This is a genomic window from Bradyrhizobium sp. (assembly GCF_047605465.1).
Lineage (GTDB): Bacteria > Pseudomonadota > Alphaproteobacteria > Rhizobiales > Xanthobacteraceae > Bradyrhizobium.
Map to the genome: position 1 here is coordinate 56,058 of NZ_JASGFS010000003.1, position 54,368 is coordinate 110,425.

A 54,368-nucleotide genomic window follows, 5' to 3' on the forward strand; every position below is an offset into this window, starting at 1 on the left:
TGGATCGCCGAGATGAAGATCATCGCGGTCTTCTGGAAGCGTGGATGTTCGCGTATCATCGCCGCGAGTTCGAAGCCGTCCAACTCGGGCATGCAGACGTCGACCAGGATCACCGCGATCTCGGTCTTCAGCAGGACTTCCAATGCTTCCCGGCCCGACGAGGCGATGACGAGATTCTCGCCGAGATCCTTCAAGATCACCTCATAGGCGAGCAGCTTGGCCGGCTGATCGTCGACGAGGAGGATGTTGATCTTTTCGTGGTCCATTCGCGGATCCAGCTCAGCGGTGCAGCCACATGCGGATCGCAAGCAGCAATTGGTCGGTGTTGACGGGTTTGGCGAGATAGTCGGACGCACCCGCCTCCAGGCATTTTTCGCGGTCGCCCTTCATCGCCTTGGCGGTCAGCGCGATGATGGGCAGGCGCGCGAACGCCGGATTCTCGCGGATGACGCCGATGGTCTGATAGCCATCCATCTGCGGCATCATGATGTCCATCAGCACGATGGCGATTTCCGGGTTGGATTCGACCAATGTCACGGCCTCGCTGCCGGTCGTGGCCGTCAGAACCTTCATCCCGCGCCGTTCCAGGACGCTCGAGAGCGCGAAAATGTTGCGGGCGTCGTCATCGACAAGCAGCGCTGTCTTGCCGATCAGGTCCTCGTCGGAACTGTTCAGCTTCTCCAGCATCCGCTGCTTCTCGACCGGAAGTTCCGTGATCACGCGATGCAGGAACAGCGCGGTCTCGTCAAGCAGGCGTTCGGGCGATTCCACACCCTTGACCACGATGCTGCGCGCCATGGTGTGGAGTTCCGCATCCTCGTCCGCCGAAAGCTCGCGGCCGGTGAACACCACCACCGGGACGTTCGACAGCGTGTCGTCGTTGCGGATCTGATCGAGCACCTCGAAACCGCTCATGTCGGGTAGGCGCAAGTCGAGCACCACGCAATCGCAGGGATTTTCGCGCAGCGTCGACAGCGCGCCGGCGCCGGTGCCGGTCGCCACGATCTCGATGTCGTCATGGTGCAGGAGCTCGCGGATCGAGAGTTGCTCGGCCTCGTTGTCCTCGACGATCAGCAGCCGCTTGCGCCGTGGCCGCGCATATTCCTTGATCTGGGTCAGCGCGGCGGAGACACCCTCGGTCGTCGTCGGCTTGTTGACGAAGGAGAAGGCGCCGCGGGCCAGCGCGTGCTGGCGGTCCTCATCGAGCGTGATGATCTGCACGGGAATATGGCGGGTCAGCGGATTATGCTTGAGCTGGCTCAAGACCGTCCAGCCGAGCATGTCCGGCAGGAACACGTCGAGGGAGACTGCCGTCGGCTGATACTGCTTGGCGAGCTCCAGCGCTTCAGCGCCACGCGCGGCGACGAGGACCTTGAAGCCCTTGTCCCGGGCGCGATCGACCAGCACGCGCGCATAATGGGAATCGTCCTCGACGATCAGCAGAATGGTGTCGCCGGGCTCGAGATCGAGCCGGTCGTCGGGAAGCTGCTCGATGACGCGCTGCTCGGGCGCGGACGGCTGCAGCGCCGGGGGCTGGTTGAACTGTTGCGGCGCGGGCGCGGCGGGACGTGGCGCCTGTGTCGGGCCCGAATATTTCAGCGGCAGATAGAGCGTGAAGGTCGAGCCCTTGCCGGGCGCGCTGCGCAGATGAATTTCGCCGCCGAGCAGGCTCGCGAGCTCGCGGCTGATCGCAAGCCCGAGGCCCGTGCCGCCATATTTCCGGCTGGTGCCCGCGTCAGCCTGCTGGAACGCCTCGAAGATCAGCTTCTGCTTCTCCTGCGGAATGCCGATGCCGGTGTCGGAGACTTCGAACGCGATCACGGCCGGTGCGGAGTTCAGGACCGGATGATCCGTGCCCCAGCCGCCGACCGCGCCGGCGACCTTCAGCCGGACCTCGCCATCGGCGGTGAACTTGAAGGCGTTGGAGAGCAGGTTCTTCAAGACCTGCTGCAGGCGCTTGGAGTCGGTGACGATGCTGCGCGCGAGGTTCGGATCGACGTCGATCTTGAACGACAGGTTGCGGTTCTCGGCCTCGTGGCGGAACGGCCGGCCGACCGTTTCGAGCAGGTTCGCGGTCAGGATTTCCTCGGCGTCGACCGTCACCGTGCCCGACTCGATCTTGGAGAGATCGAGAATGTCGCTGATGAGGTTCAGCAGATCGGTGCCGGCGCCGTGGATGGTGCGGGCGAATTCGACCTGCTTGCCGGTGAGGTTGCCGTCCGGGTTGTCGGTGAGCTGCTGGCCGAGGATCAGGATCGAGTTCAGCGGCGTGCGCAGCTCGTGGCTCATATTGGCAAGGAATTCGGACTTGTACTTCGACGTCAGCGCGAGCTCGGTCGCCTTCTCCTCCAGCGCGCGACGGGCCTGTTCGATCTCCTGGTTCTTGCGCTCGACCTCGACGTTGCGTTCGGCGAGCTGCTGCGCCTTCTGCTCGAGCTGATCGTTGGTCTGCTGCAGCTCGCGCTGCTGTGTCTGGAGCTCTCCGGCGAGCTGCTGCGACTGCTTCAGCAGGCCTTCGGTCTGCATCGTCGCTTCGATCGAGTTGAGCACGATGCCGATGGAATCGGTCAGCTGCTCCAGGAAGGTCATTTGCGACGTCGTGAAGGAGGTCAGCGACGCAAGTTCGATCACCGCCTTGACCTGGCCTTCGAACAGGACCGGCAGCACGACGAGATTCTTCGGTGCGACCCGGAAGAGCGCCGAGTTGATCGGCACCACGTCGGGGGGAATATCCGCGACCATGCGTGGCCGCTTGTCGAGAGCGCATTGGCCGATCAGGCCTTCTCCGAACTGCAGAACGCGCTGGTAGGGGTAGACGCCGTCGCTGGCGTAGGACGCAAGCAGCAGAAGCTGCAGGTTTTCCTCGTTCTCGACCTGGTAGATCACGCCGGTATGCCCATTGACCAGCGGCGACAGCTCCGTGAGCAGCAGACGCCCCACGGTGGCGAGATCACGCTGGCCCTGGAGCATGTTGGTGAATTTCGCGAGGTTGGTCTTCAGCCAGTCCTGCTCTGTGTTCACGTCCGTCGTTAGACGGAGATTCGTGATCATCGTGTTGATGTTGTCCTTGAGCTCGGCGACCTCGCCGCGGGCATCGACCTGAATCGACCGCGTGAGGTCGCCTTTGGTCACGGCGGTGGCCACTTCCGCGATCGCGCGGACCTGCGAGGTCAGGTTGGCGGCGAGCAGGTTGACGTTGCCGGTGAGATCCTTCCAGGTGCCGGCCGCGCCGGGCACGTTGGCCTGGCCGCCGAGGCGCCCTTCGACGCCGACCTCGCGTGCCACCGACGTCACCTGGTCGGCGAATGTCGCGAGCGTCTCCGTCATGTTGTTGATGGTGTCGGCGAGCGCGGCGACCTCGCCGCGCGATTTCATGGTCAGATTCTGCTTGAGATCGCCGTTGGCGACCGCGGTCACCACCTTGACGATGCCGCGCACCTGCTCGGTCAGGTTCGCGGCCATCAGGTTCACGGTATCGGTGAGATCCTTCCAGGTGCCGGCGACGCCCGGCACGGCGGCCTGTCCACCGAGCTTGCCTTCTGTGCCGACCTCGCGGGCCACGCGCGTCACCTCGCCGGCGAACGCGTTGAGCTGGTCCACCATGGTGTTGATGGTGTTCTTCAGCTCGAGAATTTCGCCTTTCACGTCGACGGTGATCTTGCGCGACAGGTCGCCGCGCGCCACGGCGGTGGTGACTTCAGCGATGTTGCGGACCTGAGTGGTGAGGTTCGCGGCGAGCAGGTTGACGTTGTCGGTGAGATCCTTCCAGGTGCCGCCGACGCCGGGCACGACGGCCTGGCCGCCGAGCCGTCCTTCGGTGCCGACCTCGCGCGCGACGCGCGTCACTTCGGCGGCGAAGGATCGCAGCTGCTCCACCATCGTGTTCAAGGTGTCCTTGAGCAGGAGAATCTCGCCGCGCACGTCCACCGTGATCTTCTTGGACAGGTCGCCGCCGGCGATCGCGGTCGCGACCTCGGCGATGTTGCGGACCTGAGCCGTCAGGTTCGAGGCCATGAAATTGACGTTGTCGGTGAGGTCCTTCCAGGTGCCTGCGACGCCGGGCACCTCGGCCTGGCCGCCGAGCTTGCCTTCGGTGCCTACTTCGCGCGCGACGCGCGTCACTTCGCCGGCGAAGCCGTTGAGCTGGTCCACCATGGTGTTGATGGTGTTCTTCAGCTCGAGGATTTCACCCTTCACGTCGACGGTGATCTTGCGCGACAGGTCGCCGCGCGCCACGGCGGTCGTCACTTCGGCGATGTTGCGGACCTGCGCGGTGAGGTTGCCCGCCATCGAGTTCACGCTGTCGGTGAGATCCTTCCAGGTGCCGGCGACGCCGGGCACGTTGGCCTGGCCACCGAGACGCCCCTCGGTGCCGACCTCACGCGCCACGCGCGTGACCTCGCCCGCGAAGCGGTTGAGCTGGTCCACCATCGTGTTGAGGGTGTCCTTGAGCTGAAGAATTTCGCCGCGCACGTCCACCGTGATCTTGCGCGACAGGTCGCCGCCGGCGATCGCTGTCGCAACCTCGGCGATGTTGCGGACCTGGGCGGTCAGATTGCCCGCCATGGAGTTCACGGAGTCGGTCAAATCCTTCCAGGTGCCGGCGACGCCGGGCACGTCGGCCTGGCCACCGAGCTTGCCGTCGGTGCCGACCTCGCGCGCGACGCGCGTGACTTCTCCGGCGAACGCGTTGAGCTGGTCCACCATGGTGTTGAGCGTTTCCTTCAGCTGAAGGATCTCGCCCGAGACGTTCACGGTGATCTTCTTCGACAGGTCGCCCTTCGCCACGGCGGTCGCGACCTCGGCGATGTTGCGGACCTGGCCGGTGAGGTTCGACGCCATCGAGTTGACGCTGTCGGTCAGGTCTTTCCAGGTGCCGCCCACGCCGCGCACGACGGCCTGTCCGCCGAGCTTGCCTTCGGTGCCGACCTCGCGCGCCACGCGGGTGACTTCTCCGGCGAACGCATTGAGCTGGTCCACCATGGTGTTGATGGTGTCCTTCAGCTCCAGGATTTCGCCGCGCACGTCGACCGTGATCTTCTTCGACAGGTCGCCGCCGGCGACCGCCGTCGTCACCTCTGCGATGTTGCGAACCTGTGCGGTGAGGTTCGAGGCCATCGAGTTGACGCTTTCGGTCAAGTCCTTCCAGGTCCCGGCGACACCAAGCACGTTGGCCTGGCCGCCGAGGCGCCCCTCGGTGCCGACCTCGCGCGCGACGCGCGTGACTTCTCCGGCGAAGGCGTTGAGCTGGTCGACCATCGTGTTGAGCGTCTCCTTCAGCTGAAGGATTTCGCCCGACACGTTCACCGTGATCTTCTTGGACAAGTCGCCGCCCGCGATCGCGGTCGCGACGTCGGCGATGTTGCGGACCTGCGCGGTCAGGTTCGACGCCATGAAATTGACGTTGTCGGTGAGGTCCTTCCAGGTGCCGGCGACGCCGGGCACCTGGGCCTGTCCGCCGAGCTTGCCTTCGGTGCCGACCTCACGCGCCACGCGCGTTACTTCCGATGCGAAAGAGTTGAGCTGGTCCACCATGGTGTTGATGGTGTCCTTCAGCTCCAGGATTTCGCCGCGGACGTCGACGGTGATCTTGCGGGACAAGTCACCACGCGCCACTGCGGTGGTCACGTTGGCGATGTTGCGGACCTGCGCGGTCAGATTGCCGCACATCGCGTTGACGGAGTCGGTGAGGTCCTTCCAGGTGCCGGCGACGCCGGGCACGATCGCCTGTCCGCCGAGCTTGCCGTCGGTGCCGACCTCGCGCGCGACGCGGGTGACTTCGGACGCGAACGAACGCAGCTGGTCCACCATCGTATTGATGGCTTCCTTGAGCTGAAGGATTTCGCCGCGGACGTCGACGGTGATCTTCTTGGAAAGGTCGCCGTTGGCGACCGCGATCGTCACCTCGGCGATGTTGCGAACCTGGTTGGTCAGGTTGTTAGCCATCGAGTTGACGCTCTCGGTCAGGTCTTTCCAGACGCCGGTCACTTCGGGGACCTCGGCCTGTCCGCCGAGCTTGCCCTCGGTGCCGACCTCGCGCGCTACGCGTGTCACCTCGGAGGTGAAGACGCCCAGCTGCTTGATCATGGTGTTGACGATGGTCGCCGACTGCAGGAATTCGCCGCGCAGCGGGCGGCCGTCGACGTCGAGCTTGACGGTCTGCAGGAGGTCGCCCTGCGCGACCGCGGCAACCGCGCGTGTCACCTCGCGCGTGGGCCATAACAGGTCGTCGATCAGCGTATTGACGGAGCCTTCCATGTCCGCCCACGAGCCGCTGGCGAGGCCGAATTTCACGCGTTGCCGCGTCTTGCCCTCGCGACCGACGACTTGGCCGACCAGCTCCAGCTGCTGTGCCATGCGCTGGTTGGCCGCGATGATTTCATTAAAAGTGTCTGCGATCTTTCCGTCGATGCCGAGATAATCCCCGCTCATCCGCACGGAAAAATCGCCGCTACGCATGGCCTGCAGAGCGATCAGCAGCTCCTGCCGGGAATCCGGGTCCGACGTACCATTGATTTTTGGCTTTGGGACGCGACGACCGGAGCGCGACGCAGTTTCGGGACCGAGGTCGCTCATACTAATTCCCCCGCAGGCGTCGGCCGAATCCAAAGGCATGACGCGACTGGTCAAAATAGAGCGTCAGCCAAATTCGAAATCAAGCGCCAACGTTGCGGCGCAAGAAAAATGGAACCTGCCTTGCTCAGCCCGATGTCATCAACGACGAAGAGGGGCGTTGGTTCCGTCCGGTTTCAGAAAAATTTCAGTCTCTTGCTCCGGTTTGCGCAGGAGGCGTCGTGATGCGTCCTTGCGACGCGCCGGGGCATATTAGGAACGGACAGTGACCCCTGCGGTTAACGAGCGAACACAGGGAGAGTACGATGAAAGCCGGATTGTGGGTTTGTGTCGCTGCGTTGTTTGCCGCAGAAGCGGCTCTCGCACAGACCGGCGGCCCCAGCGGTCGCGGAGCCGTCACGGGCGATCCCGCTGCGAGCTCCGCCACCCCGCATGCGGGTTCGCAGACCACGGGGACTTCAGCGAAGTCGAGCCCGAGCGGCAGCGGCACCTCGACCTCGGGCGGCAAGGATGCCAATGGAGATGCTGGCCGCGACAATATGCCGGATAGTAATCGCGCCGTTCGGCCGTTGGACCAGCAGCATCATCCGGAGGACAAATAGGGCTGTTACTTGTCGGCCATGGTTTGCGCCGCATCCTTCAGTTGGGTGCGGAGGGTCGGCAGCTGTTCGCGCGCGAACGCAGCGAGCGCTCCGTTGTCGGGCGCTTTCAGATAGCGTTCGAGCAGGCTGATCGCGGATTCATATTCAGGGATCTGCGCGGCATAGAAGCTCTTGACGTAAGTCGGGCCATCGGAGTTTTCCGGCTCGACGAGACCGGCGCTCACCGACGTCGTCTTGCTGGCGCGCGGCTCCACGCCGATCGCTTCTTGAATCTGCTTCAAGGACTTGTCGCGCTTGGCCGCTTCTTCTGCGCGCAAAGCTGCAAGGTTTCTCACCTCGGTGTTACCCTTCAGATCGGCGGTCTCCAGAAGGCCCTGTTGAAAGCGGCTGAAGCTGTAGAGACCGCTGATGACGTCGGTTGCGCTCGGCGTGCGATCTCCCTGTGCCTGCTCGACGGTGTTGTCGGCAAGGGCCGCAGTGCTGATGAACGCCAGGACTATCGCGACAAGAACTCGCATGGATTTCCAATGATTGTCGGCGCGTGAAGTTCCCGGAAGGTTACGATCCCGTAAGGACGGTTGCGGCCGTGAAGTTCCGTCACCACGTCTTCGTAATGAAACAGTCTGAGATTTTCAGAGATAACGCCGACAACTGCCTGCAACTGGCCGAGCGCGCCGAAGGGCAGCCAGCTTACAATCGCTACTCGCGCATGGCGGAGGCCTGGACGGCACTGGCGGACGAGCAGGACTGGCTTGACGGCGAGATTCCGCCTGTGACGGTTCGTGTCGCCCATGCGCACGATGCGTGAGTTCTCGTTCTTGTGTCTTTGTGTGTGAGACCGCTCACGGAATGCGGCCGACCAATCTAGGATCAATGAGGAATAGTCTGTCGCCTTGATTTTTAATTCCAGAAGGAGGTTTAGCGATGGCTCCACGTCTGGCACTTTTCTCATTCATTCTCGCCTTTGGCGTCTCGGTCGCATTCGCGACGGTGACGACGGTGCGGCAGGTTCACCAGGAAAATGCCGCAGCTGCGGTCCACGCGGTGCACAGCTAGCCTGATGGCACCGTGCGCCCCGGAACATTCGATGGGCCGGCGCGTAACCGCTTCGGGACTTCAGAAGCGAGAGGAAACATGGCCCATTCCGACCACGGCATCGTCAGGGACAAACGGGCAGAGGACCAGCCACGCAACAAGCAGCGTGCGCAGACCGTACACGAGGCGGACCGCAAGGGATCGCCATCGCGTGAAGCGACGCGCGATCCCAGACTCACGGACCATAACAAGACGCCGGGCTCCGGCGTGATGCCGGATGATTCCGGCGACGCGCCCACCGGCTAGCCTCGCGAGGAACGAATCCTCGCACGAGGAGTCGACAGGTTGCTTCTGGTTGTCATGCCCCCGGTGCTCCGGAAGCAATCTCCAAGGACGGCCCTGGCTCCCCCCGTGCCGGGGCCGTTTTGCTGACGGGGCCTTATGGTTCGGATGGTTTTAAGTTCGCATTTGGCGATCAACCGTTGGGATCCGGATCATCTTCGCCTTGCGTATGACCGGTCGGCCCGCGACCGAACACGCCGAAATCGCTCGACTTGACTCCCGCCGCCGCATCGATGCCCGCGGCGGCAAGTCCGAGCTTCAGCAATTCGCGCACTGCCGCTGCGCGCGTCGGCATGCGGTGCTTGAAACGAAAGTCGTCAACTGCAGCCAGCTCTTCCGGTGAGAGCATGACTTGAAGGCGCTCTGCGCGGAGGTCGTTCATGTCTGTCACGCAAATTGAGCAGTTTGAGTAGTTTACTCAACAAACGAACTTGGCGGGAGTTCCATAAGAGTCGGGAAAGTCCTCAAATGAGTAAAAATAATCAATAAAATCAATAAGTTAGGTTGAAACGAATCGCGCGATGGCGCATTCTCTTTGTGAAAGGGAGATTAGCCATGGCCGAAAAAGTCAGGTTGCCCCGCGAACTGTCACAGGAGCCTGAAGCACCGAAGCCGCTGCGCCCGAGCCACCAGAAGGTCATCGAGCAAGTGGAGCGATGGGCCAATAGTCCCGGCCTCCAACCCCCAAGGACACGCGATGAGGAAACGTTCTGAGCCACATACATTCGAGCAACGTCTCGACGCGCAGCGGTCGCGACTGGAGAAAGAACTGTCGGATCTGCCCAATGGCGATAGGTACGATTCCGTGGTCGCACGTATCGAGCAGCTTCAGACCGCTGCCGAGATGTACGATTTCCTGATGCTACGCGCAGCCGATGCGGTCCCTCGCTGATCGCAGTCGCCAAGGCTGGCGGCGGCCCGCTTGCGAGGTCGTGAAAATGCCCACGGCGCTGAGCCCGAGACCGGTAGCCCCGCAGCAGTGCTCGTCCAGTGCGTAAGCAGGCGCGACCCGCGCCAGCGAGCGTGCGGTTACGACGTCGCGCGGGAGGCACTCAGCGCGCCGAACACGCGTCAGCGTGTGTCTCCGGCCAAGTCTCTTCCGCGCCATGGGTCTTCGGCGAATGGATCGAGCGCTCCATCTTGGAACGATAGCTTCCAAATCCGGTTGGTCCCGGCAATGGCTGAGTGGAGAATTGAGATGCTAAATCAAGGCGAGTTGGACCGGTCTGAAATGGGCCGGCTGATCGGCAGTGACAAGGTCGAGGGAACGTCGGTCTACGGCACCGATCGCAATCGTATCGGTTCGATCGAACGCGTGATGATCGACAAGGTCAGTGGCAAAGTCTCTTATGCCGTCCTCGGCTTCGGCGGATTTTTGGGGCTCGGCAACGACCATTATCCGTTGCCCTGGCAATCGCTGAAGTACGACACCGAGCTCGGTGGCTATATCACGGGCATCACCGCCAAGGCGCTCGAGGGGGCCCCCAAATACAGCGAGCGGACCGATTGGAATTGGGGCGATGATGCCGCCATGCGGGGCGTCAACGCCTACTATGGCGTCCCCTTCGTATAGGAGTTGCAGAGGGAGGTCCTATGAACAAGGAGCAGCCTACCGACGATCCCCGGCATCAGAACGATTGGGGTTTGCACGCGCAGACCGTCAAGCCCTGGAAGGGCAATGCCGAGAAGGAGCAGACGTCGGGCGAGGCAAAGCCGGATCTCGAGACATGGCACGAGACGAAGACGCACTGAACTGCGCTCACGAAGATCACCTCAAGACAAGCGCGACACCACATGTGTCGCGCTTATTTTATGAGCATTGCGTGCAGGAATGAGGGTACTGCAGGCTGCGGCCGGAACCATGCTTCGACGCTGCGGTTAGGCTCGGCGTGCAGGCCCGGCGTTGACTGTCTTGCCGCCGGCACAATCCCGAGAAAGGTGTTCACCGTGGATGCTCAGACACGTGGGCGCGATCCGTCAGCGGAGCAGCCGCAACGGGCGAAGGACGTTCCACGGAAGGAAACTCCCACGACGTCTCCTGACGCCGGAGAACGGTCCGAGAAGGCGAAGAGGGCTCCATCGCTGCGTGACCGGCTCCGCGAGCATCGGCTGCTCGCGTCCGTCGGCGCCGTCGTGCTGATCGCGGCGGTCGTCGCCGGGATGCTGTATTGGCTCGAGGTGCGCCATTACGAATCCACCGACGATGCTTTCATCGCAGCGCGCAGCTTCTCCGTGGCTTCGAAGGTCGGCGGCTATGTGACGGATGTTCCGGTCACTGACAACCAGCACGTCACCGCGGGCGATCTTCTCGCCAGGATCGACGAACGCGATTACCGAATCGCCGTCGATCAGGCGACGGCTCAAGTTGCGGTTTCGAAGGCCAACATCGCCAACGTCGAGGCGCAGATCGATGCGCAGCAGGAACAGATCAAGCAGGCGCAGGCACAACTCGAACAGGCTCAGGCCCAGCTCCAGTTCTCCCAGGAGGAGTTCGCGCGCGCCCAGGATCTCGTGGAGAAGGGCGCCGGCACGGTGCAGCGCCAGCAGCAGACCCGCTCCGATCTTCAGGCGCAGCAGGCCAACACCGAGCGAGCCAAGACTGCGGTCACCGCGGCCCAGGTCACCGTCAAGACGCTGCAGGCGCAACTTGAAGGCGCCAGGGCGCAGCTCGAACAGTCACAGGCGCAGCTCGATCAGGCCAAACTCAATTTGCAGTACACCAGCGTCGTCGCCGCGCAATCCGGGCGCGTCGTCAAGCTCAGCGGCTCCAAGGGGACCTTCGTCACGGCAGGGCAGAGCCTGATGATGTTCGTGCCCGACGAGGTCTGGATCGTCGCCAACTACAAGGAGACGCAGCTCAACGACATGCGTCCCGGCCAGCCGGTCGATATCCGCATCGATGCCTATCCCGGGCGCAAGCTGACCGGTCATGTGGATTCGGTCCAGCCGGGTTCGGGAACGGCGTTCAGCCTGCTGCCGGCGGAAAATGCCACCGGCAACTACGTCAAGGTTGTGCAGCGCGTGCCCGTGAAGATCGTGGTCGACAACTGGCCGGCCGACCTGCCGGTTGGGCCGGGCATGTCTGTCGTGCCCTGGATCCGGGTGCGATGACGGATGTCACGCAGGGTGGCGCGTCGGCAGGAGGCTGGTCGCCGGAGCGTTCGGCAGCCGGCGGACACAATCCCTATCTGATCGCCTTTGTCGTCTCGATTGCCACCTTCATGGAGGTGCTCGACACGACCATCGCCAATGTCGCGCTGCGCCACATCGCCGGTGGATTGGCGGTCGGCATCGACGAGAGCACCTACGTTATCACCAGTTATCTCGTGGCCAACGCCATCGTCCTGTCGATCTCGGGCTGGCTGTCGACCGTGATCGGCCGCAAGCGCTTCTACATGATATGCGTAGGCATCTTCTCCTTCGCGTCGCTGCTGTGCGGCTTTGCCTGGAGCCTCGAGGCGCTGGTGTTGTTCCGGATCCTGCAGGGACTGGGCGGCGGCGGCATGGCGACGAGCGAGCAGGCCATCCTCGCCGACTCCTTTCCGCCGCAGAAGCGCGGCCAGGCGTTTGCCATCTACGGCGTCGCCGTCGTGGTCGCGCCGGTGATCGGCCCGACATTGGGCGGCTGGATTACCGACACTTATTCGTGGCACTGGGTCTTCCTGATCAACGTCCCGATGGGAATGATCTCGCTGTTCCTGGTGGGCACCTTGGTCAAGGAACCATCAGGCGCGGAAGAAGAGCGCCGAAGGCTGCTGAGCAGAGGATTGCGCGTCGACTACATCGGCTTCCTGCTTGTGGCGATCGGTCTCGGATCGCTCGAATTCGTGCTCGACGAGGGCCAGCGCAACGACTGGTTCGGATCGAACATGATCGTCGTCTTCGCCGTGCTCGCGGCGGCCTCCCTCCTTGCGCTGATCCCCTGGGAGTTGACACGCGAAGAACCCATCGTCGATCTGCGCCTGCTCGGTCGCCGGCAATTCGGTGCCTGCTTCCTGGTCATGCTTGCGACCGGAGCGGTGCTGATCTCGACGACGCAGCTCCTGCCGCAACTGCTTCAGACCGAGCTGAACTACACGGCGCTGCTGGCGGGCCTCGCCTTGTCCCCCGGCGGCATTGCGACGCTGGTGCTGATGCCCCTGGTCGGCCGTCTCGTCAGCACGGTCCAGCCGAAATACCTCATCATGTTCGGGGCGGCCGTCGTCGCATTGTCGATGTGGCACCTGACGGGGATCACCGGCGATATCACCTACGGCTATGCGGCGATGTCGCGCGTGTTCCTGGCAATCGGACTTCCCTTCCTGTTCCTGCCGGTCACCACTGCATCCTATGACGGCGTGCCACCGGACAAGACGAATCAGGCTTCCGCTCTGATCAATGTCGCGCGCAACATCGGCGGGTCGATGGGGGTGGCGCTGGCGCAGACGGTTCTGGCGCAGCGCCAGCAGTTCCATCAGAGCCGGCTGATCGAGCACACGGCGCCATCCGACCTCGGTTATCAGCAGACCATCGATGCGATGACTCGCTATTTCCAGGCACAAGGCTCGAACGCGACCGACGCGGCGTCGCAAGCGGTCGCCTGGGTCGGAAAGACCTTGCAGCAACAGGTCGATTTTCTCGCCTATATCGACGTGTTCTGGACACTGGCGATCGTCGCGATGCTGATGATCCCCACGGCCGCAATGCTTCGTTCGATCGACCTCAGTGCGCCGGCACGCGGGCATTGAGTGTTTCCCGTATTGCCGGCCCTGCGGCGCACGGACGGTGTCGAATGCGGCGGTTCTACCCCGTCGCCGTTTCCTTTCGTCCCGGCCCTGGATGCACGTGCACCTGTTTCGCGCGCAATACTTCGCCGCATTCCGAGCACACCATCACGGGATCGAACAGCTTGCCGCAATTCTTGTGCTCGTGCAGCAGCGGGCGGCCACGCTCGTCGCCCATATGGGTGTCGCCCCAATGCACCATCGCCATGATGATCGGATAGAGGTCGAGCCCCTTCTGCGTGAGGATGTATTCGTAGCGCTTCGGCGACTCGGAATAGGGGACGCGGCGCAGGATGCCGAAGCGGACCAGCTTCTTCAGCCGTTCGGAGAGCAGGTGCCGCGTGATCTGAAGCGAGGACTGGAAGCCCTCGAACCGGCGTACCCGCAGGAAGCATTCGCGCAGGATCAGCAGCGTCCAGCGGTCTCCGATGGCCGCAACGGTGCGGGAGAGCGAGCAGGGCTCCTCGTCCAGCGTGTCCCACTTCATGATGCGGTCTCCAGCTCGTAAGTCTGAAAAAGGAACTGACTTGAACAATCAGAGAAATTTACATCTAAGATTAGCAGGCGGTGTTCGAATTTGACAGTTCTATTTTAGAACTATAGCCTTTGTTCAATCATGCCCCGCCGCATCGACCGCGGTGCGGCTTACGGGAGGAGGCGACCTTGTCCAAGCGAAACGCCACAGCAGCCGTCATCGGAGCCGGGGATTTCATCGGTTCGGAGATCGCGAAGAAATTTGCCGCCGAAGGTTTCACGGTCTTTGCCGGCCGACGCAACGGCGACAAGCTGGCCCCGCTGGTGAAGGAGATAGAGGCCGCCGGCGGCGAGATCCACGCGCGCTCGCTCGATGCACGAAAGGAGGAGGAGGTCATCTCCTTCCTCAACGACGCCGACAAGCGCGCTCCGCTCGATGTCTGCATCTTCAACGTCGGCGCCAACGTCAATTTCCCCATCCTCGATACGACGGAGCGGGTGTTCCGGAAGGTGTGGGAGATGGCCTGCTATTCCGGCTTCCTCGCGGGCCGGGAAGCCGCACGGCTGATGCTGCCGCATGGCGGGGGCAATATCTTCTTCACCGGTGCCACCGCCTCCCTGCGGGGTGGCAGCGGCTTCGCGGCCTTCGCCAGCGCCAAATTCGGCCTCCGTGCCGTTGCTCAGGCGATGGCGCGGGAGCTCGGTCCCAAGAACGTTCATGTCGCGCATCTCATCATCGATTCCGGTGTCGACACCGAGTGGGTCCGGCAGCGCCGGCTGGAAGCGCTGGGCCCGAATGCGCTCGACAATCCAGACCTCCTGATGCCGCCATCGTCGGTTGCCGACGCCTATTGGCAGCTCTACCAGCAGCCGAAGAGCGCCTGGACCTTCGAGATGGAGATCCGGCCGTTCGGAGAGAAATGGTGACCCCGGCGCAAAAGTCCGGCTAGACTGATCGAAACACCAAGCAAACTCCGGGAGGCCCTTACGTGAAGACCGCGATCACCGAACTGTTCGGCATCGAGCACCCCATCATCCAGGGTGGCATGCATTTCGTCGGCTTTGCCGAACTGGCTGCCGCCGTTTCCAACGCCGGCGGGCTCGGCATCATCACCGGTCTCACGCAGAAAACGCCGGAATTGCTTGCGAAGGAAATCGCGCGCTGCCGGGACATGACCGACAAGCCATTCGGCGTGAACCTCACCTTCCTGCCGACCTTTTCCGCGCCGCCCTATCCGGAGTACATCGCCGCGATCGTCGAAGGGGGCATCAAGGCCGTGGAGACGGCGGGCCGCAGCCCCGAACAATACATGCCCGCGCTGAAGGCGGCCGGCATCAAGGTCATCCACAAATGCACCTCGGTTCGCCACTCCCTCAAGGCCGAGCGGATCGGTTGCGATGCCGTCAGCGTCGACGGTTTCGAGTGCGGCGGCCATCCCGGCGAAGATGACATTCCCAACATGATCCTGCTGCCGCGCGCGGCCGAGGAGTTGAAGATTCCGTTCGTCGCGTCCGGCGGCATGGCCGACGGACGCAGCCTGGTCGCGGCGCTGTCGCTCGGCGCGGCCGGCATGAACATGGGCACACGCTTCATCGCCACCAAGGAAGCGCCGGTGCACCAGAATGTGAAGAACGCGCTGGTCGCCGCGACCGAACTCGACACGCGCCTGATCATGCGGAGCCTGCGCAACACCGAGCGGGTGCTGAAGAATGCCAATGTCGACCGTCTGCTCGAGATCGAGCGCGAGAAGGGTGACAAGCTCAAGATCGACGACATCCACGATCAGGTCGCGGGCGTCTATCCCAGGATCATGCTGGACGGGCAGATGGACGCCGGCGCGTGGAGTTGCGGCATGGTCGCCGGCCTCATCCACGACGTCCCCTCCTGCAAGGAACTCGTCGACAGGATCATGGCCGAGGCGGAACAGATCATCCGCAGCCGTCTGATGGGGCTCCTGGAGGGGACGGGAGCGCCACGCAAGGTCGCCTGACACCGTCAAAGTTCTTAACCACGGCGGCAATTGGCTGCTGGAATTACGCGTGACGCCTCCTAAATAGGGGTAAATTACCTCTCAATTAAACATTTCAGGAGGCGTCCGTGGTCCTGAAAGGCGTTCCATTGGCTGTTGCCGTTGCCCTCGTGCTCGCATGGGGCAACGTCGCGCGCGCCGACGACTACAAGCCCGACGACTATCTCGGTCTCGATCTTTCCAAGGCGGTCCTGTCCCCGAAGCGGCTTGGACCCGAAACACAATTCGCGCCGGTGGCGCTGGAGGCGAAGGGCGGCAACGAAGCGCAGGCTCGTGCCGAACCGATGGACGTGCCGAAGAAGGTCGCGGCCGAACGCGTCCATGCGACCGAACCGAAGGTCGCGGAGACGAAGCGTGCCCAATCTCGTGGTGGCGCGCGCACGAAGCTTGCGCATCGCCGCGGCAATCCATTGGACGCGCAGGCGCAGGACACCCGTATCCAGACCTGGCCTTGCCGCACTGGCGGTATCTGCAACTGGCGACACTAGGGCCCGGCGGGGCCATCGCACCTCCCGCCATTTGCGGGGCATGGCAGCTCCCCCCATCGTTGTTGCGCCGGTGCTGTTCAAGGCCGTCATCCCTGCGTCGTAAAATCGTAGGCGCAGAGTCAAAAAACCGTAAGCCGGGAGTCAAGGAGCGCAGGCACTTTCCGTCGCGATTCGACGGAAGGTTTCCTGAATGGCATCGCTCCGCGCGCAGCGCGCATGGACCCGGCGGCAGTTCCTGGTCCGCTCTGCCTCGAGCCTCGCCATCGCCTCGCTCGCAAAGCCCTCCATCAGCCGCGCCGCGGATCGTCCGCAGATCGCAGCCGGCATTCAGTCCGGTGACGTCTCGGGTGACTCCGCCGTGATCTGGGCGCGCGCCGACAGGCCCGCGCGAATGCGGGTCGAGTGCTCGACCGTCGAGAGTTTCGGGACGATCGTCGCATCAGCCTCGAACGATGCGTTGCCGGACACCGATTTCACTTCGAAACTGCTGTTGCACGACCTTCCGCCCGGGCAGGACATTTTCTATCGCGTGCGCTTTGACGACATCGCGACCGGCATCGCCGGCGAGAGCCGCATCGGCCATTTCCGTACGGCGCCGGCGGCGGGCCGGTCGATCTCGTTCGTCTGGTCCGGCGATACGGCGGGGCAGGGCTGGGGGATCGACACCGCACGTGGCGGGTATCGCAGCTACCGCACCATGCTCGACAACAACCCGGACTTCTTCATCCACTCGGGCGATCACATCTATGCCGATTGCACCATCCCGTCCGAACAGAAGCTTCCCAACGGCGAGACGTGGCGCAACATCGTGACGGAGGAGAAGTCCGCGGTCGCGCACACGCTGGCGCAGTTTCGCGGCAACTACAAATACAACCATCTCGACGACAATTTCCGCGCCTTCCATGCGCAGGTGCCGATGTTCGCACAATGGGACGATCACGAAGTCACTGACGACTGGTCGCCCACCGGCAGCTATGACGACGCCGGTTATGAGGACGACGGCACGCCGCGCCTGGTCGCTCGCGCCCGCCGTGCTTTCTTCGATTTCATGCCGATCCGCGATCTCGGCGCAACGCAGGGGCGGGTCTATCGCAAGATCGCCTACGGCCCGCTGCTCGACGTCTTCATGATCGACATGCGCAGCTATCGCGACGACAGCTGGAACAAGGGCAGCGACCATCGCGGATGGATCCTGGGCGCTGAGCAACTCGCCTGGCTGAAGCGTCAGCTCTCAGCGTCGCGCGCCACGTGGAAGGTGATCGCGGCCGATTTGCCGATCGGCCTGATCAGCCTCGATGCTGTCGCGCTTGGCGACGGGCCGCCGGACCGGCGGGAGCACGAGATCGCCGATCTGCTGGCGTCCATCAAGCGGGCCGGGGTGCGCAACATTGTCTGGCTCACCGCAGACATGCACTACACGGCCGCGCACCATTACGATCCGAACAGGGCGCAGTTCCAGGGCTTCGAGCCGTTCTGGGAGTTCGTCTCCGGCCCGTTGCATGCCGGCACCTGGGGCCCCGGCCAGCTCGACAACACCTTCGGTCCGGTTGCGATGTACCAGTACGGTTGCAGCGAGGCCCAAGGCGAGAACCTGGCGCCCTGTTTCGGCCTGCAGTTTTTCGGACGTGTCGACATCGATGGCCGCACGGGTGTCATGACCGTGACCTTGAAAGATGTCGACAACCGCGATCTCTGGTCGGTCGACATCGTGCCGCAGCCTCAGGCGGGGACGACCGAGGTCGCGCGGCGTTCGTGAGGCGGCTATCCCGATCTTGATTGGCCCGCGGCGCGGTCCGCGCTATAGTAGCTGCTCCCGCCACGTCTTCTCCATCCTCGAAGAGTTCGCCCACGCGGCAAACGTCGTGCGCATCTGGCGGGCCGAAATACGTCAGGAGCTGGTTCATGGACAATTTGAAGACACAGGGCATCAGCATGCCCAAGCTTGGCCTCGGCACCTTCCGTCTGCAGGGCGATGCCTGCCGGTCGGCAGTCGAAAGCGCGCTGTCGCTCGGCTATCGACACATCGATACCGCCGAGATGTATGCCAACGAGGAGCCGATCGGTGCGGCGCTCGCCGCCGCAGGCGTGCCGCGAAGCGAATTGCATGTGACGACCAAGGTCTGGCACGAGAACCTGGCGCCGGACGCGATCCGCCGCGCCTTCGATACCAGCCTGAACAAACTCAAGCTCGACCATGTCGACCTTTATCTCGTGCATTGGCCGTCGCCGGCTGCGAACTGGGGCGCGGTGTTCGAGACGTTGATGGGGTTGAAGGAGGACGGGCGCACGCGCGCGATTGGCGTCGCCAATTTCACCACCTCGCTGCTGAAGACCGTGGTCGAGGACATCAAGGCGCCGATCGCCTGCAACCAGATCGAATATCACGCGATGCTCGATCAATCGAAGGTACTGGCCTATCTCACGGCCAAGTCGATCCCGCTGGTCGCCTATTGTCCGCTGGCGCAGGGGCGCATCGCGTCGGATCCCGTGCTCGCCGAGATTGGAGCAAAGCATAACGCCACGGCGGCCCAGGTGGCGCTGAAATGGCTGCTCGACCAGAATGGCGTTGCCGCAATTCCTAAGGCGTCGCGGCGCGAGAGCCAGCAGGCCAATCTGGATGCACTGAAAATCACGTTCGACGACGCCGATCGCAAGAAGATCGCGGCGCTGCCGAAGGACAGGCGCTGCGTCAATCCCGCCTTTGCGCCGGCGTGGGACTAGGCTCGACGAGCCCTTCAAGGACGCAAAGAAATGGCCCCTCTCGGGGCCATTTCCCTGTTGCGTTGCGCATTAGTCCCAGTGGTGGTGACCGTGCCTGATCACGACGACCCGGTCGTGATGGTGCCAGCCGCGATGCCAGCCGTGATCGCGATGCTCGCGGAATTCGGCGCGGGCGCCGTACGGGCCGTGATGGTCGTGCCTGACCACCACCGTCTCCGCACTGGCCAGCGTCGGCGCCGCAACCGCGAGCGCACCGAGAGCGGCGACCACATAACCAAGCTTCTTCATGATGTCCTCCTCCAATCGAATGCAAATTTAAACAGCGCATTCGTGCGAACGTTCCGGAGGAACCGCGGGAGAATTCTGAATGGATGTTCAGATCAGCAAGGCATGTCGCGCGTCAGGTGACGTCACCACCGCGGATTGATTGCGCTAGTCGCAGCGGTGCTGCGCCGGTGTCGGCGCTCCGGTCTGGACGTACTTGCCGTCCTTGATCGTGTGTTCGCCGCGCTCGCTGCGATTGTAGATCGCGCGCAGGCCACCATCCTTCTGCAACAGCAGTCCGAATTCGCGTGTCTGATGCAGCGATGGGAAGAACACCATCAGATTGAGCAGCCCGTCCGGATCCACCGTGGCGGACACGACTTCGTTCTCGTCCCTCGCGTCACCGAAATCGCGACTGTACATCGCGCGACCGTCCGCCCTGATCTCGTAGGTCAGCACCGCGCCCTTGTCGCGGTCGGGCGGTCGCCGGCAATCGACAGCCCATGAGCCGAGCAGGCCCCATTGTTCGATCGTCGTTCCGGGGGACTCGGCGCTTGCCGTGGAAATCAGCGCGGCCCAAAGCAGCGCGGCCGTGGTCCAGCGGCTCAAACAACGCATCATATTCGGAGAAGTCCCACCTCGATCGAGGCTGAAGTCTACCATCTCCATTCTGCCCGTCCACCGACGCGCGCCAATTTGATCCGCGTCAATGAAGACGGCGTCGTCGGTCCGCTAGGATGGGGCTTCCGGAGGGTGATCGTGGATAGATCGATGCTGAACGAAGTGATGGATTTCGCGGGCGAGGTCATGCCGGGGGCATGTCCTGCGCCGCCTTACTCCGAGACCGCGTTCCTGGCCGAACTGGGTGAGCGGCTTCGGTCTTCGCGCACTGGCTGCGCGCTGTCGCGCCGGGAGCTCGCCCGCAGGTCGGGGATTTCGGAGCGCTACATCGCCCAGATCGAGGCGGGGAAGGGCAACGTCTCGATCGTGCTTCTGCTGCGGCTGGCTTCCGCAATTCACGGCAGCCGGCCTCAGGCCGCCTGACGTATCGAGGTCGCCGCCATGGACGGCTTGTCGTCTCTTGCCTGATGCTGTCGGAGCGGCCCAGGTCGGCCAGTGGCCAAGTCAACGTGGGGTTTCACGTCGACGCCCAGGGCGTCAGCCCCGCGCCTTATCCACGTTGGCACTGCGGGCAGGTACGCCGAATTCCCTGCGGCAGACGTCCGCCAGCACGGCGACGCCCTCGCGGATCTGCTGGTGCGACGGGCTGGCAAAGCATAGCCGCAGCCGCGAGCTGGAATGGTTCTTGTTGGTCGACCATTCCGGTCCTGGATTGATCGAGACCCCGGCAGCGAGGGCGGCCTGATAGAGCTTCAGCGTATCGACCTGGTCGGGGAGCTTCACCCAGAGGAAGATGCCGCCCTTGGGCTCCTCGAACTCGGCAGCCGTCCCGAACTGCTCGTTCAGGGCCTCCATCAGCGTGTCGAGCTTGGTACGCAGGGCCTTCGTCAGCGCCGGCACGTGGGTCGCGAAATGTGGCCGACAATAAGCGGCGAGGGTCATCTGCTCCAGCGCGCCGGAGCCGGCGTCGGTCTTCAGGGACAGCATGCGCGACATCACATCCCAGGGCGCGACGATGAAGCCGACGCGCAGCGCCGGTGCGATCGATTTCGAGAACGACCCGATATGGATGACGCCGCCGTTCGGGCTCATCGCATGAATGGCGGGTGGCCGCTCGCCCGACCATATGAGGTCGGCATAGCAATCGTCCTCGAAGATCGGCACGCCGTACTCGGCCGACAGCCGCAGCAGCTCGGTGCGGCGGCTCTCCGGCATGATGCTGCCGGTGGGGTTCTGCACGGTGGGGATGGTGTAGATGTATTTCGGCCGGATGCCACGGCTCTTGAGATCGGCCAGCGTCGTGGCCAGCACGTCCATGCGCATCCCGTCCGCGTCGAGGGGGATGCCGATCACCTCGCCCCCGAGCCGCGTCAGGCGGTTCAGTGAGCCCTGGTAGGTCTCCTGCTCGACGATCACGGTATCGCCGCGTGTCAGAAGCGTGTTGTTGACGAGATCCAGCGCCTGGAGCGAGCCGGAGACGATCAGGAGGTCGTCGACGGTGCAGTTGATGCCGGCGTCGCGCTTGAGCTTGGTGACCAGGAATTCGCGCAGGGGCAGATGGCCTTGCGGGCCATGGGCCAGCCCGTAGGTCGCGAGCGTCCGTCCCTCGCGCTCCAGGGCCTGGTTGGTCGCCTTGATCAAGTTGTCGAGCGGCAACTGCTCCGAGTCGTTGTTTCCGCCGACGAAGCTGTATTTGGCAAGGCCCGTCCAGCGCGCAGAGGGGGCCGGCAGCCCTGCAGGAAACAGGGGCGCGAAATCGAAGCTGGACGTCATGGAGCGTTCCTCGTTTTGTTCTTGTTGAGCCAGCAGGCGCAGCACCCGCCAGCCTTACTTCCTGCCGGCCGTTCGGGTCGGGCGGCCCTGGCTGATGAAAGCGTAATGCGCATTGGCGACGCCGCCAACCATCAAGGCTTCGACGGCCGGCTCGGCGATTTCGCCCGTGGCAGCCCAGTCGACGATGAAATTGGCTCCGGTGCCGCCGCGCACGTCGTCGGTCGGGATGACGATCGAGACGCTGGCGAGAGGTTTTAGCGCGATCGGCGCCCTCAGATAGCTCTCAACCTGCTTGCCTGCGGTGTCGAAATAGGCGATTCGTTTGACGACCAGCGGCTGTGTTTCCGAGGCGTTGTGCACGCTCAGCGTCACCGCGAAGTCGACGCGGAGCTTGCCCTGGCTCATCGCGACGCTGGAATAGGCGGGCACGTAGAACCCGCCGGAGACGCCGAGTTCCTCTTTTGGCAGTGCGGTGAGCGAATCGGCGAAAATCTGCTCGATATTTGGCTTGTCGATATTCACCTTGGGCTGCGCGGCCGCAGGGATCGCGGACGTCAGCGGACCCAGCGCGATTGCTATCAATCCGAGCACGAATTGCATGTGACGAATTGCTCGCTTGCCGCGCTGCACTCCGTCTCTAGGGTGCGGCAAAACGGACCAGTTTGGTATGCACGAACTCATTCGCGACATCACTCTCTGCATTCTTTTTGCCTGGATGCTGGGCTTGTTGGCCCATTTCTCCCGGCAACCCTTGATCCTGGCCTACCTTATCGCCGGCTTCTGCATAGGTCCATTCGGCGCCGGCTGGGTCAAGTCGCAGGAATCGATCAGCGTCATTTCCGAACTCGGCCTGATTTTCATGTTGTTCATGATCGGGCTGGAGATCGACCTGAAGAAGATCGTGCGGGCGGGAAAGGTGATCCTGTTTGCGGCTGGTGGCCAGCTTCTCGGCGGCTGTCTGCTCGGAGTCCTGTTCTTCGCGGGCCTCGGCCTGTCGCTGGGTGGTGGGCATTTCGATGCGCTCTATCTCTGCGTCGCCTGCGCTCTCTCCAGCACCGTCATCATCGTCAAGGTGCTCTACGAGAAGCGCGAGCTCGATACGCTGCCCGGCCGCATCACGCTCGGCGTGCTGGTGCTCCAGGACATCTTCGCCATCCTGTTCCTGGCCGTGCAGCCGAGCCTCGCCAACCTGCAGATCAGCGTCATCCTGCTCTCGATCGGCCGCGTCGCGGTGCTGGTCGCCGCTGCGCTCCTGGTCAGCCGCTACGTGCTCCCGCGGCTGTTCCACCAGATCGCCCGCCGCCCCGAATTGATCCTGCTCGGCGCGCTGGCCTGGTGCTTCCTGGTCGCTGAGACCGCCGAGCAGCTCTCGCTGTCGCGCGAAATGGGGGCCCTGATCGCCGGTGTTTCGCTCTCGACCTTCCCCTATGCCCTCGACGTGACGGCCAAGGTCACGACGCTCCGCGACTTCTTCATCACGCTGTTTTTCGTCGCGCTCGGCATGATCATTCCCGTGCCCGGCCTTTCCGTGATCGGGCTGGCCCTGATGATCGCGGCCTTCACCGTCGTGAGCCGTGTCCTCACCACCTTCACGCCGCTCTATCTGATGAAGCAGGGCCTGCGCGCGAGCCTGTTGCCGGCCATCAACCTGGCGCAGATATCCGAGTTCTCGCTCGTGGTGATCCAGACCGGGGTGGCTGACAATCACATCGCGCCCGAGACCGCGAATGCCGCCTCCTTCGCCTTCGTGGTGCTGGCGGTGGTCTCGACCTTCGTGATGACGCGCAGCGACGAGATCACGCGCTGGGCGATCGGTCCATTGAAGCGGATCGGCCTTCGCGACCTCGACGATACCCAGGCGCACGCAGAGGACGGGCACGAGGGCGGCCATGGCGAGGCCCGCCGTATCGTCATCCTCGGCTTTTTCCGTGCGGCGAGCGCGCTGCTGGCGGAGATCGAGCGGCAAAACCCGCTGCTGCTGGAGCAGATCACGGTGGTCGATTTCAATCCGAATGTGTACCAGACCCTGCTTTCGCGCGGCCTGCACGTGATCTACGGCGACATCAGCAACGTCGACACATTGCTTCATGCGGGGGTCGGCAAGTCCGAGATGGTGATCCTCAGCGTCCCGGACTCGCTTCTCAAGGGCGCCACCAACGAAAAGCTGGTCCGCCATGTCCGCGCGCTCAACCCGGACGCCCTGATCGTGGCCACCGCCGACCTCCTGTCCGACGTCGGCGAGCTCTATGAGGCCGGCGCCAGCTATGTCACGGTCACCCGGGTCAGCGATGCCCATGAGCTGTTCACGGTGATCGAGGCGGCCCAGGCGGGTCTTCTGGAGGACAAGCGCGCGGAGCTCGACGTGAGACTGAACGAGCGGCGCGAAGTGCTGCCCTGAGGTGTTTTCTCCTACGGAGACGCGCTTCCAGAGCCGGTATCTTCGGTGCAAGCCTGAGACGGCGACCGGCAGCCCTGCCTCCCGGCATATGTGGCTGCATCCAGGACACTAGCGCGGGGCCCCGAGTCCGGCTAAGCCTCCGGCCCACAACCGAGAGATTGGGACATGCCCGATACCGTTCAGGAAGTTTTGCAGGCCTTTGCCCGTGGTGAGCTCGTCGTCGTGACCGATGACGACGACCGCGAGGGCGAGGGCGATCTCATCGTCGCCGCCTCGCTCTGCACCGCCGAGAAGATGGCGTTCATCATTCGCCATACCTCCGGCATCGTCTGTGCGCCGATCACCACCGAGGACGCGCGCCGGCTGCGGCTCGACCCGATGGTCGCCCACAACGATTCCGCCCACACCACCGCCTTCACGGTCTCGATCGACTACAAGCCCGACGGCGGCACCGGCATTTCGGCGGACGAACGGGCCTCCTGCTGCCGCGCGCTGGCCAATCCCAATGTCGGGGCCAACGACTTTGCCCGGCCGGGCCACATCTTTCCGCTGATCGCCAAGGATGGCGGCGTGTTGCTGCGCTCCGGCCACACCGAGGCCGCCGTCGACCTCTGCAGGCTGTCCGGGCTTCCACCGGTCGGCGTGATCAGCGAGTTGATGAACGACGACGGCAGCGTGATGAAGGGCGAGCAGGTCGCGCGCTTTGCCGCCCAGCACAAGCTCAAGCATGTCACGATCGCCGACATGATCTCCTACCGCCAGGCGCGGGAGAAGCTGATCGAGCGGGTCTCGACCTTCGTCACCGAGAGCCCGATCGGTCCGCTCCAGGGCTATGCCTATCGCTCGCCGTTCGACTCCATCGCCCACGTCGCCTTCGTCTACAACGGTGTCGGTGACGGCAAGAACGTGCTGACACGCTTCCACAAGCCGAACATCGTCAAGGATACCTTCACCGGCCACAAGCGCATGGCGGCGGTGCTCGAGCATTTCAAGAAATCCGGTCGTGGCGTGCTGGTTTATCTGCGCGACGGCGCGGCCGGCGTGCCCGTGGCGCCGCTGGCGGACGAGTCGGCGACAGAGGCCGACCGTAACCGCCAGTGGCGAGAGGTCGGTGTCGGCGCGCAGATCCTGCGCGATCTCGGCGTCACCTCGATCCGAAACCTCACGTCGTCGGTACACGACTACAAGGGTCTGTCCGGTTTCGGCATCGAGATCGTCGCGAACGAGCAGCTCGACGCCTGACATGCATCGCCGTTCCGGGACGTGCTATTGCGCGCCCCGGAATGACCGAAGCCAGGATGCAATTGCACTTGTTGCCGTAGCGCATTAATTTGTCGGGCAATTCTTAGACGGAACCAGACGCGAAAGGACGTTTCATGAGCGTGCGCCCTCAGGTCAAGGACAAGCCGGCCGCGGCCTCTTTCCAGTGGGACGATCCGTTCCTGCTCGACGAACAGCTCACCGAAGACGAACGCATGGTGCGCGATACCGCCCGTGCCTACGCCCAGGACAAGCTGTTGCCGCGCGTTGCAAAAGCCTATCTCGAAGAGAAGACCGATCGCGAGATCTTCAACGAGATGGGCGAGCTCGGCCTGATCGGCATCACGTTGCCTGAGGAGTATGGCTGCGCCAATGCGAGCTACGTCGCCTACGGGCTCGTCGCGCGCGAGATCGAGCGGGTGGATTCGGGCTATCGCTCGATGAACTCGGTGCAGTCCTCGCTGGTGATGTATCCGATCTACGCCTATGGCGACGAGAACCAGCGCAAGAAGTACCTGCCGAAGCTCGCCAGCGGCGAGTGGGTCGGCTGTTTCGGCCTGACCGAACCCGACGCCGGCTCCGATCCCGCCGGCATGAAGACGCGGGCCGAGAAGGTATCGGATGGCTATCGCCTGACCGGCAGCAAGATGTGGATCTCGAATGCGCCGATCGCCGATGTCTTCGTGGTCTGGGCCAAATCGGCCGAACACGACAACCAGATTCGCGGCTTCGTGCTGGAGAAGGGCATGAAGGGCCTCTCGGCCCCGAAGATCGGCGGCAAGCTCTCGCTTCGCGCTTCCATCACCGGCGAGGTCGTGATGGACGGCGTCGTGGTTCCCGAAAGCGCGCTGCTCCCCAACGTCTCCGGGCTCAAGGGTCCGTTCGGCTGTCTCAACCGTGCCCGTTATGGCATCTCCTGGGGCGCGCTCGGCGCTGCCGAGGATTGCATGCACCGCGCCCGCCAGTACACGCTCGACCGCAAGCAGTTCGGCAAGCCGCTGGCCGCGACCCAGCTCGTGCAGAAGAAGCTGGCCGACATGGAGACCGAGATCGCGCTGGGCCTGCAGGCCTCGCTGCGCGTCGGTCGTCTGATGGACGAGGGCAAGTTCGCCCCGGAGATGATCTCGATCGTCAAGCGCAACAATTGCGGCAAGGCTCTCGACATCGCCCGCCAGGCGCGCGACATGCACGGCGGCAACGGCATCTCGATCGAGTATCACGTGATGCGCCACGTCCATAACCTCGAGACGGTCAACACCTACGAGGGCACCCACGACGTCCACGCCCTGATCCTGGGACGCGCGATCACCGGCATCCAGGCGTTCTTCTAGGCGCCAGTGGATTTCGTGCCGGAAGCCTTGCTCCGCTGTCATCGTCCGCCTTGTGCGCGATCGCGCACCGGGACGGACGATCCAGCATCCCGGAGCGCTGGCTTGGCTTCAGGCGCCGCGGCGTACTGGATACTCCGCCTGCGCGGGGTATGACGACGAAGAGTGACGGTACGTAAGGAAATGCCATGTCCGACAACGACGACGTCCCGTTCAACCGCAACTTTCCGCTAAAGCCTGGTGTCGTCGAGGAGGTGCGCCCCGGCGTGCGGCGCGTGCTCTGCAACAACCCGAGCCCGTTCACTTTCTCTGGCACGGTCAGCTACATCGTCGGCAAGGGCAACGTCGCGATCATCGACCCCGGTCCGGACGATGAGGCCCATGCGGCCGCGCTGCTCGATGCCGTGCGCGGCGAGACGGTGACCCATATTCTCGTCACCCACACGCACCGCGACCACTCGCCGAACACGCCGCGGATCAAGCGGGCGACCGGGGCGCCGGTCTATGCAGAAGGCCCACATCGCGCCTCGCGGCCGCGCTTCGAGAGCGAGAAGCACAATCCGGAATCTGGCGCCGATCGCGATTTCGCGCCCGACGTCAGGGTCGCGCATGGCGACGTCATCGAAGGCGCCGGCTGGCGTCTGGAGGCCGTGGCGACGCCAGGTCATACCGCCAACCACCTCGCTTTCGTCTGGCCGGAGCGAAAGTTCAATTTCGTCGGCGATCACGTGATGGGCTGGTCGACCTCGATCGTCGCGCCGCCCGATGGTTCGATGATCGACTACATGGAGTCGCTCGACCGGCTCGCCGCGCGCGAGGAGGATCTCTATTTTTCGGGCCATGGCCCCGAGATTCCCGACGGTCCGCGCTTCGTGCGCTTCCTGATCCGTCACCGCAGGGCTCGGGAAGCATCGATCCTGCATCGCCTGGCCAAGGGTGAGGCCGACATCCCGACCATGGTGCGTGCGATCTATATCGGCATCGATCCGAGGCTGACCACGGCCGCCGGCTATTCCGTGCTGGCGCATCTGGAGGACCTCGTCGCCCGCGGCGTGGTGGCGACCGACGGCGACCCCGTCATCACGGGCGTGTACCGCATGGCGAACGGCTAGCCTTCGCGTGTCGCTCCGGTCGCTCTGAAGCGCGTCGGCGAGACTGCGGCTACTTCTTCACCGTCTTTGCCGGCGTCTTGGGCGGCGCGACCGGCGTCTTCTTCACCGGTTTCAGCGCATCGGCATCCGCGGCGGTGTTGAGATCGTCGATGAACTTGGTGACGCGCGCGGCGTTGCTGCCGAGGTCGCTCTCGAAATAGCGCGAGGCGGAGCGGATATCGACGCGGGAATCGTCGCCGTCGGGCACGACCCGGATCGAGACGTCCTCGCGGAATCCCATGATCGGCGTCCGAGCCACCGCCTCGATGCGTCCGATGCGGCGCGGCGGCTGCGGCGCACGCTCGTCGATCACGAGCCATTTGCGCTTGGTGACGATCTGCAGCGCGATCGCATAGGCGCGTTCGGCGGTGATCTCGAGTTCGATCGGCTCGATGTCCGGGTAGAACTGGCGCTGCTGCTCGGCCGAATAGAGACCGGCATAGACGGCCGGATTGGCACCGTCACCGGTGCGCAGGCGCGCCAGCGCGTCGAAGCGGGGCGGATCGATGGGATCGGTGGTGATGTCGTGGATCGCCGGCAGCTTGCGGTATTGCAGGCCGAGATAGGCGGGATAGGCCAGGATCAGCGCGGCGATCAGGAACGCGACCAGGATGCGCGCCATGCCGCGCGAGCCGTTCTGCCAGATCGCGGCAAAGCCGGCGAGGCCGAACAGGATCGAGAGCGCGGCGATCGCGAGGCCGCCGAAGAAGGTCGCGAGCGCCGGCTTGATCTCCAGAAAGCCGAAGCGAACGATGATGATCGACACCACGACCGCCACCACCGCGAACACGGCCAGATTGCGTGCCCAGGTCGCGAGGCTGGACACGGGCTCCGACTGGTAGGGAGCGGAAAACCTGCGGGCCATCGGGAGCTCTGTCGTGGTTTGGAAGCGACGCCGGCCGATTTGGTCCGACTGCCCCGTTGAGACCACGGCCCGGCGGCAAATTCAAGGGAGACGGGCCGTGCCATTGCCCGCCACTCCGGGGCGCGCGAGGCGCGAACCCGGAATGACGAGATCTGGGGGCTGGTCCTTGGACCATCCCGAAACCTGCGGCGCGCCCGGCCTGTTATGCCGCCGCGTTCGGGAAGCGATAATCCTTGAACTGGTCGCGCAGCGCCGTCTTCAGGATCTTGCCGGTAGCCGTGTGCGGGATGCCGTCGACGAAGGCGACGTCGTCAGGCATCCACCATTTGGCGATCTTGCCATCCATGTATTTCAGGATGTCCTCGCGGCTCGCCTGCTGGCCCTGCTTGAGTTGCACGATCAGAAGCGGCCGCTCGTCCCATTTGGGGTGGAACACTCCGATCACCGCCGCCTCCGCCACGGCAGGGTGGCCGACCGCGAGGTTTTCGAGGTCGATCGAGGAGATCCACTCGCCGCCGGACTTGATCACGTCCTTGGAGCGGTCCGTGATCCGCATGTAGCCGTCCTCGTCGATGGTCGAGACGTCGCCGGTGTCGAAGAAGCCGTCCTCGTCGAGGATGTTCGCATCCACGCGGTAGTAGGCCTTGGCAACGGCGGGACCGGAGACCTTCAGGCGGCCGAAGGTCTTGCCGTCCCAGGGCAGCTCCTTGCCGGCATCGTCGGTGATCTTCATCTGCACGGCGAAGGGCGCGTAGCCTTGCATCTGCAGCACGTCGAGCCGCGCATCGCCGGTCGCATTCTGGAACGGCGGCTTCAGCGCCGCGACGCTGCCGATCGGGCTCATCTCGGTCATGCCCCAGGCGTGGCGCACGTTCGAGCCCATGTCGAGGAACGCCTTGATCATCGAGCGCGGCATCGCCGAGCCGCCGCAGATCACCATCTTCAGGTCGGGCAGTTTCAGGTTGTTGGCGGCCATGTGCTGGAGCAGCATCAGCCAGACCGTGGGCACGCCCGCGGTGTGCGTCACCTTCTCGGTCGAGAGCAGCTCGTAGACCGATGCGCCGTCGAGCTTGGCGCCCGGCATGACCAACTTGGTGCCCTGCGAGGGGGCCGAGAAGGCGATGCCCCAGCTATTGGCATGGAACAGCGGGACCACCGGCAGCATTGTCTCCGACGCGCTGGTGCCGAGCGCGTCGACATTGTTGGCCATCAGCGCGTGCAGCACGTTGGAGCGATGCGAATACAGCACACCCTTCGGATCGCCCGTGGTGCCCGACGTGTAGCACATCGCGGCCGCGGTGTTCTCGTCGAAGTTCTTCCACTTGAACTTGCCGTCGGCCTCGGCGATCCAGTCCTCGTAGGCGACCGCGTTCTTCAGCGTGGTCTGCGGCATGTGCGCCTTGTCGGTGAGCACGATGTAGCGTTCCACGCTCGTCAGCTTGTCGGCGATCTTTTCCAGCACCGGAACGAAGGTGATGTCGGTCATCACGATGCGATCCTGCGCATGGTTGACGATCCAGGCGATCTGCTCGGGGAAAAGGCGAGGATTGACGGTATGGCAGATGGCGCCGATGCCCATGATGCCGTACCAGACCTCGAGGTGGCGCCAGGTGTTCCAGGCGATCGTGGCGACGCGGTCGCCGAACTTGATGCCGTCGCGCTCCAGCACCTGCGAGACCTTGAGCGCGCGCTTGTGGATTTCGGCGTAGTTGGTGCGGTGGATCGGCCCCTCGATCGACCTCGTGACCACCTCCTGCTTGCCATGAATCTTGGCGGCGTGTTCGATGATCCGGTGGCAGAGCAGGGGCCAGTCTTGCATCAAACCAAGCATTCAGACGTTCCTCCGAAAAGTCGCTGGGCGCGTTGTCGCTCTCAGCGCAGGGCCAAAGAATTGTCATGAGTTTTAGCCTGCCGGACTTTCGCCGCAAATGGTCTTGTCGCGGCAATATGTCCGCCTGGGCGGCAACGGTTACTGTTGCGCTCGGCCTGTCGCTGATGCCCGCTGAGCGGGCCGAGGCGAAAAAAAATTCTTCACCCTTCGATATTTTCGGCATTGGAACGCCTAGGCCGCGCACAACCGTTCATTCGGCCAGGATTCCCCTGCCGAAACCGCGCCCGGAGGAGGCGCCCAGGGGACCCGAGGAGCCTGTCCCGGAGGCCTCCGGCAAGCCTTCCGATAAGCCTTCCTCCGACAAGCCCGGCACCGACAGGCCGTCGGAGGCCGCCCCGCCGCCCGAGAAACAGGCCTCGGCCTGCCGCCTTGCGCTGACCGACGACATCGCGATCGCGCCCTCGATCCCGGATATCCGGGGGCCCGGCGCCTGCGGCGGCGAGGATCTGGTGCGGCTGGAGGCCATCGTGCTGCCGGACCAGAGGAAGGTCTCGGTCAAGCCGGCGGCGACGCTCCGCTGCACCATGGCGTCCGCCATCGCCGATTGGGTGCGCAAGGACATGGTGCCGCTGGCTGCGAGCCTCGGCACGACCATCACCGATCTCGATAATTTCGACAGCTTCGAATGCCGTGGCCGCAACCGCGTGGCCGGAGCGACCTTGTCCGAGCATGGAAAGGCCAATGCGCTCGACGTCCGCGCGATCAAGCTCGCCAACGGCCAGTCGATCGGGCTGACCGACCGCTCCATGTCCCGCGATGTGCGCGAGCGCGTGCTGCATTCGGTCTGCTCGCGCTTCACCACCGTTCTTGGCCCAGGCTCGGACTGGTATCATGAGGACCACATCCATCTCGACCTGGCGCAGCGCCGCAACGACTACCGGATCTGCCAATGGAACGTCTGGGATCCCTTGCCTCACGTCGCTCCGCTGCTGCCGCTCGAACGGCCCGAGGAGGCGCCGCCACGGGAAGTCGCGGCCAAGCCGGATGCCAAGGATGAGGCCGAGGATCAGGAGGCTGCGAAGCCGACCGCTGCGCCCGACAAGCCCGCTTCTTCAGGCAAGGACAAGGCGGCAACAAAAAAGCGCCGGTGAAACCGGCGCTTTTGCAGATCCGTGGGTTCTGAAGGCGATCAGTAATTGCCCGCCTGGCCCGTTCCGCCGCCCTGGAGCGCAAGGCGCGAATTGTAGGGCGAGTCGCCGTGCTTCGGTTCGAGCACGACGACGATCGTGCCGACCTTGACGCGGTTGTACAGGTCGATCGCGTCCTCGTTGGTCAAGCGAATGCAGCCCGACGAGATCGAGGCGCCGATATATTCCGGCTGGTTGGTGCCGTGGATGCGGAACAGCGTGTCCTTGCCGCCGGAGTAGAGATACATCGCGCGGGAGCCCATCGGATTGTCCGGACCCGGAGCAACGTAGGTCGGCACGCCCAGGCGCGAAATCTCGCCGGGGGTCGGATGCCACGCCGGCCACTCCGTCATGCTGCCGACCTTGGCAATGCCGGACCAGGCCATGGCTTCTTCGCCGACGGTAATACCGTAGCGGATCGCCTTGCCGCCATCGAGAACGTAGTAGAGGTAGTGATTGTCGGAATCGACGAGGATCGAACCCGGCGTCTCCTTGCGGTGATACTCGACGATGGCGCGGCGGAACGGCTCCGCGACCGGGGTGTTCTCGTACCGAACCTTGGCAAGGAGCTCCTTGTCCTTCGGCTTGAAGGCCTTGGCGTCGGTCGCCTCAAAATGAGTGGCCTGCATGCAGCCCGACAGCATCAGGCCCGCGGCCAAAACACCCAGCATAACTTTCAACGACGACATGATTTGGTTCCAATCGAAATCAACAAGCATCCGTGGGGCTTGAGCCGGACCCAAAGTCCACGACTCCGTTGATCTTCATTATCGTTGAAATCTGCCACAATTCCAGCGTTTCGGACCTTTTCCCGCGCTGCAAGACCGCAGCTGTGGCTTTTTTGCCGCAAGTTTTGCGACTTCGGGCTGGTTTTTGGGCAGGGGGTGCCGAACTGTCGATTCCGTGCCACGGTTGGAGCACAAATGCAGGCGCGCCGTTGATTTGCTTGTCATCATGAACTTGTCAGAATCGCGCTAAAGGACTGTCAATCCGCCGCAGGCCCTCCGCTGGAGTCGTTCATGTTTTCTGTGTTTGTTCCCTCCGAATCCTCCCTGAAGAAGGCTGTCGTCGATGACCTCGGGGCGGTACCGGAGCACGCGGTCTGGATCGATCTGGTCAACCCGACCGCAGCTGAGGACAAGGCGGTGGAACGGCTTTCGGGCATTGCCATCCCGACCCGGGAGGACATGCAGGAGATCGAGATCTCCAGCCGCCTCTATATCGAGAACGGCGCGCGCTACATGACGGCGACGCTGATGTGCCACTCCGATACCGACATGCCTCGGACCACGGCCGTGACCTTCATCCTCGGTGACCATCGCCTGGTGACGGTCCGGTACGACCTGCCCAAGCCCTTCGCCCTGGTCGAGGCCAAGCTCGCCCGTTCCTGCACGCCGGCCGTCACCGGCGAAATGGTCCTCATGGAACTGTTGGACGCGGTGATCGATCGCTGTGCCGACATCCTGGAGCGCTGCGGTGCCGAGATCGACCAGGTCTCGCACGACATCTTCGAGCCCGAGAGCGAGCGCCACGGCCACGCCAAGCAGTACTCCCAGATCCTGATCTCGATCGGCCGGAAGGGAGACCTCACGTCGAAGGTGCGCGAGAGTCTGGTGTCGATCGGCCGTGTCGTGACCTTCCTCTCTGCGGTGGTCGAGGGCGTGAAATGGTCGAAAGACATGCGCGAGCAGCTCAAGACCATGCAGCGCGACGTCGCCTCGCTGACCGACCACGCCTCTTATCTCTCCAGCAAGATCACCTTCGTGCTCGACGCCATGCTCGGTGTCGTCAATCTCGAGCAGAACAACATCATCAAGCTGTTTTCGGTCATGGCTGTTGTCCTGATGCCGCCGACGCTGATCGCTTCGATCTACGGCATGAACTTCAAGGTGATGCCGGAACTCGAATGGGCGCACGGCTATCCGCTGGCGCTGGTGATGATGCTGATCGCAGCCATCGTCCCGTATTGGATCTTCAAGTTCAAGAAGTGGCTCTGATCGGTTCGCCCTGAGAAAATAGCTACCGAGATGTTACGTCGTTCACAGAGACACGGCGCATCATGTCGCAGAATAGATCGGGATTGAGGCCGCGCCGAGACGCGTGTGTTCTGCCCCAATTCCTCCGGTAAAATTTGAGCGGTGGGCTGAAGGTTTGGGCGAAACTTGTCTGCGATAAGCAGCGGATAGCCGCGAGGAACAGCCATGGTTGAAAAAAACATAACGTCGCCCCGCAACGTCATCGATCTGGCGAACTATCGTCAGGTCCTGGCGAACGGCCGGGCGTCGTCGATGTCGGCACGCATGTGCCGGCACTGTGGTGCTCCGTTGCTCGACGGTGAGAGCGATGACGACTGCTCGACTGCAATCAATGCAGCCACTCCCCGGCTGCGCGAACAGTTGCGTCGGTTTCGCGCCGATTGAGAACGGAAGGAAGAACAGGCGATCCAGTCTTGCGGCGGCGTTGTCTGGATCGCCTTGCTCCCCGTCTTCCGCGGTAAAAATCCCCTAGCGCTTCACGATCTGCGCCGTCGAGAGAATGGTCTCGGCGATCATGCCGTCGTGGCTGAACGAAGCGAGATGCGCTTCGACGTCGCTCAGCATCGCCTCGACGTGTTCGCCCAGGGCATCCGGCGATGACGACGAATATGTGAGCGTGCGTTTCGCCAAATCGTGCATATCGACCGGATGACCGGTCTCGACCGTGACGAGCTCGGTCGGTTGAAACGCGCTGCCGCGAAAGAACGCGGGGAGATCGCGATGGGTTCGCGTACCTCGGCCGGCCTCCTCCCACAATTTGGTCGGTGACCAGCGGCGCCGGATTTCATTGTAGCCATCGAGCCACGGGTTGCGGCCGTCGGTGGCGGAGAACGACGCGCAGATCACGACGGCGCCGTCACGCGCAACCAGCTGGTCGAGCCTTGCGAGTGTCGCCTCGCGATCCATCCAGTGCAGCGCGCGCCCGATCGTCACGATGTCGAAGGAGCCGATGTCGGGGCCAAGCGTCTCGGCCTTTCCCTCGATGAGCGTGAGCGCGTGGCCGGCGGATGCAGCCGCGCGGCGCGCGGCCTCGATCATGGCAGGCTCAGGGTCGACGCCGACGAGGCGGCCGGCATGATGGGCGAAACCCAGCGCGAGCAGTCCGGGACCGGTGCCAAGATCGATCAAGGCGCTTCGTTTGGAAAGGCCGAGTGTTTGCGCCACGCTGCCGAAGAATTCGGGCGGGTAAGGCGGCCGCAAATGCTCGTAGAGTGACGCAGTGCTCGCGAACCGGCCCATGCTCCGCCCGTTCCGGTCTAAACGTGCTGGCCGCCGTTGATGTGGATCTCGGCGCCGTTGACGTAGGACGAGGTGTCCGTGCACAGCACATAGATGATCTTGGCGACTTCGTCGGGCGTGCCGAGGCGATGCATCGGAATCTGCTGGTCGACGATCTTCTCGGTCCCTGGCGACAGGATCGCTGTGTCGATCTCGCCCGGCGCAATCGCATTGACGCGCACGCCGACGCGGCCGAAGTCCGAGGCCATCTCGCGCGTCAGCGCGGCGAGCGCGGCTTTCGAAGTGGCATAAGCGGCGCCCGCGAACGGATGCACGCGCGAGCCCGCGATCGAGGTGACGTTCACCACCGAGCCCTTGGCCGCCTTCAGCTCCTCGATCAGTCCGCGCGCTATCATGATCGGCGCGAAGAAGTTGACGTGGAAGACGTGCGTCCAGGTGTCGAGCTCGGTGTCGACGGAGCCAAGCCGTGCGCCGCCGGGACCCTTGGGCGAGATCGCGGCGTTGTTGACCAGGGCATGCAGCGCGCCGCCTTCAAGCCGGCGGCGGATTTCGGTGATGGCGCGCGCGGTGTCCGCGGGATCGCCGAGGTCGACCTGGATATGGTCCTCAGGACCAGCATCCCACGGGCAGTCCTCCGGGAAGGGATGCCGCGAGCAGGTGATGACGCGCCAGCCCGCCGAGGAGAAGCGGATCACTGTGGCGTGCCCGATGCCGCGGCTGGCTCCTGTGAGGAGGAGCGTGCGACGCGGCACGTTGGACGAATGCGGCATGGACATCTTTCAGGTCGGCCCAGGGCTGATGAGGACGAGGCTCAAGGGTACATCCGCGTCTTGGACCACGGCTGGCCCGCCGCGTCACGGCGGAATTCGATGCGATCGTGCAGGCGGAATGGGCGGTCGTGCCAGAATTCGATGCGCGAGGGCGTGATGCGCCAGCCGCTCCAGCCCGGCGGCCGCGGCACGTCTCCGATGACATACTTGGCGGCGACCTTGGCGATCGCCTGCTCGAAGGCGAAGCGGCTCTCGAGGGATTGCGACTGTTTGCTGGCCCAGGCGCCGATCTGCGCCTGCTTGGGGCGGGTGGCGAAATAGGCGTCGGCCTCGGCGTCGGTCACCGGCGTCACGTTGCCGCGGATGCGGACCTGACGGCGCAGCGATTTCCAGTGAAAAAGTAACGCCGCCTTAGGATTTGCGGCGAGTTCGCGGCCCTTCTGGCTTGCGATGTGGCTGTAGAAGACGAAACCCTCGGTATCGAAGCCTTTCATCAGCACCATGCGAACGTCGGGCAGGCCGTCGGAGTCGACGGTCGCGAGCGCCATGGCATTGGGATCGTTGGGTTCGCTCTTGATCGCCTCGTTCAGCCAGGTCTCGAACAACGCGAAGGGTTCGTCGGCGGCGGTAAAATCACCGGATGTTAAGGGTGCCTGGTGTTTCATCGAGGTCGTGTCGGTCATGTCCGGAGTCCGAGTTGCGTCCCGCGGCCCAAAACGCGTTGTTGTCCGCTACCGCCCTATATAGGGCATGGGAATGCGTTGGCCTATCGGCGATCCGGCCGTCCGGCTTTGTCATGACAATGATTCTGATCGGGCTCGGCGCCAGCGGCTGCAGCGTTTCGCGCAACGACGCCAGCGCCTATGCCAAGGCTGAGGACAGCGACCTCACCGGGTCGATCGCGCGGCCGGCGAAGGACGCCCCGCCGACCGAGACGGATCTTGCCTTCGCCCGGAACGCCGCTTCCGATGTCCTGAGCAAGGGCGACAGGGATGCCAGTCAGCATTGGGAGAATCCGGAGACCGGCGCGCGCGGGTCGGTGACGCCGATCGCGCAATCCTATGCCGCGGAGGACGGCCGCAAGTGCCGAGATTTCCTGGCAAGCTATGTCAACGGCACCACCGAAAGCTGGCTCCAGGGCGCCGGCTGCCAAAGCAGTCGTGGCCGTTGGGAGATTCATACGCTAAAGCCGTGGCGGAGCTAGGAATCAGCTCCGCAGGCTAGTTGCAAAAATACCACTCGCTCCCCACATGAGACGCAGATGGGGGCGGGGAGCCCTTAGACATACCGATTTCCCAAGAGGAGACGAGACGGATGCGCGACCCCTATGAGGTCTTGGGGGTGCCGCGGAGCGCCAACGCTGCCGCGATCAAGAGCGCCTATCGCAAGCTTGCCAAAAAGCATCATCCCGACAGCAACAAGGATGATCCCAAGGCCGCCGAGCGCTTCTCCGAGATCAATTCGGCGAACGAGATCATCGGCGACGAAGACAAGCGCAAGCAGTTCGACCGCGGCGAGATCGACGCCGAAGGCAAGCCGCGTTTCCAAGGTTTTCCGGGCGGCGGCGGGCCGCGCGGGCGCGCCGGTCCGGGCGGGTTCGAGAGCTATACGTTCCGCAGCGGCGGCGCCGGTCCCGGTCAGGGTGCCGGGGCGTTCGAGGACATCCTCAACAGCATGTTCGGCGGGGGAGCGCGTGGCGCGCGGCCTGGAGCCGGCGGTGGCGCGCAGTTCGAGTTCGACACCGGCGGGATCGGGCTCGATCTCGATCTGAACGTTGCCATGAGCGTTTCGCTGGAAGAAGCGGTCAAGGGCGGTGAGAAGCGCGTGCGGCTGCCGAACGGCAAGGAGCTGAACGTCAAGATTCCGGCCGGTGTCACCGAGGGCCAGCAGATCCGGCTGAGGGGGCAGGGCGAGACTGCGCAGGGCCATCCGCCGGGTGATCTGCTGATCACGATCAGCATCGCAGCGCATCCCTTCTTCAAGGTCGAAGGCGCCGATCTGCGGATCGACCTGCCGGTCACGCTCTACGAGGCGGTCCTCGGCGGCAAGGTCCGTGTGCCCACCCTCGGCAACGCGGTGGAACTGTCGGTCCCGAAGAATACCTCCAGCGGCCGGACCTTCCGCCTCAAGGGCAAGGGTCTGCCGAAGGCCGGCGGAACCGGTGACCTCTTCGTCACCATCCGGATTATGCTACCGGACGGGAACGACGCCGAGCTTGAGGCATTGATGGAGAAGTGGCGGGACCAGCACCCCTATAATCCACGGAGCGGGCTCGGCTAGGGCGCGAGCGAGCCGTCCGAAGAACGGAGCGTTCTCTTCCATGAGGATGATGCTCGAACAGACGCCTTGAGCGCTTTTGCGCTCGCGCGGCGTGCCGGCTCCCCAGTTCGGGCAGCCGCAAATAGGTGCGGCCTCGAGAGGGGGACCAGCGCGGTACCAAAAACCCCAATCGAGGCCGCCCGCGTCGATCGGCGGATCGAACGCTGCTCATTTTCGCGTGATCATCCGGTGCGATAATGAGACGTGCCGATGTCTTGATTCCAAATTTTCGATGACGGAATCGAGGCACCCGGCTTCGCGAGGTTGCTCAGCCGCCGTTCTTCTCGGCCTGGTCGTAGACGGCCTGCGCGAGCTTGGTCAGCCGGTCGCGATCGCCACCCCCGCTGACGACATAGCCCACGCCGCGATCTGCCCAGAACAACGCACCGTCCTTGTCCATCCTGGCGTACCGCATCTGCGTCGTGCCGCTCTCGGTCTTGGCGGTGTAGATCGTGTACCGCTCGCCGGAGGTGCCCTCATACATCAGGAACGAGGCCGGCCCGTTCGGTCCCGGCAGCAGCCGACCGCCGACGAGCTTCAGCCCGCTCGCTTCCAGGTTGGGCGCGAACACGGTCCAGCCGCAGCGCTTGGTCAGCCAGGCCTGGAGATGATCGCGCTCGTTGCCGGGGACCTCGACGGGATGCCGGACCTCGACGACATAGAGGCGGTGAGCATCGAGCGCATCCTCGGTGAAGCTCTGGAAGGTCGAGGGGACGGCCGCAGCCCCATGCGCGATCCACCCGGCGGTGCCGCCGGCCATGAACGCGATCAGGACTGCCGCAGCGGCGCCGTAGAACCAGCGCCAGGGGCGGCGCTCGAGCCGCTCGAGTTCGAGCCGCGCCGGGACCGGCTCCTGCGCGACCGCGTCATAACGGGCGTGCAGCATCTCGGCCATCGTGCGCCAGGATCGCACCCGCTCGGCATCGTCGGGATGGGCGTCGAGCCAGGCCTCGACGTCGGCGCGGCGTTCGGGCGGTAGTTCGCCGTCGACATAGGCGTGCAGTTCGTCTTCGGTCACGGAAATCTTTCGATCGTTCATAGCGGTCGTCTCTGGCTCTGCGGCCCAAAATCTCGTTCGTGGTTCAACTGCGTTGCCGTCCTCCTCATGCGGAGGATACGACATGCGCGATGCATCAACGCTGCCATCATTTCACCCGCCTGAGCGCCGGTCGCTGACCCTCCAGCGATGCCTTGATGTGGGCGCGGGCCCGCGCCAATCGCGACATCACGGTGCCGATCGGCACGCCCTGGATGTCGGCCACCTCGCGGTAGCTCAGCCCCTCCAGCATCACCAGCAGCAGCACCGAGCGCTGCTCCTCGACGAGCGTGGCCAGCGCCTTCTCGATGTCGCGCCCTTCGGCTTCGGTCCCGCTGGCGTCCGGGTTGTTCTCGGTCAGCTGCATGAATTGCGGTCTTCTTGCCAGCGAGCGCCGCCTGTTCTTGTTGAGGTTGGTCAGGATCGTGTAGAGCCAGCTCCTGATATCGCCTCCGAGGAACAGGCGCTCGGAACGCAGCGCCCGCACCAACGTATCCTGTACCAGATCGTCGGCCGCGTCCGCGTCGCGCGTCAGCGCGCGGGCGTAGCGGCGCAATGCCGGGATCATGGTTTCCACACTCTGGCGAAACGCGCTCATTGCCGTGTTGACGTCCTGTCGTTCGGCGCCGGGCGCCTCAGCGATCATAACACCCGAGCGGAACGGCTATTCCGGCCGGCGAAACCACATTGGCGCCACGGATTAGGACTGTACCGCGCCGGAGGGCTGGTGTACCTCCAGAACTCAAGCCGGCTCGATGGGACGTTAAGATATGGCGCAGAATTCAGGTCTGATGCAGGGCAAGCGCGGGGTCATCCTCGGCGTCGCCAACAACCGCTCGATCGCCTGGGGCATCGCCAAGGCATGCCACGCGGCCGGCGCCGAGCTCGCCTTCACCTACCAGGGCGATGCGCTGAAGAAGCGCGTCGAGCCGCTTGCGGCCGAAATCGGCGGCCTCGTGCTCGGCCATTGCGATGTCACGGATGCTTCGACCATCGATGCGGCGTTCGCGGTCCTGAAGGAGAAGTGGGGCAAGATCGATTTCCTGGTGCATGCGATCGCCTATGGCGAACAGCTCGACGGCCGTTACGTCGACACCACCCAGGAGAATTTCTCCAAGTCGATGCTGATCTCCTGCTATTCGTTCACCGCGGTGGCACAGCGCGCCGAGAAGCTGATGACCGATGGCGGCTCGCTCATCACGCTCAGCTATTACGGCGCCGAGAAGTGGATGCCGCATTACAACGTGATGGGTGTGGCCAAGGCCGCGCTGGAGGCCAGCGTGCGCTATCTCGCCGCCGATCTCGGCGAGAAGAACATCCGCGTCAACGCGATCTCGGCGGGGCCGATCAAGACGCTGGCCGCGTCCGGCATCGGCGACTTCCGCTATATCCTGAAGTGGAACGAGTACAACGCGCCGATGCGGCGCAACGTCTCGACCGAGGATGTCGGCGGCAGCGCGTTGTATTTCCTCTCCGACCTCTCGCGCGGCGTCACCGGCGAGGTGCATCATGTCGATTCCGGCTATCATGTGCTGGGCATGAAGCGCCCCGACGCGCCGGACATCTCGCTCGGCGGCAAGGACTAACCCTCACCCGGAATGACCGTGCCCACGATCTACTTCCTTCGCCACGGCGAGACCGAGTGGAATGCGCTCGGGCGGCTTCAGGGCACCAAGGACATCCCGCTGAATGTGCGCGGACGCGGCCAGGCCGTGCAGGCCGCCGGCATTCTGGCCGACCTGTTCAGGCGCGACGGCAAGGACAAGGCGGCACTGCCGTTCGTGTCGAGCCCGCTCGGCCGCGCGCGCCAGACCATGGAACTCGCGCGCGGCAAGCTCGAATTGCCGGTGGCCGACTACACGCTCGATGATCGCCTCCGCGAGATCGGCTACGGCGTCTGGGAGGGGCTGACGCTGGCCGAGAGCGAGGCGTCCGATCCCGACGTCTATGCCAGCCGTCTCGCCGACAAATGGGGCGTGGCGCCCGCGGGCGGTGAGACCTATGCGGCAGTGCAGGCGCGCATGCGCGACTGGTACGAGTCGCGCACGGTCGACACCGTGGCTGTCGCCCACGGAGGCACCTGCCGGGCCCTGATGGTGGCCCTGGGCATCGAAACCCCCGCCAGCGCCGCCGAACTCTATATCGAGCAGGGCGCCGTCTACGTCTTCCGCGACGGGCGGCTGGAGAAGTTTGGTTAACCGCGGGTCTGGCGCGCCAAGCGCCGCAGTGTCCGGGCATCCAGCGCTTTGCAGGTCGCAGTGACCGAGAACGTGGATGGCCGGGACAAGCCCGGCCACGACCGCGATGGCGGGATTTGACCGGCCATACGGATCGCGTTACGTCACGCTGATGTACAGCCTAGACGTTGTCATTCAACGTTAGCCAGCGAGCGACGATGTCCTTCAACACCTTCGGCCACATGTTCCGCGTCACCACCTTTGGCGAGAGCCACGGGGTGGCGATCGGCTGCGTGGTCGATGGTTGCCCGCCCATGATCCCGCTGGTCGAGGCGGACATCCAGCAGGACCTCGACCGCCGTCGCCCCGGCCAGTCGCGCTTCACCACCCAGCGGCAGGAGCCGGACCAGGTGAAGATCCTGTCCGGCGTGATGGCGCACCCCGAGACCGGCGCGCAGGTGACGACGGGCACCCCGATCGGGCTCCTGATCGAGAATACCGACCAGCGCTCGAAGGACTATTCGGAGATCAAGGACAAGTTTCGTCCCGGCCATGCCGACTTCACCTACGAGGCGAAATACGGCCTGCGCGACTATCGCGGCGGCGGCCGCTCTTCGGCGCGCGAGACCGCCATGCGCGTCGCCGCCGGTGCGATCGCGCGGAAAGTGCTGCCCGGCGTCAGGGTTCGTGGCGCGCTGGTGCAGATGGGCCCGCACAAGATCGATCGCGGGAAATGGGACTGGGACGAGATCGCGAACAATCCGTTCTTCTGTCCCGACAAGGACAAGGCCGCGTTCTTCGAGACCTATCTCGACGGCATCCGCAAGAGCGGCTCCTCGATCGGTGCGGTGATCGAAGTCGTCGCCGAGGGCGTTCCGGCCGGCTTGGGCGCGCCGATCTACGCAAAGCTCGATTCCGAGCTGGCGGCTGCGATGATGACCATCAACGCGGTGAAGGGCGTCGAGATCGGCGTCGGTTTCGGCGCGGCGGAATTGACGGGCGAAGAGAACGCGGACGAGATGCGCACCGGCAATGACGGGACGCGCTTTCTGTCCAACCACGCCGGCGGCATTCTCGGCGGCATCTCGACCGGGCAGCCGGTGGTGGTGCGGTTCGCGGTGAAGCCGACCTCCTCGATCCTCCAGCCGCGCCTGACCGTCAATCGCCAGGGCGCCGACACCGAGATCTTCACCAAGGGCCGGCACGACCCCTGCGTCGGCATCCGCGCCGTTCCCGTCGGCGAAGCCATGATGGCCTGCGTGCTCGCCGACCATTTCTTGCGGGACCGCGGACAGGTGGGGCGCTAACGCGACCCGCTCTGCGCCTCTCCCTGCCATCGCGAGGCAAGCCCGGAACGGGTGCTTCGTTCGCGTTGCAACACCGGCGTGCGGTGTGGCTTGACGATTCCGCAACTTCGTCCGCAAATGCGGGCATGGACAGTTCCGAGCTGCAGCGGATCATCAATTGGCTGATCGACGGCGCCAGGTCGTCACGCGGGCCTGCCGAGATGATCGCGGACGCGTGCGAGCAACTGGTCGCATCCGGATTGCCGCTGTGGCGGTTCGGCCTCTTCATTCGCACGTTGCACCCGGAAATCTTCGGCCGCAACTTCATCTGGCGCCCGGGGGAAAAGGTCGAAGTCGGCACCGTCGATTTCGAGATCCTGGACACGCCCGAATTCGCCCGCAGTCCGCTGCGCATCGTTTTCCAGGACGGGCTGGAGGTGAGGGGACGGGTCGACTCGCTCGACACGAAGCGGTTTCCCTTCCTCGAAGACATGCGCGCCGAGGGCGTCACCGACTACATCGCGACGCCGATGCGCTTTCTCGACGGCTCGATCCACGCCTGCAGCTGGACCACGCGGCAGCCCGGCGGTTTCAGCGACGACGAGATCGCGACGATCAGGTCGATCGTGGCGCCGCTCGCGCGTGTCAGCGAGATCGTCACCCTGCGCCGCACCGCCTCGATGCTGCTCGACACCTATGTCGGCAACCGCGCCGGCGAGCGAATTCTCGCCGGCCAGATCCGGCGCGGCCATAACGACACCATGCAGGCCGCGATCTGGCTGTCGGACCTGCGCGGCTTCACCGCCTTGTCCGACCGCCTGCCGGCCGAGACGGTGGTCGACATCCTGAATCGCTATTTCGATTGCCAGGTGACTGCGATCCGCGCCCATGGCGGCGAGGTTCTGAAGTTCATGGGCGATGGTCTGCTCGCCGTGTTTCCGATCGACGAATATGTCGGCGATGCCGCGCATGTCTGTTCGCGCGTGCTGGAAGCTGCACGCGAATCCCGCGCCAGCGTCGAGGCGCTTGCGCATCCCGTCGGCGACGTCGTGGAGCGCTTTCGTTTCGGTGTCGCGCTCCATGTCGGCAACATCCTCTACGGCAATATCGGCGGCGGCAACCGGCTCGACTTCACCTGCATCGGACCCGCGGTCAATCTCGCCGCGCGGCTGGAGAAGATCGCCGGCCGGCTCGGACGCACCGTCGTGGTGTCCGAAGGTTTCGCCAAGGTCTGCAGCGAGTCCTGGCGCGAACTCGGCGAGTTTCCGATCGCGGGCTTCGCGAAGGCGCAGCGCGTCTTCGGGCTGCCTGAGGAAACGCCGGTGGTGATGGCCTGAAGCGCGAAGCGCGCCGGACGTCGTCGGCCTTGCGACCTATTCTTCGGGTTCCGTCGTGAACAGCAGCGGATAGCCCTTGGCGCGGCCCGCATCGGTGGCACGGTTGGCCTTGGTTTCGGCGACGTCCTTGGTGAACACGGCGACCACGCAGACGCCGAGCTTGTGCGCGGTCATCATCACCTTGAAGGCCTGGTCCTCGGTCATGCGGAATTCGGCCTTGAGCACCATCGTGACGAATTCGCGCGGGGTATAATCGTCGTTGATCAGGATGACCTTGTGCAGGCGCGGTCGCTCGACCTTGGTCTTGGTTCGTGTCTTCGGCTTGGTGACGGTGTCGTTCATTCCGTCTCCTGGATACGGCGGGCTTGGGTTCCAGCCGGAGCGTTCAGCTCTCGGCCTTCGTACCATATTGCAGGACCTGCACCTTCTCCAAGGTGATCAATCCGCTCCACATCATGCCATCGAGGATGGGCAGGAATGCGTTGATGTTGTCCTCGCTGTCGACGATCTCGATCAGGAGCGGCAGATCCTCCGAGAGCCGCAGGATTTTCGAGGTGTGCAGCCGGCTCGACTTGCCGAACCCCATCGGTCCGCGCAGCACGGTGGCGCCGGCCAGATGGTGCTCGCGCGCCTTCATCACGATCGCTTCATAAAGCGGTTTGCCGTCGAAATGGTCGCTCTCGCCGATGAAGATCCGGAGCGAAACTGCCTGACGCGGAATTTGCATGATCAGCTCCTTTTCAAGCGATTGTAACGGCCCGCGATCATGTGGCCGAGCCATACCGAGGCCAGCCAGCAGACGACCGAGGCGCCGACATAGACCAGCGCGGTGTATTTCATGCCGCCGTGGAACAGGCGGAAGGTTTCCAGGCTGAAGGTCGAGAAGGTCGTGTAGCCGCCGCAGAATCCGGTCATGACGAATTGCCGGTGCTCGGGCCGCGCCAGCACGCGGCCGTCGGCGCCGGTGAGCGTGGCATAGAAGCCGATGATCAGAGAACCGGTCGCGTTGATGAACAGCGTCGCGAACGGAAAGCCGGGCCCGGTGTCGAGCGCGAGTCCGACCAGGTAGCGCGCCAGGCCGCCGATGATGCTGCCTGCGGCAACCCAGGCATAGAGCACCGCGACGCGCCGCCGCTCGACGGAGGAGGGGGATTGCATCTGCCTCTACCCTCCAAGGCTGTCCGCGAGCAGGAAACCGCAACTGACGGCTGCGAGGCACAGCCCGACCGAGAATACGATGTTGCCGAGCGCGTGCATCGGCTCGCCGCTGCGGGCGAGCGTCAGCGTCTGCAGGCTGAAGGACGAGACGGTGGTGTAGCAGCCGAGGAATCCGGTCACGGCGAACAGCCATGGATTGGGCGAAGCGAATATTGAGCCCGGATGCGTCGCCAGCGCTCCGAAGATGCCGATCAGGAAGGCACCGGTGACGTTGATGGTCATCGTGCCCCAGGGAAATGTCTCGCCCAGCCGCCGTGCGACCGCACCGGAGACGAAATAGCGCGCGCAGCCGCCGAGAACGCTGCCCACCACGATCGCGATCACTCCACTCAGCACGACGAAAGGCCCCCCGTCATCAATTCCGCTCCACGGCCAACCCGCTGCCGACGCCGAGCAGCCCTGCGAGAGCGACCAGGGCGAAGCCGAGACCGGCGAGGAAGGTTCCGACCGGACCATAGGCGTCCCACAGCGCCCCGGCGATCACGCTTGCCGCCAGCAATGCGAGGCCGGTGAACAGGTTGAAATAGCCGAACGCGGTGCCCCGCAGGTTCTGCGGTGCGGCGTCGGCGACGAGGGCCGAGAACAGGCCCTGCGTCAATCCCATGTGAAGCCCCCACAGCGCCACGCCAAGCGCAAGGCCCGCAATGTTCGGCAAAAATGCCAGCGCGAGATCGGCCCCCGCGAGAAAGAGGAGGCCGATCGTGAGCAGGCCCGTCCTGTTGATGCGGTCGGAGAGCACGCCGGCGGGATAGGCGGAAAGCGCATAGACCACGTTCATCAGCACGAGGACGGCCGGCACCCACATTGCGTTGAGGCCGATGTTCTGCGCGCGCAGGATCAGGAAGGCCTCGCTGAAGCGTGCGAGCGTGAAGACGACGCCGACTGCGACGACACGCCAATAGGCCCCTCCAAGCTGCCGCATCGCGTCGACCTTGAGCGGATTCGTGCTGGGCTGCCGGCCTGGGTCCGGCTGCGGTTCGTTCACCGCAAACGCGATCAGTCCGAAGGAGAGGAACGCCGGCAGCACCGCGACCCAGAACACGAGGGAGAAATTATCCGCCGTCCACCACATCAGGACGATTGCGGCGAGCGGTCCGACGAAGGCGCCGATCGTATCGAGCGATTGGCGCAGGCCGAAACTCGCGCCTCGCATCCCGGCGGGGGCGATGTCGGCGATCAACGCATCGCGCGGAGCGCCGCGAATGCCTTTGCCGATGCGATCGATGAAACGCGCCGCGACCAGCCATCCGACGCTGGGGGCGAGCGGGAACATCGGCTTGGTGAGGGCTGCCAATCCGTAGCCGAGGGCGGCGAGCAGTTTGCGGCGGCCCAGCCAGTCCGATAGTGCGCCGGAGAATATCTTCGTGATCGAGGCGGTTGCCTCCGCAATACCCTCGATGAAGCCGACCGTGAGCGTGGATGCGCCCAGCACCGTGACGAGATAGATCGGCAGCAGCGCGTGGATCATCTCGGAGGAGATGTCCATCAACATCGAAACGAAGCCGAGCACCCAGATCCCCCGGGGAAGTCCGGCGCGCGCGGCATTCGGTGTCGTCGTCGTCATCACATCCTGGCCTGCGTCGTCAGGCAACAAAAAACCCGCCATCGGCGGGTTTGTCCATGCTCCCGCCAAAGGCAGAGGCTCCGAAGATCGCCCCACCTCAAGCAGGAGTCATCAGCCCACTACGGTCAAGATCGCGGGGCGGTTGTCGGGGGACTCCATCCCCATCTGTGCGTCCAGCCTAGCATGGAAATTGCGCAGGACAAGTGGGCGGGAGAGGACCATGCCGGGGTCGAAGCGATGGGTCGTCATGCCCGATGCGCGGGCCTCTCGTCGCGCACGGGAGTGACAGCACCCGTGCGCGCGCGTGCGTTCCGGCGGCATGAGCGTGGCGACACCACGGCATCTTTGCGCAAGCGCGCAGAACCCTAACTCGAATGTGAAGCCCGGGCGATCTTCGCACTTTGCGGCAAGGCGATTGCATGTCACCATCGCGTCATACGACGGGAGACTGCGATGCGCTTGCTGTTCTCGATCGGGGCTGTGCTGGTGGCCGGCGTGCTCGCCGGAGGGGATGTCGCGAGCATCGCGGCGCCAGGGCCTAAATTCGAATCGCCCAAGAACCAACCGCAGCGGCGGGCGGAGGACAAGGATGCGCAGGCCGTTGACGTCGAACTGATCCTGGCGGTCGATGTCTCCTACTCGATGGATATGGACGAACTTGCGGTCCAGCGCGAAGGCTATGCGCAGGCGATCCAGTCGAAGGAGTTCCTGCAGGCGTTGAAGGCCGGCCCCAACGGCAGGATCGCGGTGACCTATTTCGAGTGGGCCGCATCGGGCGATCAGAAGATCATCATCCCCTGGCGTCTCGTCGATGGACCCGAGACCGCGGATGCGGTCTCCGCCGAAATCATGAAGACGCCGATCCGGCGAGCTTCGCGCACCTCGATCTCCGGCGCGATCGGATTTGCCGTTCCGCTGTTCGACGAAGATCCCTATCGCGGCTTGCGTCGCGTGATCGATATTTCCGGGGATGGTCCCAACAACAACGGCGGTCCGGTCACCGTGGCGCGCGATGCGGCGCTCGAGAAGGGCATCATCATCAATGGCCTGCCAATCATGGTCAAGGAACCGTCCTACTCGACCATGGATATCGACAATCTCGACTACTACTACGAGGACTGCGTCATCGGCGGCCCCGGCTCCTTCGTCATCGCGATCAAGGACCGCGACAAGTTCAAGGAAGCGATCCGCACGAAGCTGCTGATGGAGGTCGCCGGCCGCACGCCGGAGCGCCCGGTGATGCGAGTTGCGGACAAGGAGCCGCGCGTGAACTGCATGATCGGCGAGAAGATCTGGTCGGATCGCTGGGGACGGTGATCCCTGGTCCGAATGGGACCATTTGCCTCAGCACGCAGGGTGGTTGGGTTTAACACCTTGTTAACCACCTCGGGGCCCTAATCCTTTTGTTTCCAAACATTTCTGGATGTGTCTTGGCGTTGCTGTCGAGTGCCCCAACGAAAGCGGGTTCGTCAGCCTCGTTCGTCGAGCAGTCCAATGGCCATCGTCACGCAGAGCACCAGCCAGATTTCGCCCGCCATGGAGCGGGTCTATCACCAGAGCAATCTGCTCGGTGAATGGAAGGGCACGTGGGCCGCGAACAATCAGCCCGTGGGCTTCAAGGTCGTCAACATCCGCGGCAGCCGGGCCCAGGTCGAGTACACCCACAACGGCCGTACCGAGCGCGGCTTCGGCCAGGTCGACGGTGCGACCATCAGCTTCGGTGCGGTCACGATCGGCACCAAGAACGGCAAGAACGCGGTGCTGCTGTTCTCGGCAGGCGGAGGCAAGGCGAGCGCATCGCTCGAGAAGCAGGCGCCGGCCGCCTCCGACAGCCGCCTCATGGGAAGCTGGGGCGGCTATTCGTCCGAGAACGGCAAGAGCGCGAGCTTTCGGGTGCTGTCCGTCAACGGCAAGGAAGCCCAGGTCAGCGTCACCACTGACGGCATCACGCGCCAGGGCACCGGCATCGTCTACAACAATGTCATCATGTTCGGGCAGGCGCAGATCGCAACCGACGACGGAAAGAACGGCAAGATCATTTATCAGGTCGGCACCAAGTCGTTCATGGTGCCGGTGACCAAATATCCGCCGGCCGACTCGTCGTCCTCGGTGGATCGAACGGCATAGCCGCTCACGGCCGCGGTCCGTTCGACTGCGTCAGCGCCTTCAATTTCAGATCGAGATCCCTCAAGACATCGCAGGCCGGTGCGAAGGCGCCATGGCCGATCAACCGCCAGATCTCCTTCGTGTCCTCGGTCAGACGCGGGATCGTCAAAGGCAGCAGCGCCGCGTCCGGCAGCGCGCCCTTTTCATTGATGAGATAGCGCTCGTTCAGGGCGAACAGCACCTGCGCGATACAGGCGAGCGACCTGTAGAGGCATCCCGCGACATGGGTCTGTTCATATCGAGCGATGGCGAGTTCGGCATTCTCGATGCCGAACAGGACTTCCCACTGGAAGCGCCGGATCAGAGCATCACGCAGCGCGGGTGGATACGTCATCGCGATCGACTTGAGGCGCGCGATCGACTCGCGCGGGTCGTGCAGCGGGCGGCAATAGGCGATCTCGCCCATCCAGATTGCCGAACAGAAGCCGTGCGGGTGGCCGGCTTGGTAGTCCATGGTGACGATGCCGGCGCGGCAGGATTCCATGACGGCCTCGACCGCCTCGATGTCACGATAGAGCAGGTCGACCTTGTGTTCCTCGACCGACAACCACGCGCCGCCGACGATCCATGGTCCCCATTCGCCGACGGGCGTGAGGGTCGTGGCAGCAGGGTCGTCGGCGATTGCCTGTGCCGCAGCCAGCAGCCGTTCGGTATTCAGGGGAGTAGCTGCCTTGAAATAAAGGCCGATGTCGTAGTCGGAGGCGGCGTGCCCGCTGCCCCGCGCACGCGATCCGCCGAGAACAACGGCTTCCACGCCGGGGACCTCGGCAAATGCGGATTTCAGGCGCAAGAGCAGCGGATCGTGCGGCATGAGCGGTTTGTGGACGCCTACTTGGCGGCGAGCGGAGGCAGTGGCGGCACGCTGTCGTTCGGGGCTTCCGCCTGCATCGTGATCAGCGTCATCGAGACCAGGTCGTAATAGCCGATCAGGCCGATGATATCCATGATGCCGCGTTCGCCGAACTTCTGCTGCGCGGCGCGGTAGACGTCGTCGGATACTTTCTTGTCGCGATAGAGCGCCATCGCGAGGTCGTAGAGCGCGGCCTCGTCGTCCTTCATCGCCTTCGGGCGCATGCCGTTCGCGACGTCCTTGGCGACCTCGGGATCGAGCCCGGCTTTCATCGCGAGCGGATAGTGCGCGAACCATTCATACTGTGCCGTCCACTGCCGTGCGGTGATCAGGATGGCGAACTCGCTCAGGCGAGCCGGCAGCGACGAATTCCAGCGCAGATAGTCCGACATCGCCGAGAGCTTCGGCGCAAGCTCCGGATTGCGGACATAGGCGCGGTAGGGCGGGTTGGTGATCTTGGCGTTGCGGGGCGGCACCGCAATCGCATCCGCCCATTCCTTCTGTGGCGGGGTGAGTTCGTCGGGCTTCAGCGGCGCGAAGCGGCTCGGCTCGGCCGCATGGCCGGAGACCGAGATCGCGACAGTGGACAGCACCGCCAGCGCGAGGCCAAGATATCTCATCGTCATCCTCCCATGTCGGCGGACTCACGCCGCCTCGTTCGCCGCAGCTTACGTTGCGGCGCCGATGAGGCAAGGATGTCGGCGCCGGACGAGGCTGCGGCAACGGCATGGCCGTATGCCGCGTCCATGCGCCCGGCGCGGCGAGATCAGATCCGTGCTTCCAGGATCAGGTTGAAGGGCGTTTCGGCGGCGCGGCGGAAGCGCGTCAAGCCGCCCTCGCTGGCGACTTTGCGCAGCCTTGCCTCACCGGCCTGGGCGCCGAGTGCCAGCCCGACCTCCTGGTCGAGCGAAGCCGGCGTGCAGATCATGGTCGAGGCCGCATAGTACACGCGTCCGACCGGGTTGAGATTGTCTTCGAGGCGATCGTTGGCGAAGGGTTCGACCAGCATGCAGGTGCCGTCCTTCGCCATGGATTCGCGCACGTGACGGATCGCGCCGACGGGATCACCCATGTCGTGCAGGCAATCGAAGAAGCAGACGAGATCATATCCCTCGGCGGGATAGGTCTTGGCCGAGTGGACCGCGAAGCTGACACGATCGCCCAATTTTGCTTCGGCCGCCATCCGCCGTGCAGCCTCGATCGAGCCTTCGTGATAGTCGAAGCCGTAGAAGCGGGAATTCGGGAAGGCTTCCGCCATCAATCGCGTCGAGATGCCGTGCCCGCAGCCGACATCGGCAACCTTGGCGCCGCGCTTGAGCTTGTCCACGACGCCATCGAGCGCAGGTAGCCATTCCTGCACCAGATGATGCATGTAGCCGGTTCGGAAGAAGCGGGCCGTTCCGCAGAACAGGCACTCGCTGCGCCGATTCCAGCCGACACCCTTCCCGGACTTGAACGCGTCCGAAATCTTCGGCTCGTCGAGAAACGCCGATGCGATGACGTTGCCGAACGCTCCGAGGAAAACCGGACTGTCCTCGTCGGCAAGTGCCATCGCCTGCTCGGGCAGCATCGAGAATTTACCCGAACCGGAATCGTATTCGATGTATCCGGACGCCGCCTGGCTCGCGAGCCATTCGCGAACATAGCGCTCCGCCGTGCCGGTCGAGCTCGCGAGTTCGGAAGGGCTCATCGGCCCTTTCGTGGCGAGGGCACGGTAGAGACCGAGTTTGTCGCCCAAGAGCACCAGCGATGCATTCATGGCGGCACCGAACTCGGTGACCATTTTGCCCATAAAGGCATTCAACCTGTCGGAATTGATCTCCATGACAGTCTCCATCAATGTCGGGGGCATTTTCAAGGATCTGCGCAATTGCGCGCTACGGGACCGCAATGGCCGATCACATTTCGAAGTGACGGCGGAAATTGCTCGTCCTTTACGTGGGTCGATCCCGCCTGCGGGAGGTTCAACGCGTCAGGATCACGTGATCCGATGCACGAGGCCCTCATGATCAACGTGGGGTCGCTGGCCTTTGGGCTGTCCGGAGCGTATAACTTCCTGAACCTTTCGATGGTCGTCCGAATGTCTGGCTTTGCAAGTTCTTGCAGTGTTGCAGCTTTCTTCGCGGTGCTCTGCCTCGGCGGGGCGCCGGTTCACGCGCAGGTCGCCCCCTTGCGGTATTGGATTCCCGGCGGCCCTTTCGGCTTCGGCGGCAGCATCGCCCAGAGCTCCGATGGCTACGGCAACTTTCCGGGCTTCAACACCAGCGGCGCAGACGGAAGCTACGGTTTTCGCCCCGGCTTCTTTGCCGGAAGCGAACGCGTCAATTTCGGTTCGAGCGGCCTCAGCCAGACCTTGCCGGCCGGTAATTTCAGCGCGCTTGCCTACGACAGCACGCAGTTCGGCTACAACTACAAGACCGCGGGCGGCATGCCCGTCACGTTCTTTGCCGGCTTCGATACGCTGAAATATGGCAACGGCATCGGCAGCTCGCTTGCGCCGCTGACCTCCAGCGCCGCGCCCGGATATGGCGCCTTCGCCGGTGTCGAGTTCAAGCCGACGTCCAACCTCAGCCTGTCGTTCGGCGCCGGCTTTACGCAGCAGCAGTCGGGACGGATGGACAGCGACATCAACTCGTCGATGCTGCCCGGCGAGTCGCCGGCGTTGAGCGGCCTGCGGCGCTAGCGGGTGAAGCGCGCCACCAGCTCGACATGCGGCGTGTGGCGGAACTGATCCACCGGCACGACATTTTCGATCTTGTAGCCGCCATCGATGAGCAACCGCGCGTCGCGTGCAAAGGTTGCGACGTTGCAGGATACCGCGACCACGACGGGCACCTTGCTCGCGGCGAGCTTCAACGCCTGGGCCTGCGCGCCCTGGCGCGGCGGGTCGAACACCACGGCGTCGAAGTCGCGCAGCTCCTGCGGCACCAGCGGGCGGCGGAACAGGTCGCGCGGTTCGGCCTTGATCGGTTTCAGGCCCGGCGACCGCGCCGCTTTCACCAGCGCGGCGATTGCGCCAGCATCGCTGTCAAGGGCGGTGATGCGTGCCTTTTCCGCAAGTCTGAGCGCGAACGGTCCGACGCCGCAGAAGAGATCCGCGATCTCCTTGGCCTTGCCGACGCGTTGGGCGACGAGCTTGGCCAGTGTCTCCTCGCCCGCCACTGTCGCCTGCAGGAATGAGCCCGGCGGCAACGTGACTTCTGCACGGCCCATCCGCACCGTCGGCGGCACGCGTTGCAGCACCAGTTCGCCGTGCCGCGTCAGTCGCGCCAGGCGGTGCTGCTCGGCAACGCGCGAGAGCGCCGTGATGAGCGGCGTCGGCAGCGGACCGGAGCCGCGCACGTCGATATCGAGGCCGGTCGTGGTGGCGGTGGCCTGGATGTCGAGCGGCTTCGTCACCGGCATCTTCGACGTCAGCGGCTCGGCGATCGCCCAGGCTGCATCGAGCGCGCCGTCCAGCGCGGGATCGAGGATGGGGCAGCGATGGATCGGGATCACGTCATGCGAGTTCGCGGCCGCGAATCCCACCTTGAGGATGTTGTGGGTGCCGAACCGGCCGTGCAGGGTGACGCGACGGCGGCCCGCGCCATGGGCATCGACCAGCGGTGCGACGTCGCAATCGATGCCGGCCTGTGCCAAGGTCTCGACCACGATGCCGCGCTTCCAGGCGTGATAGGGCTCGGCCGCCCAGTGCTGGAGGGCGCAGCCGCCGCAGACGCCGAAATGCGGGCAGAGCGGTTCGATGCGTTCGGGGCTGGAAACGTCGATCGCCAGCAGCTTGCGTCGATCGGGATGGTGCCCGGGCACATGGTCGACTTCGACGGTCTCGCCGCCGAGCGCATAGGGCACGTAGATCGCCTCGCCCGGGGCGAGCGAGACGCCGTCGCCGCGATGGCCGACGTGATCGATCGTCAGGCGTTCAACCACGGCGCGCGCCCAGGAAGAATTCGACGTTGCCGTCGCCGCCCGCGATCGGGGATGGAAATATGTCGATGTCCGTGCAGCCGAGCGAGGCGGCAAAGGCCGTGATGTCGTCGCAGATCTCGCGATGCACGACGGGATCGCGGACGATGCCCTTCTTGTTGTGCTTCCGGTCGGCCTCGAATTGGGGCTTGATCAGTGCGAGCAGACTCGTCGGCGCCGCAGCCAGCGACAGCGCGACTGGGAGCACGATTTTCAGCGAGATGAAGCTGACGTCGATGACGACGACGTCGGGGCGCGCCGGCAGCCGCTTGCCGTCGTAGCTGCGGATGTCGGTCTCCTCCATCGAGACGATCTTCGGATGGCCGCGCAGCGAAGGATGCAATTGGCTGGTCCCGACATCGATCGCGAACACCAGGCTCGCGCCGTTGGCCAGAAGCACCTCGGTGAAGCCGCCGGTCGATGCGCCGACATCGAGGCAGACGTGATCCTCGATGTCGATGGGGTAACGCTCCAGGGCACCGGCGAGCTTGACGCCGCCGCGCGAGACGTAGGGGTGTGCCGGCTCGGCCTGGATGGCCGCATCCGCGGCGATGGTCTCCGAGGGTTTCGACACCGGCTTGTCGTCGGCGGTGACGAGCCCGGCCTCGATCGCGGCGCGCGCCCGGGCCCGGCTTTCGAACAGGCCGCGCTCGACCAGCAGGATATCCGCGCGTTTGCGGGTAGGGGACATCGGCTCTCCG

58 protein-coding genes and 1 riboswitch (1 of these 59 only partly in view) are annotated in these 54,368 nt (G+C 64.2%); of the genes, 31 read left to right on the plus strand and 27 right to left on the minus strand.

Annotation, left to right across the window (positions count from 1 at the left end; all coding sequences use genetic code 11):
- Positions 1–266: the start of an HWE histidine kinase domain-containing protein gene (locus tag QM712_RS03985; RefSeq protein WP_415021747.1), read on the minus strand. The gene continues 1,210 nt to the left of window position 1, outside the view; 266 of the gene's 1,476 nt are visible here — the first part of the coding sequence; it begins with the start codon at positions 264–266; the stop codon falls past the left edge of the window.
- A gap of 13 nt (positions 267–279) precedes the next feature.
- Positions 280–6,576, minus strand: coding sequence for a HAMP domain-containing protein (locus QM712_RS03990; RefSeq protein WP_415021748.1), 6,297 nt, complete (start codon positions 6,574–6,576; stop codon positions 280–282).
- A gap of 302 nt (positions 6,577–6,878) precedes the next feature.
- Between QM712_RS03990 and QM712_RS03995 the strand changes: the two genes are divergently transcribed.
- Complete coding sequence (locus QM712_RS03995; RefSeq protein ID WP_415021749.1) at positions 6,879–7,175, plus strand: hypothetical protein; 297 nt, start codon at positions 6,879–6,881, stop codon at positions 7,173–7,175.
- Between the two features lie 5 nt (positions 7,176–7,180).
- Here the strand turns inward: QM712_RS03995 and QM712_RS04000 are convergent, their stop codons facing one another.
- Positions 7,181–7,693 (minus strand): DUF4142 domain-containing protein, encoded by a 513-nt coding sequence (locus QM712_RS04000; protein WP_415021750.1) that lies wholly within the window; start codon positions 7,691–7,693, stop codon positions 7,181–7,183.
- Between the two features lie 95 nt (positions 7,694–7,788).
- Between QM712_RS04000 and QM712_RS04005 the strand changes: the two genes are divergently transcribed.
- From QM712_RS04005 to QM712_RS04015, 3 genes are all read left to right on the plus strand, one after another.
- Positions 7,789–7,983, plus strand: coding sequence for a hypothetical protein (locus QM712_RS04005; protein ID WP_415022037.1), 195 nt, complete (start codon positions 7,789–7,791; stop codon positions 7,981–7,983).
- A gap of 116 nt (positions 7,984–8,099) precedes the next feature.
- Entirely contained in the window at positions 8,100–8,231 is a 132-nt protein-coding gene (locus QM712_RS04010) for a hypothetical protein (protein WP_415021751.1), read from the plus strand.
- A 78-nt stretch (positions 8,232–8,309) separates the two neighbouring features.
- Positions 8,310–8,516, plus strand: coding sequence for a hypothetical protein (locus QM712_RS04015; protein ID WP_415021752.1), 207 nt, complete (start codon positions 8,310–8,312; stop codon positions 8,514–8,516).
- Positions 8,517–8,685: 169 nt separating this feature from the next.
- Here QM712_RS04015 and QM712_RS04020 read toward each other — a convergent pair whose 3' ends face one another.
- On the minus strand, positions 8,686–8,934 hold the full coding sequence (locus QM712_RS04020; RefSeq protein ID WP_415021753.1) for a hypothetical protein: 249 nt from the start codon (positions 8,932–8,934) through the stop codon (positions 8,686–8,688).
- A 315-nt stretch (positions 8,935–9,249) separates the two neighbouring features.
- Between QM712_RS04020 and QM712_RS04025 the strand changes: the two genes are divergently transcribed.
- From QM712_RS04025 to QM712_RS04045, 5 genes are all read left to right on the plus strand, one after another.
- A complete protein-coding gene (locus QM712_RS04025; protein WP_415021754.1) occupies positions 9,250–9,444 on the plus strand; it encodes a hypothetical protein in 195 nt (64 codons plus the stop codon).
- Between the two features lie 306 nt (positions 9,445–9,750).
- Positions 9,751–10,125, plus strand: coding sequence for a PRC-barrel domain-containing protein (locus tag QM712_RS04030; RefSeq protein ID WP_415021755.1), 375 nt, complete (start codon positions 9,751–9,753; stop codon positions 10,123–10,125).
- A 20-nt stretch (positions 10,126–10,145) separates the two neighbouring features.
- Positions 10,146–10,304 carry a hypothetical protein gene (locus tag QM712_RS04035; RefSeq protein WP_415021756.1) on the plus strand — a complete coding sequence of 53 codons (159 nt, stop codon included), beginning with the start codon at positions 10,146–10,148 and terminating at the stop codon, positions 10,302–10,304.
- A gap of 195 nt (positions 10,305–10,499) precedes the next feature.
- Complete coding sequence (locus QM712_RS04040) at positions 10,500–11,663, plus strand: HlyD family secretion protein (RefSeq protein WP_415021757.1); 1,164 nt, start codon at positions 10,500–10,502, stop codon at positions 11,661–11,663.
- Positions 11,660–13,279 (plus strand): DHA2 family efflux MFS transporter permease subunit, encoded by a 1,620-nt coding sequence (locus QM712_RS04045; RefSeq protein WP_415021758.1) that lies wholly within the window; start codon positions 11,660–11,662, stop codon positions 13,277–13,279. Before QM712_RS04040 ends, QM712_RS04045 begins: the two co-directional genes overlap by 4 nt.
- A 55-nt stretch (positions 13,280–13,334) precedes the next feature.
- Here the strand turns inward: QM712_RS04045 and QM712_RS04050 are convergent, their stop codons facing one another.
- Positions 13,335–13,802, minus strand: coding sequence for a winged helix-turn-helix transcriptional regulator (locus QM712_RS04050; protein WP_415021759.1), 468 nt, complete (start codon positions 13,800–13,802; stop codon positions 13,335–13,337).
- Between the two features lie 176 nt (positions 13,803–13,978).
- On the opposite strand from QM712_RS04050, the gene QM712_RS04055 reads away from it, so the two are divergent.
- The 5 genes from QM712_RS04055 (at position 13,979) to QM712_RS04075 (ending at position 19,028) form a co-directional block, all read left to right on the plus strand.
- Complete coding sequence (locus QM712_RS04055) at positions 13,979–14,716, plus strand: SDR family oxidoreductase (protein WP_415021760.1); 738 nt, start codon at positions 13,979–13,981, stop codon at positions 14,714–14,716.
- Between the two features lie 62 nt (positions 14,717–14,778).
- On the plus strand, positions 14,779–15,780 hold the full coding sequence (locus QM712_RS04060) for an NAD(P)H-dependent flavin oxidoreductase (RefSeq protein WP_415021761.1): 1,002 nt from the start codon (positions 14,779–14,781) through the stop codon (positions 15,778–15,780).
- Positions 15,781–15,887: 107 nt separating this feature from the next.
- Positions 15,888–16,307 (plus strand): hypothetical protein, encoded by a 420-nt coding sequence (locus tag QM712_RS04065; RefSeq protein WP_415021762.1) that lies wholly within the window; start codon positions 15,888–15,890, stop codon positions 16,305–16,307.
- Between the two features lie 190 nt (positions 16,308–16,497).
- Positions 16,498–18,063: an alkaline phosphatase D family protein gene (locus QM712_RS04070; RefSeq protein WP_415021763.1), complete on the plus strand. Its 1,566-nt coding sequence runs from the start codon at positions 16,498–16,500 to the stop codon at positions 18,061–18,063.
- Between the two features lie 146 nt (positions 18,064–18,209).
- Positions 18,210–19,028, plus strand: coding sequence for an aldo/keto reductase (locus QM712_RS04075; protein ID WP_415021764.1), 819 nt, complete (start codon positions 18,210–18,212; stop codon positions 19,026–19,028).
- A 69-nt stretch (positions 19,029–19,097) separates the two neighbouring features.
- Here QM712_RS04075 and QM712_RS04080 read toward each other — a convergent pair whose 3' ends face one another.
- Both QM712_RS04080 and QM712_RS04085 read right to left on the minus strand, forming a co-directional pair.
- Positions 19,098–19,316, minus strand: coding sequence for a hypothetical protein (locus QM712_RS04080; protein ID WP_415021765.1), 219 nt, complete (start codon positions 19,314–19,316; stop codon positions 19,098–19,100).
- Between the two features lie 144 nt (positions 19,317–19,460).
- Positions 19,461–19,913 carry a hypothetical protein gene (locus tag QM712_RS04085; protein WP_415021766.1) on the minus strand — a complete coding sequence of 151 codons (453 nt, stop codon included), beginning with the start codon at positions 19,911–19,913 and terminating at the stop codon, positions 19,461–19,463.
- A gap of 150 nt (positions 19,914–20,063) precedes the next feature.
- Here QM712_RS04085 and QM712_RS04090 point away from each other — a divergent pair, with 150 nt between their 5' ends.
- Positions 20,064–20,336, plus strand: a complete 273-nt coding sequence (locus QM712_RS04090; RefSeq protein WP_415021767.1) for a helix-turn-helix domain-containing protein — start codon at positions 20,064–20,066, stop codon at positions 20,334–20,336.
- A gap of 114 nt (positions 20,337–20,450) precedes the next feature.
- On the opposite strand, the gene QM712_RS04095 is transcribed toward QM712_RS04090, so the two are convergent.
- Together QM712_RS04095 and QM712_RS04100 are read right to left on the minus strand one after the other, a co-directional pair.
- Positions 20,451–21,686, minus strand: coding sequence for a PLP-dependent aminotransferase family protein (locus QM712_RS04095; protein WP_415021768.1), 1,236 nt, complete (start codon positions 21,684–21,686; stop codon positions 20,451–20,453).
- 54 nt (positions 21,687–21,740) lie between these two features.
- The gene (locus QM712_RS04100; RefSeq protein WP_415022038.1) at positions 21,741–22,286 is read right to left on the minus strand and encodes a DUF3124 domain-containing protein; all 546 of its coding nucleotides are present in this window, start codon (positions 22,284–22,286) and stop codon (positions 21,741–21,743) included.
- Positions 22,287–22,353: 67 nt separating this feature from the next.
- Here QM712_RS04100 and QM712_RS04105 point away from each other — a divergent pair, with 67 nt between their 5' ends.
- The 4 genes from QM712_RS04105 to QM712_RS04120 all read left to right on the plus strand — a co-directional run bounded on the left by QM712_RS04105 (position 22,354) and on the right by QM712_RS04120 (position 27,784).
- A complete protein-coding gene (locus QM712_RS04105) occupies positions 22,354–24,084 on the plus strand; it encodes a cation:proton antiporter (RefSeq protein WP_415021769.1) in 1,731 nt (576 codons plus the stop codon).
- A 165-nt stretch (positions 24,085–24,249) separates the two neighbouring features.
- Positions 24,250–25,326 (plus strand): 3,4-dihydroxy-2-butanone-4-phosphate synthase, encoded by a 1,077-nt coding sequence (ribB, locus tag QM712_RS04110; RefSeq protein ID WP_415021770.1) that lies wholly within the window; start codon positions 24,250–24,252, stop codon positions 25,324–25,326.
- 134 nt (positions 25,327–25,460) lie between these two features.
- Positions 25,461–26,675, plus strand: coding sequence for an acyl-CoA dehydrogenase (locus QM712_RS04115; protein WP_415021771.1), 1,215 nt, complete (start codon positions 25,461–25,463; stop codon positions 26,673–26,675).
- 185 nt (positions 26,676–26,860) lie between these two features.
- Entirely contained in the window at positions 26,861–27,784 is a 924-nt protein-coding gene (locus tag QM712_RS04120) for an MBL fold metallo-hydrolase (RefSeq protein ID WP_415021772.1), read from the plus strand.
- A gap of 49 nt (positions 27,785–27,833) precedes the next feature.
- Here the strand turns inward: QM712_RS04120 and QM712_RS04125 are convergent, their stop codons facing one another.
- Entirely contained in the window at positions 27,834–28,688 is an 855-nt protein-coding gene (locus tag QM712_RS04125) for a DUF1499 domain-containing protein (RefSeq protein ID WP_415021773.1), read from the minus strand.
- 202 nt (positions 28,689–28,890) lie between these two features.
- Positions 28,891–30,519 (minus strand): fatty-acid--CoA ligase, encoded by a 1,629-nt coding sequence (locus QM712_RS04130; protein ID WP_415021774.1) that lies wholly within the window; start codon positions 30,517–30,519, stop codon positions 28,891–28,893.
- 65 nt (positions 30,520–30,584) lie between these two features.
- Between QM712_RS04130 and QM712_RS04135 the strand changes: the two genes are divergently transcribed.
- Positions 30,585–31,670 carry an extensin family protein gene (locus QM712_RS04135; RefSeq protein ID WP_415021775.1) on the plus strand — a complete coding sequence of 362 codons (1,086 nt, stop codon included), beginning with the start codon at positions 30,585–30,587 and terminating at the stop codon, positions 31,668–31,670.
- A 38-nt stretch (positions 31,671–31,708) separates the two neighbouring features.
- On the opposite strand, the gene QM712_RS04140 is transcribed toward QM712_RS04135, so the two are convergent.
- Complete coding sequence (locus tag QM712_RS04140; RefSeq protein WP_415021776.1) at positions 31,709–32,395, minus strand: L,D-transpeptidase; 687 nt, start codon at positions 32,393–32,395, stop codon at positions 31,709–31,711.
- A 330-nt stretch (positions 32,396–32,725) separates the two neighbouring features.
- On the opposite strand from QM712_RS04140, the gene QM712_RS04145 reads away from it, so the two are divergent.
- Together QM712_RS04145 and QM712_RS04150 are read left to right on the plus strand one after the other, a co-directional pair.
- The gene (locus tag QM712_RS04145) at positions 32,726–33,703 is read left to right on the plus strand and encodes a magnesium transporter CorA family protein (protein WP_415021777.1); all 978 of its coding nucleotides are present in this window, start codon (positions 32,726–32,728) and stop codon (positions 33,701–33,703) included.
- 204 nt (positions 33,704–33,907) lie between these two features.
- Positions 33,908–34,126, plus strand: a complete 219-nt coding sequence (locus QM712_RS04150) for a hypothetical protein (RefSeq protein WP_415021778.1) — start codon at positions 33,908–33,910, stop codon at positions 34,124–34,126.
- Positions 34,127–34,210: 84 nt separating this feature from the next.
- Here QM712_RS04150 and QM712_RS04155 read toward each other — a convergent pair whose 3' ends face one another.
- The 3 genes from QM712_RS04155 to pdxH are packed head-to-tail and all read right to left on the minus strand — an operon-like array spanning position 34,211 to position 36,434.
- A complete protein-coding gene (locus QM712_RS04155; RefSeq protein WP_415021779.1) occupies positions 34,211–34,981 on the minus strand; it encodes a class I SAM-dependent methyltransferase in 771 nt (256 codons plus the stop codon).
- A 17-nt stretch (positions 34,982–34,998) separates the two neighbouring features.
- The gene (locus QM712_RS04160) at positions 34,999–35,751 is read right to left on the minus strand and encodes an SDR family NAD(P)-dependent oxidoreductase (RefSeq protein WP_415021780.1); all 753 of its coding nucleotides are present in this window, start codon (positions 35,749–35,751) and stop codon (positions 34,999–35,001) included.
- A 41-nt stretch (positions 35,752–35,792) separates the two neighbouring features.
- Complete coding sequence (gene pdxH, locus QM712_RS04165) at positions 35,793–36,434, minus strand: pyridoxamine 5'-phosphate oxidase (RefSeq protein ID WP_415021781.1); 642 nt, start codon at positions 36,432–36,434, stop codon at positions 35,793–35,795.
- A gap of 113 nt (positions 36,435–36,547) precedes the next feature.
- Here pdxH and QM712_RS04170 point away from each other — a divergent pair, with 113 nt between their 5' ends.
- Positions 36,548–36,955, plus strand: a complete 408-nt coding sequence (locus QM712_RS04170; protein ID WP_415021782.1) for an RT0821/Lpp0805 family surface protein — start codon at positions 36,548–36,550, stop codon at positions 36,953–36,955.
- Positions 36,956–37,065: 110 nt separating this feature from the next.
- Positions 37,066–38,031, plus strand: a complete 966-nt coding sequence (locus QM712_RS04175; protein WP_415021783.1) for a DnaJ C-terminal domain-containing protein — start codon at positions 37,066–37,068, stop codon at positions 38,029–38,031.
- Between the two features lie 307 nt (positions 38,032–38,338).
- Here QM712_RS04175 and QM712_RS04180 read toward each other — a convergent pair whose 3' ends face one another.
- On the minus strand, positions 38,339–39,109 hold the full coding sequence (locus tag QM712_RS04180) for an anti-sigma factor family protein (RefSeq protein WP_415021784.1): 771 nt from the start codon (positions 39,107–39,109) through the stop codon (positions 38,339–38,341).
- 106 nt (positions 39,110–39,215) lie between these two features.
- Complete coding sequence (locus QM712_RS04185; RefSeq protein WP_415021785.1) at positions 39,216–39,704, minus strand: sigma-70 family RNA polymerase sigma factor; 489 nt, start codon at positions 39,702–39,704, stop codon at positions 39,216–39,218.
- A gap of 172 nt (positions 39,705–39,876) precedes the next feature.
- Between QM712_RS04185 and fabI the strand changes: the two genes are divergently transcribed.
- The 4 genes from fabI (at position 39,877) to QM712_RS04205 (ending at position 43,906) form a co-directional block, all read left to right on the plus strand.
- Positions 39,877–40,692, plus strand: a complete 816-nt coding sequence (fabI, locus tag QM712_RS04190; protein ID WP_415021786.1) for an enoyl-ACP reductase FabI — start codon at positions 39,877–39,879, stop codon at positions 40,690–40,692.
- A 12-nt stretch (positions 40,693–40,704) separates the two neighbouring features.
- Entirely contained in the window at positions 40,705–41,304 is a 600-nt protein-coding gene (locus QM712_RS04195) for a histidine phosphatase family protein (RefSeq protein WP_415021787.1), read from the plus strand.
- Positions 41,305–41,501: 197 nt separating this feature from the next.
- Positions 41,502–42,590: a chorismate synthase gene (gene aroC, locus QM712_RS04200; protein ID WP_415021788.1), complete on the plus strand. Its 1,089-nt coding sequence runs from the start codon at positions 41,502–41,504 to the stop codon at positions 42,588–42,590.
- Positions 42,591–42,715: 125 nt separating this feature from the next.
- Positions 42,716–43,906: an adenylate/guanylate cyclase domain-containing protein gene (locus QM712_RS04205; protein ID WP_415021789.1), complete on the plus strand. Its 1,191-nt coding sequence runs from the start codon at positions 42,716–42,718 to the stop codon at positions 43,904–43,906.
- 36 nt (positions 43,907–43,942) lie between these two features.
- Here the strand turns inward: QM712_RS04205 and clpS are convergent, their stop codons facing one another.
- Genes clpS through QM712_RS04230 form a run of 5 tightly spaced genes read right to left on the minus strand, consistent with a single transcriptional unit; the run spans position 43,943 to position 46,688 of the window.
- Positions 43,943–44,248: an ATP-dependent Clp protease adapter ClpS gene (clpS, locus tag QM712_RS04210; protein WP_415021790.1), complete on the minus strand. Its 306-nt coding sequence runs from the start codon at positions 44,246–44,248 to the stop codon at positions 43,943–43,945.
- A gap of 43 nt (positions 44,249–44,291) precedes the next feature.
- Positions 44,292–44,633: a DUF190 domain-containing protein gene (locus QM712_RS04215; RefSeq protein ID WP_415021791.1), complete on the minus strand. Its 342-nt coding sequence runs from the start codon at positions 44,631–44,633 to the stop codon at positions 44,292–44,294.
- A gap of 2 nt (positions 44,634–44,635) precedes the next feature.
- The gene (gene crcB / locus QM712_RS04220) at positions 44,636–45,064 is read right to left on the minus strand and encodes a fluoride efflux transporter CrcB (protein WP_415021792.1); all 429 of its coding nucleotides are present in this window, start codon (positions 45,062–45,064) and stop codon (positions 44,636–44,638) included.
- A 6-nt stretch (positions 45,065–45,070) separates the two neighbouring features.
- Positions 45,071–45,460: a fluoride efflux transporter CrcB gene (crcB, locus tag QM712_RS04225; protein ID WP_415021793.1), complete on the minus strand. Its 390-nt coding sequence runs from the start codon at positions 45,458–45,460 to the stop codon at positions 45,071–45,073.
- A 19-nt stretch (positions 45,461–45,479) separates the two neighbouring features.
- A complete protein-coding gene (locus QM712_RS04230) occupies positions 45,480–46,688 on the minus strand; it encodes an MFS transporter (protein ID WP_415022039.1) in 1,209 nt (402 codons plus the stop codon).
- Between the two features lie 95 nt (positions 46,689–46,783).
- A riboswitch (Fluoride riboswitch) is annotated at positions 46,784–46,860 on the minus strand.
- Between the two features lie 281 nt (positions 46,861–47,141).
- On the opposite strand from QM712_RS04230, the gene QM712_RS04235 reads away from it, so the two are divergent.
- Together QM712_RS04235 and QM712_RS04240 are read left to right on the plus strand one after the other, a co-directional pair.
- Positions 47,142–48,005 (plus strand): DUF1194 domain-containing protein, encoded by an 864-nt coding sequence (locus QM712_RS04235; protein WP_415021794.1) that lies wholly within the window; start codon positions 47,142–47,144, stop codon positions 48,003–48,005.
- Positions 48,006–48,182: 177 nt separating this feature from the next.
- Positions 48,183–48,815 (plus strand): hypothetical protein, encoded by a 633-nt coding sequence (locus tag QM712_RS04240; protein ID WP_415021795.1) that lies wholly within the window; start codon positions 48,183–48,185, stop codon positions 48,813–48,815.
- A gap of 4 nt (positions 48,816–48,819) precedes the next feature.
- On the opposite strand, the gene QM712_RS04245 is transcribed toward QM712_RS04240, so the two are convergent.
- The 3 genes from QM712_RS04245 to QM712_RS04255 all read right to left on the minus strand — a co-directional run bounded on the left by QM712_RS04245 (position 48,820) and on the right by QM712_RS04255 (position 51,529).
- Positions 48,820–49,665 carry a nucleotidyltransferase domain-containing protein gene (locus QM712_RS04245; protein ID WP_415021796.1) on the minus strand — a complete coding sequence of 282 codons (846 nt, stop codon included), beginning with the start codon at positions 49,663–49,665 and terminating at the stop codon, positions 48,820–48,822.
- A gap of 17 nt (positions 49,666–49,682) precedes the next feature.
- A complete protein-coding gene (locus tag QM712_RS04250; protein WP_415021797.1) occupies positions 49,683–50,324 on the minus strand; it encodes a carboxymuconolactone decarboxylase family protein in 642 nt (213 codons plus the stop codon).
- 146 nt (positions 50,325–50,470) lie between these two features.
- A complete protein-coding gene (locus QM712_RS04255) occupies positions 50,471–51,529 on the minus strand; it encodes a class I SAM-dependent methyltransferase (protein ID WP_415021798.1) in 1,059 nt (352 codons plus the stop codon).
- 255 nt (positions 51,530–51,784) lie between these two features.
- Here QM712_RS04255 and QM712_RS04260 point away from each other — a divergent pair, with 255 nt between their 5' ends.
- Positions 51,785–52,387 carry a hypothetical protein gene (locus tag QM712_RS04260; RefSeq protein WP_415022040.1) on the plus strand — a complete coding sequence of 201 codons (603 nt, stop codon included), beginning with the start codon at positions 51,785–51,787 and terminating at the stop codon, positions 52,385–52,387.
- On the opposite strand, the gene QM712_RS04265 is transcribed toward QM712_RS04260, so the two are convergent.
- Together QM712_RS04265 and QM712_RS04270 are read right to left on the minus strand one after the other, a co-directional pair.
- A complete protein-coding gene (locus QM712_RS04265) occupies positions 52,384–53,631 on the minus strand; it encodes a class I SAM-dependent RNA methyltransferase (RefSeq protein WP_415021799.1) in 1,248 nt (415 codons plus the stop codon). The genes QM712_RS04260 and QM712_RS04265 overlap by 4 nt on opposite strands.
- The gene (locus tag QM712_RS04270) at positions 53,624–54,358 is read right to left on the minus strand and encodes a TlyA family RNA methyltransferase (protein WP_415021800.1); all 735 of its coding nucleotides are present in this window, start codon (positions 54,356–54,358) and stop codon (positions 53,624–53,626) included. Before QM712_RS04270 ends, QM712_RS04265 begins: the two co-directional genes overlap by 8 nt.
- Positions 54,359–54,368: the final 10 nt, after the last annotated feature.

Bases quoted from the DNA above. Each gene is read 5' to 3' on its own strand.
- QM712_RS04000 (WP_415021750.1), bottom strand. From the start codon at position 7,693: ATGCGAGTTCTTGTCGCGATAGTCCTGGCGTTCATCAGCACTGCGGCC.
- QM712_RS04135 (WP_415021775.1), top strand. From the start codon at position 30,585: ATGAGTTTTAGCCTGCCGGACTTTCGCCGCAAATGGTCTTGTCGCGGC.
- QM712_RS04170 (WP_415021782.1), top strand. From the start codon at position 36,548: ATGACAATGATTCTGATCGGGCTCGGCGCCAGCGGCTGCAGCGTTTCG.
- QM712_RS04080 (WP_415021765.1), bottom strand. From the start codon at position 19,316: ATGAAGAAGCTTGGTTATGTGGTCGCCGCTCTCGGTGCGCTCGCGGTT.
- fabI (WP_415021786.1), top strand. From the start codon at position 39,877: ATGGCGCAGAATTCAGGTCTGATGCAGGGCAAGCGCGGGGTCATCCTC.
- QM712_RS04195 (WP_415021787.1), top strand. From the start codon at position 40,705: ATGACCGTGCCCACGATCTACTTCCTTCGCCACGGCGAGACCGAGTGG.
- QM712_RS04130 (WP_415021774.1), bottom strand. From the start codon at position 30,519: ATGCTTGGTTTGATGCAAGACTGGCCCCTGCTCTGCCACCGGATCATC.
- QM712_RS04215 (WP_415021791.1), bottom strand. From the start codon at position 44,633: ATGCAAATTCCGCGTCAGGCAGTTTCGCTCCGGATCTTCATCGGCGAG.
- QM712_RS04255 (WP_415021798.1), bottom strand. From the start codon at position 51,529: ATGGAGATCAATTCCGACAGGTTGAATGCCTTTATGGGCAAAATGGTC.
- QM712_RS04260 (WP_415022040.1), top strand. From the start codon at position 51,785: ATGTCTGGCTTTGCAAGTTCTTGCAGTGTTGCAGCTTTCTTCGCGGTG.
- QM712_RS04115 (WP_415021771.1), top strand. From the start codon at position 25,461: ATGAGCGTGCGCCCTCAGGTCAAGGACAAGCCGGCCGCGGCCTCTTTC.
- QM712_RS04015 (WP_415021752.1), top strand. From the start codon at position 8,310: ATGGCCCATTCCGACCACGGCATCGTCAGGGACAAACGGGCAGAGGAC.
- QM712_RS04070 (WP_415021763.1), top strand. From the start codon at position 16,498: ATGGCATCGCTCCGCGCGCAGCGCGCATGGACCCGGCGGCAGTTCCTG.
- QM712_RS04245 (WP_415021796.1), bottom strand. From the start codon at position 49,665: ATGCCGCACGATCCGCTGCTCTTGCGCCTGAAATCCGCATTTGCCGAG.
- QM712_RS04145 (WP_415021777.1), top strand. From the start codon at position 32,726: ATGTTTTCTGTGTTTGTTCCCTCCGAATCCTCCCTGAAGAAGGCTGTC.
- QM712_RS04020 (WP_415021753.1), bottom strand. From the start codon at position 8,934: ATGAACGACCTCCGCGCAGAGCGCCTTCAAGTCATGCTCTCACCGGAA.
- QM712_RS04185 (WP_415021785.1), bottom strand. From the start codon at position 39,704: ATGAGCGCGTTTCGCCAGAGTGTGGAAACCATGATCCCGGCATTGCGC.
- QM712_RS03990 (WP_415021748.1), bottom strand. From the start codon at position 6,576: ATGAGCGACCTCGGTCCCGAAACTGCGTCGCGCTCCGGTCGTCGCGTC.
- QM712_RS04085 (WP_415021766.1), bottom strand. From the start codon at position 19,913: ATGATGCGTTGTTTGAGCCGCTGGACCACGGCCGCGCTGCTTTGGGCC.
- QM712_RS04175 (WP_415021783.1), top strand. From the start codon at position 37,066: ATGCGCGACCCCTATGAGGTCTTGGGGGTGCCGCGGAGCGCCAACGCT.
- QM712_RS04075 (WP_415021764.1), top strand. From the start codon at position 18,210: ATGGACAATTTGAAGACACAGGGCATCAGCATGCCCAAGCTTGGCCTC.
- QM712_RS04050 (WP_415021759.1), bottom strand. From the start codon at position 13,802: ATGAAGTGGGACACGCTGGACGAGGAGCCCTGCTCGCTCTCCCGCACC.
- QM712_RS04025 (WP_415021754.1), top strand. From the start codon at position 9,250: ATGAGGAAACGTTCTGAGCCACATACATTCGAGCAACGTCTCGACGCG.
- QM712_RS04105 (WP_415021769.1), top strand. From the start codon at position 22,354: ATGCACGAACTCATTCGCGACATCACTCTCTGCATTCTTTTTGCCTGG.
- QM712_RS04160 (WP_415021780.1), bottom strand. From the start codon at position 35,751: ATGCCGCATTCGTCCAACGTGCCGCGTCGCACGCTCCTCCTCACAGGA.
- QM712_RS04250 (WP_415021797.1), bottom strand. From the start codon at position 50,324: ATGAGATATCTTGGCCTCGCGCTGGCGGTGCTGTCCACTGTCGCGATC.
- QM712_RS04095 (WP_415021768.1), bottom strand. From the start codon at position 21,686: ATGACGTCCAGCTTCGATTTCGCGCCCCTGTTTCCTGCAGGGCTGCCG.
- QM712_RS04005 (WP_415022037.1), top strand. From the start codon at position 7,789: ATGAAACAGTCTGAGATTTTCAGAGATAACGCCGACAACTGCCTGCAA.
- QM712_RS04230 (WP_415022039.1), bottom strand. From the start codon at position 46,688: ATGACGACGACGACACCGAATGCCGCGCGCGCCGGACTTCCCCGGGGG.
- QM712_RS04090 (WP_415021767.1), top strand. From the start codon at position 20,064: ATGCTGAACGAAGTGATGGATTTCGCGGGCGAGGTCATGCCGGGGGCA.
- QM712_RS04045 (WP_415021758.1), top strand. From the start codon at position 11,660: ATGACGGATGTCACGCAGGGTGGCGCGTCGGCAGGAGGCTGGTCGCCG.
- QM712_RS04270 (WP_415021800.1), bottom strand. From the start codon at position 54,358: ATGTCCCCTACCCGCAAACGCGCGGATATCCTGCTGGTCGAGCGCGGC.
- QM712_RS04235 (WP_415021794.1), top strand. From the start codon at position 47,142: ATGCGCTTGCTGTTCTCGATCGGGGCTGTGCTGGTGGCCGGCGTGCTC.
- ribB (WP_415021770.1), top strand. From the start codon at position 24,250: ATGCCCGATACCGTTCAGGAAGTTTTGCAGGCCTTTGCCCGTGGTGAG.
- QM712_RS04150 (WP_415021778.1), top strand. From the start codon at position 33,908: ATGGTTGAAAAAAACATAACGTCGCCCCGCAACGTCATCGATCTGGCG.
- QM712_RS04140 (WP_415021776.1), bottom strand. From the start codon at position 32,395: ATGTCGTCGTTGAAAGTTATGCTGGGTGTTTTGGCCGCGGGCCTGATG.
- aroC (WP_415021788.1), top strand. From the start codon at position 41,502: ATGTCCTTCAACACCTTCGGCCACATGTTCCGCGTCACCACCTTTGGC.
- QM712_RS04125 (WP_415021773.1), bottom strand. From the start codon at position 28,688: ATGGCCCGCAGGTTTTCCGCTCCCTACCAGTCGGAGCCCGTGTCCAGC.
- QM712_RS04120 (WP_415021772.1), top strand. From the start codon at position 26,861: ATGTCCGACAACGACGACGTCCCGTTCAACCGCAACTTTCCGCTAAAG.
- QM712_RS04240 (WP_415021795.1), top strand. From the start codon at position 48,183: ATGGCCATCGTCACGCAGAGCACCAGCCAGATTTCGCCCGCCATGGAG.
- QM712_RS04010 (WP_415021751.1), top strand. From the start codon at position 8,100: ATGGCTCCACGTCTGGCACTTTTCTCATTCATTCTCGCCTTTGGCGTC.
- QM712_RS04100 (WP_415022038.1), bottom strand. From the start codon at position 22,286: ATGCAATTCGTGCTCGGATTGATAGCAATCGCGCTGGGTCCGCTGACG.
- QM712_RS03995 (WP_415021749.1), top strand. From the start codon at position 6,879: ATGAAAGCCGGATTGTGGGTTTGTGTCGCTGCGTTGTTTGCCGCAGAA.
- pdxH (WP_415021781.1), bottom strand. From the start codon at position 36,434: ATGACCGACACGACCTCGATGAAACACCAGGCACCCTTAACATCCGGT.
- clpS (WP_415021790.1), bottom strand. From the start codon at position 44,248: ATGAACGACACCGTCACCAAGCCGAAGACACGAACCAAGACCAAGGTC.
- crcB (WP_415021792.1), bottom strand. From the start codon at position 45,064: ATGCAATCCCCCTCCTCCGTCGAGCGGCGGCGCGTCGCGGTGCTCTAT.
- QM712_RS04030 (WP_415021755.1), top strand. From the start codon at position 9,751: ATGCTAAATCAAGGCGAGTTGGACCGGTCTGAAATGGGCCGGCTGATC.
- QM712_RS04035 (WP_415021756.1), top strand. From the start codon at position 10,146: ATGAACAAGGAGCAGCCTACCGACGATCCCCGGCATCAGAACGATTGG.
- QM712_RS04180 (WP_415021784.1), bottom strand. From the start codon at position 39,109: ATGAACGATCGAAAGATTTCCGTGACCGAAGACGAACTGCACGCCTAT.
- QM712_RS04155 (WP_415021779.1), bottom strand. From the start codon at position 34,981: ATGGGCCGGTTCGCGAGCACTGCGTCACTCTACGAGCATTTGCGGCCG.
- QM712_RS04205 (WP_415021789.1), top strand. From the start codon at position 42,716: ATGGACAGTTCCGAGCTGCAGCGGATCATCAATTGGCTGATCGACGGC.